This is a genomic window from Bradyrhizobium sp. FW305-F6, from assembly GCF_058782905.1.
On sequence record NZ_JBYSYD010000009.1, the window covers coordinates 1,204 to 58,874 of the forward strand.

Below are 57,671 nucleotides of genomic sequence, written 5' to 3' on the forward strand. Positions count from 1 at the left end.
ATGGGGGGGCCCGCTTCTGCATCGACGTCAGCAGATGTGGGTACGCTCAGGGCGCCGGCGCGGGTATGGAGTCAGTTTAGCTGATCCCGTGAATCGTAGCTTGAGGAGGATATGAGCCGACCTGGTTTGAGCTGGAGGCCAAAGCCGTCGTTGGACTACGATAACTAACATTAATCTAAGCGAGGAAAGTGACCTTATCGATCCCGCACGAGGGGCACCATTACAAAACGTCCCACGCGCAATACGGCGCCGTCTGGCGCCCTGCGCAGCCCGAGCTCCGCGACGAGATCCTGCGCTTCTGCTCGATGCCGAAGCGGCGGCGCCGATCGGAAAGAGGTGCGCGGATCGTGCTGCACGTTGATCTGGCCCAAGTGCCTGAGCGCGCTCGGCGCGCCTATAGGAGACACACCTAGCTCGCGCTCGCTGGATGACTATAAGGCTATCGGCATTCGTTTCGTGGGTGGCGCCGCATTGCTCGCGTCTATGCCTGCCACGTGCTCGAGCAACTCCCAGTCAGCAAAACCGCGGCGGCCTCAATCAAGGGGATCAAGGCTAAGCTCGACGTTTCACGTCGGTCGCGTGCTGCCGGCATTCTGTCGGTGCGTCACGCCTGAAGACGCAGCCGCTGCCGCACTCTTTCGTAGAGCTGCACTTCGTCCTTCTGCAAGAGCTCGATGACCACGGCGAATTGCTGCCGATCGACATGGGTGGCCCAGCCGCTTTCGCAGCGCACGACAAGATAGTAGCTATCCCCATAGTCCTCGATGCCACGTTTGAACGTGACGGTGGCGGATTGGACGGTCCCCTTCTCCCTCGCCTGGGGACCTGGAACGAGATTGCAATTGTATCTCCCGGCGAGCTCCGGAAATGGACCATCGTCCTGCTCGCGCTTTCGATAGTGCTCAAAGATCAGATCAGGTTGGCAGCCCCGAATCAGCCGGAAGCTCATCCCGACACCTGCATAATCGGTTCGTGTGTGTCGCACCGGTGGATCAAACGCCAGCGTCACGCGAATGCAGCGTTCCCCATTTCCCGCTTGAAACGCTTCGGGAATTGGAATGCGATAAACGGCAAAATGGTCGAGGGCGAGCTCGTCTTCTGCGTAGAGCGTGACGCGCGCGTCGTCGGAAAACGCCGCGCGTTCCAGATCGACGAGGCCGTGCCCGCAGATCGCGCGCGTCGCGTCCACACCAAGCAGCTGAAGCCGCTCCTGGGCCGGCTGCGGGATTTCCGCGGAACCTACGATGAGCGCGCGCACCAGATTGGCTGAGGCCTGCGGGAAGCGCGTCAGGATCTGGGCGGCGCTGAACGCAACTCGTGGGGCGGCATAGGATGTGCCCGAACCGGCCGTGAACAGGCGATCAAGATAGCTGTGATACAGCGTCAGGACGCCTGCGCTGCCGACATCCTCCCCGCCCCGCAGACGCGCGACGATGGGGTCGAAGATCAGCGTGCCGCCGATCTCGACCACGTCGGGCTTCGTCGCCCCGCCAGGACCAGGTCCGATCCGGGAAAACGGCGCCGGCTCATGCAAGAGCGTGATCGGGCGCACGCCCACATCCTCGGCCCGATCCGGATCGAGACCCTCGCCATGCGCGAGCGCGCCGACGGTGATCACATTCAATGCGCCGGCGGGTTCGAAGAATCGATTGGCGTCCTCCAGAAGATAGCGCGGATATTCGGTCACCGCCTGTTCCAGACGATTGCCGCCTCGCGGGCTGCGGTTTCCGGAGGAGACGATGATGACGACGTCGAGCTCACGCGCCAGTTCATCGAGCGTGGCCGCCCACGTCCCCACCTTTCCGCCATCGAAAACGCGTCGGCGGTCGGCCAGGGCCACGACGAAGATCCGACAGCCGAAGCGCAGGTTCAGCGTCGTGATCGCCTCGCGCATCTGGGAGGGCACGAGGCGGCGATCATCAAAGTCACCCCGATCGTTCACGACCTTCGCCGCACAGATACGGGCGCCGCGTTGCAATGCGCCGGCGGCGAGCTGTGCGCGCAGGTCGCCAAACACGGCGACGCCGGCGACCCGGGTGCCGTGACCCCAAACGTCTGCCGTGCCGAGATCGGCGGGAACGCCGATCGCGCCGGCGACAATATCCGCCAAGAACGGGTGATCGTTGACGCCGCTGTCGATGATGCCGATGAGCGGCGCGTCCTCGGCAAGCGCGTTCAGCGCGGGAGCTTCGGCCAGCGTCAGGTCGAGTGCTTCCGCCGTCGTTACATCCGGCGCCGGTGGCAGATCGACCGTCGCTACCTCCTCAATCGTTAGCAGGGTACGAATGAGCTCGCCCGTCAGGCGCGCGCGAAACATGCTGATCGAGGGACCGATGTAGCGATCCAAGACATCGCCGGCCCGGGCCTCGACGTAACGGATGACCTCCTCGATCTTGCGTTCCCGCAGACGGCGCTCGCCGAGGTCCCAAAGCTCGATATCGACCAGGTAGGATGTTTGGGGCACAAAGTCGTTGAAGTCCGCAAACCCTTCCTCCTGGAAGCGCGAACCAATCCGGTCCCGGGGCTCGACGGACCCAATCCTCTCGATCCCTGCGACGAAACTGTTGTACGGGGCGTGCTTCTGGCCGGGCGGCGCGCCGCGCTGGTAGGCATCGAGGCGGGCGCGGAAGTCCTGCATGTCTTCGTTTGAAGAGAACAGAACGAGCGTGCGGTCCGCATCGCTCGACAAGACCGTAAGCCCCAAACGCTCCCAGTCCTCCTCAAGCAGGGCGCCCGTCATTTGCACGCGCAGGATCAGAGAGGGATCGACGAATTCAGGCTTTCGCCGGCCTCTCTGCGCCTGCGTCGCCGCATCGAGTTCGTCGCGCAGTTTCGTGCTGTGCTGGTCGCGATCGCGTGTTGGCGGAGGCCCGCCGCCGCCGTGTTTGCGGCGCTCGAATTGTTCGGGGAGCCGGACAAGCTCAAGATGATCGTAGCGTGCCACGATGCGCCTAGCTCGTCGGCGCGAGGCGAGACTGTCCTGCTCGGCGCCGCGCCTCATCTTCCAAGGCGCGATTGAAATCGCGTTCCTGCATCTGCTTGCGGCGGTCGATGATCATCGACTTGACCGCCTGCGTGCAGACCCGCTCGATCTCGGCGTAGGAATAGCCTTCCAGCGCAGCGGCATGCTGCATCGGATCGAAGGTGAGGTCGACATTCTTGAACTTCAACCGCAAGAATCGCCCGATCATCGACCGGCCAGGTTTGTCGAACCAGACGACTTCGTCGAACCGCCGCCAGACCGCCGGATCGAGCGATCGGTCCAGGTTCGTCGCGGCGATCAAGAAGCCCTTCGGCTGGATGTGGTCGATGAACAACAACAAGCTGTTGACGACGCGGCGCAGCTCATTGTGCTCGCTGCTGTCATCGCGCGAGCGCGCCAGCGCGTCGAACTCGTCAAAAAACAGAACGCACGGTTGCTTGCGGGCGAACTCGAAAATCTTGCGGACATTGCCGGCCGTCTCACCCAAGTAGGACGAGATCAGCCGGTCAAGCTTGACGAGAAAGAGCGGTAGTCCAAGCTCCGCGGCGAAAATCTCCGCGCACAGCGTCTTGCCGCAGCCCGGCGGCCCGCAGAACAGGAGTTTCGAGCGCACCCTGAGGCCGTGGCGCCGAATTTCATCGGCGCGGCGAAACTCTTTGACGAGGCCAAGCAGCACGCGCGCGTTCGTCGCGCCCAGGACGATGTCGTTCCGGCTGTGCCGCGGCTCAACCCGCTCGATAAAATCCGCCGCCGCCTCGGGAAAGGGAATGAGGGGCGCGAGCGCCTTGGGACCGCTCGGCCGGCTCGGGCCAGCCTCGAGCGTCTTGCGCAGGCTCCGTGCCAGAGCGCGATTATTCTTCTTCTCCTCCTCGTCGATGATTTGCTCTGCCACGGCGCGGAACTCGTCGTCCCGACCGTAGCTGGCCAGCAATTTCTTCATCAACTCCCCGCGGGCCATGGCTCTGCTTTACTTTCCCCTGTGGGACGAATCATAACCTCAATCGAAGTGTTTCACGATGGGGTTACTGCCCGATTTAAACAACGCAAATGGCCGACGGCCACAGATGGCAAATTGGATGTCCGAAATACATATGCAAACTTCGGACAGCCCAAGCAGGGGGCGGCCTTTCAGAGAATCCCCCACGCCCGATAGCGTCCCCGTCCGGTCGCCTCGCGCAAGCCGAGCTCGGCCACCAGGTCCTGCGCGGCGCGCGGCGTGATGCCAAGTTCCTTGGCGATCATGCCGGCCGAGACAATTGGGCGGGTCAGCACGTAGTCCAAGAGTGCCGGCAGCCGGGAGGTGGTGCGGCGGCCGTTGAGTTTGCGGGTAAGCAGGGTGCGCTGGTTCAGCCAGCGATCGTGGTCCTTGAGGCCGGCCGCGGCAGCAGCGGTGATCGCCTCGAGCTGGACGGCGAGTCGCGCCGCAGCGTCGCGCGGCCGTCGGCGTTCACGCGGGATCGCCTTCAGCCCCTCGTGCAGGCATGGCAGATGCCAGCGGGACTTGCCGCGATCGCGCAACACGCTAGCTGCGAGCAGCCGGCCGAGCCAGGGCGTATGCTGTAGCGGTGCAATCTGGTCCCAAGCCTCCGCTGCGATCGCCGCCGCCAAGGTCGGGGGCAGGGGGCGAGTCTGGTCGAGGGTGGCGCGCCAGTCCTCGATCCGGGCGTCTTCGTCCCAGTCGGGATCGTAGACCAGCGGATCGCGCTCCGTCCGGGGGCGGCCCTCGCCGGCTAACGTCTGCTCCGCGCGGACCATCGCGGCGTCGACCGCGGCGAAGGCGGCCGCAAGGCGCTGGTCCGTCTCGATGAGCCCGGGCTGACCGTCGATACCGGCCTCGTCGTCACCGTCGAATTCGGCGTCGTCGCGCTCGTCTCCCCTCGCCGTTTCCCGGTCGTCCTCCCCTTCCCGGCCGCGCAAGCCAGCAAGGCCGGCGACCGACAGCGCCCAGCCGGGTTTGGCGTCGGCGATGCGACGGCGCGTCCGCAGCACGGCCCGGGCTCGGGTCAGCTCGTGGGTCGGGGCGCGGATATCCATGCCGGCGTCGTGGAGAACCAGATCTTCGAGATGGACGAGCTCACCTTCCAGCCACAGACTGGCGCAGGCATCGGTATAATGGGTGCGGGCGACCCAACCCTCGCGGATCGGACTTCTGGCCAGCCGCTCGTCGAGGCGGGCGAGCGCATCTTCGGCGGCGGCGAGCGGACCGGCGAGCTGGGCCCAGGGCAGCGGATCGGGGATTTTGTAGCTGGGCGACAAGGTCTTGATAACCTTAACAGGAATCACCGAAACGGAAGCTAACACAGCTTTGGGTTCCGTCATAGCGAGGCATGTTCCCGGCCACCTCTCACTATCGATAACCACCCCTTATCGATAGGGTTGGACGTCACGGCGCAAATCAGCGAGTCTGAGCTCTGGGGAGCCCCGGACATCGCATCGTCTGGGCACCCGATCGGCCCGTGAGCCCGCCATGCTGAGGCGCTTTGCCGTTCCGGAAGACAAAGTCCCCTGCCCTTCCGGTTGCAGGGACGGCCTGGCGGCCGCCTCAGGCGGCCTCGATGTCGGTCTGCGGAAAATCGCCGCCCTTGAACATCAAGGGCTGCCCCAGATGCCGGGCACAGGCATAGGCAAAACAGTCCCCAAAATTGAGGCTCGCCGGATGCCGGCCCTTGCCGAACCGGTCGAAGGCATCCAATGCGATCCGCGCCGTCTCCGGCGGCACCGCCACCACGGCGATTTCCATCAGCGCCAGATAGCCGTCGACCGCTTCCGCGGCGGCGCTGACCGAAAGATTAAGAACCCGCGCCACCGCGACCCCCGCCTCCCACACCGCCAACGGCGACGTCAGACGCGTCCCGGTCCGCTGCAGGCGGGCCAAAAGCTCCCGCGCCTCGTCCTCGTCGGTCAGCAGCGCGGTCAAGGCCGAGGCGTCGATGAACATCAATCGTCCTCGTACAGGCTGTCGCGGAACGCTTTGTCGGCCGGCTGTCCCTTGACAGGGTTGCCCCTGGCGCGGAGATCCCGGCAGAATTGGATGCCGAGGTCGACCAAGGACGGCTTGCCCTGCTCGCGCTCGAGCTCATGGGCGAGTGCCGCGTGCACCGCTTCGGTGAGGCCGATATTTTTCAGCGCCGCGACCTTGCGGGCGAGCGCGTCGGTCTCCGGGTTCTTGATGTGGAAAGCCATGACGCGTTCCTCTAGATCGTATCGTGTATCCGTATATATCACCTCGGATACACAGAAGGAAGAGCCGGTTACGCCGTTGGCAGGGCCACCAAGGTCCTGGGCCCCGCCGATTCGGCCCCCGCTCAAGGCGACGGGGCGCAGCCTGCCGATCGCGCGCTACGGAAATCGCGGCAATCCCGCTAAGACGCGCGGCCTTCGCGGCATATGAGGTGGCTTTTATGGTTAATTTTCAATGAACGCCTCCCCTCTCCGTCTCCCGACGCTGGTTCCATCGAGGCCGTCCTAGCAAACCTCGACCCGGCCTCCGCTGACGACGACCTCGTCCCAGCCCTCGCCCACGCCTTCCCAGGCTTTCAGTTCAGCGCCGCGCGGATCGACGATGACTACTGGCGCGACACCCGTTCGGTCATTCGACCGGATGGCACGCGGATCGGCGAACTGCGGCCATGGATGACAGGCGAGCTTGCCAAGGATGACGGCGACATTGACGCGCTGTGGCGGCGCCTCAAGGAGACGGATCTCCTGATCACCGAATGGCGCGGTACCAGCGCGTTCGTCTTCGCGCCGACCGGACCCGGCGCAGCCGATTACATCCAGATCGCGCTCGGCCGTGAAAGCGAGTGGCAGGCCGCCCCGATCGTCAATCCCGACTATCGACCCCGGGGCGAAGAGGAACTGCTCGATCCAAGCTGGCCCCGCCGGGATCAGCCGCCAGAGAGGGACCGCCTCGCCGGCCCCCTTTACCGCTTGCTTGACCGCGCCGGCGGCGCTTTCGTCCATATCCGTAGTTTTCTGGAGCGCTGCGGCCGCATCGAGCGCGAGAAGCGAGAGGCCAAGCGGCCCGAGATGGAGCGGCGGGTTATCCGCGAGGTCGGTCCCGACGGTACGCGCGAGACGCCTTTCCTGGAGGCGGTCCCCGACTGGTTCGACTACGTGCCGCGGGAGATTCGCTTCTTTCGCGACTGGGAGGACTCGAGCGCGGGTAGGCAGCGTGTCTTTGCGCATTGGGCGCTAGATGTTCGCGACTACACCTACAAGGGCGAGCGTGAGATCGGGTTCATCCCGCGGCCCTTGCAGCCGCCCCAAGAGCGGCTGCTGCCGACGCCAGACGCGTCGGTGCATCTCCTGATGGACCGGATCGAGGCGGTCGACCGTGAGCTCGGGCTCCCGTTCGGCTGGTTTTTCCTGATGACCCACGGCCATTGGGTCGACCCCGACGTAGGTCAGGCGATCGCGCAAGGCCTGAAGGAGCAACGTGTGCGTCTGCCCGATCGCGACGCGCGCGTGCTGCTCCGATGGGCCGACCGGACCTATGGGTTTTGAGGACGGGGCGATGGACAGCATCACCTCCCGCGCACTGGTCTCCGACCCCGAAACCCGGCGGGCCCTACAGCTCGACGCGCTGGCCTCGATCCTGCCGATGGAACGGCGCGACCGGCTAGCCGCGCTCCTGACCGACGACGACGTCGAAACGCTGAAGCACCTCGCGCGCGAGGGCATGGCGAGAATAGTCTGCGGGCGCTGGCCTCGGACCTCGCCTATCTCGAAGCTTGGCGCGAAACTCGTCCGAGGCCGAATTTTTAAGGTTAGCATTCTATGAATGCCACCCCTCCTCTTTGGTGCTTCCCGCGAGCCTGTGCTGAATGGCATTGGGAGCCAGCGCAACAGGGAGATGTTGTCAGCTGACAACATCCATCCCAGGCAAGCCCCCTGTTGTCAGCTGACAACAACCTCTTCCCGGGGCGCTGTTATCTGGCAAGAGTTCCGCCCGTCCGATGTCGCTATGTTGGAGTGGCTCGCAGCTCGGATCTCGGCGGATCTCCCATCGGGCCGAGGCTCGGTGCGGCTGCTTTGCTGCTTGCTATCCAAAGGAGCGGCTGGCCTTCGGCACTGGGCGCCTCGTCTTGTTGAACTCGATTAGGACAGTCCGCCGCGAGGTCGATTCACCCCTCGACCGGGTCATCCCAATGTCGCATGTGATGGCCCCATCCCTAACTCCAGCGATGCCGCGCCCCTGCGTGCGAATGCGCCGAACCAAGCGCATCTCAAGCTTGGCGATGGACGTCGCCTCGGCCGACTGTCCGAAGCCGGGTCAAGTCACTGCCATTACAATTGAGCCGGGCGAGGCCAGTTCTCTGCTGCTTGGTCGTGCCCGGCCGAGGTGGCGAACCGAGTCCAGGTCGCCTATCCGGTCGCGGTCGCGAACGGGATGGCATCCAGGACCCGCCGGTGGCGGCGTACGGGAACGTGGCGCCGCCGCAGAAAGTCCCCGTTGCAAGAGGCGTTTATCCAGCGTCGTGAATTTGTGAGACTTCGGCGACGATGGTATTTTGGAAGACTGCCTCGAATATCCGCTCGCCGCGCGCCGGGCGGGGCATGTCCAGCAGATCCGGACCGAAGCGTCGACAGCGTGTTTGCCCGGCGGCGGTACAGCGTTGGCGGGGAAGCCCTCGATTCATCTGCGACGGCTCGGGAATAGTGAGCCGACTTTGCCGACTCTTCGCCCGTCCAACGTGGGCGCTGAAAGGCCCGTGTCGCTGACGAGGGCGGCTGAAGCGGGTTGAAGGGGGCTGGATGCAGCGTGCCATCACATCATCTGCGGTGAATAATGTCGCGGCGGCCCGCGCTGGCAAGAGTGGGGGAGGGGGACGGTTCGGAGCACTTTGCGGAGCTGCGCGGCAGGGTCTCTTTGATCGAGAAGACGCACCATGGTTGCACCTTTCGATGCAGCGGAGGGAGCGGGGGGGCGCCGACTCATGCTAAAGTAGAGTTCCGCCCGGTCGCTGGAGGCTTTGTTGTCAGCTGACAACAGCCGCACGATGCACCGAAAAGCGCCATTGCTTGTGGGCAGCGCGCCATTGGGCGTTAACAACTCGTTAACCCTTTAATTCTTGCTCAAATCATAGAATCGTGGCCATCTCTCAAGACGGAGATCAGGCGTCTGACGCGCAGAAACCGTCTTGAGAAAGCAAATGCCGAGCTTAGCGGAAGATTCACTTACCATGAGCGAGACTGCGTCTGCCCGGATCACCCGGCACGCCGGCATTCTTTCCGGCCAGCTTCGCTCGCTGGCGACAACGCTTTTCCCGCCTTCAGCCAGTAAGTCTCTCCGCTCGTTCTCCTCAGGGGAGGTTGCGCGAATTGTCCGCGTCTCCGATGGTTATCTCCGACAGCTCTCCCTCGACGGACTTGGACCGACCCCAGCGACCGGACTTGGGGGCCGCCGATCCTATACCCTGGCTCAGATTCATGAGCTGCGCGCGTATCTAGCGACGGCGCGGCCCCGAGAAGCGTCGGAATTTCTCCCGCGCCGCCAGCCGGGCGACAAGCTCCAAATTATCACCGTCGCCAACTTCAAGGGCGGGTCCGCCAAGACGACGACGGCATTGTATCTTTCCCAATACCTCGCCCTTGCCGGCTTTCGGGTCCTTGCCATTGACCTCGATCCGCAAGCGTCGCTCTCCGCGATGTTCGGGTACCAGCCCGAGTTTGATATTGGGGCGAATGAAACTCTCTACGGTGCCATCCGGTATGACGAGCACCGCCGGCCGATGCGCGACATCGTCCGGCCGACCTACTTTGACGGGATAGGTCTTGTTCCGGGCAATCTTGAGCTGATGGAGTTCGAGCACCACACGCCTCGCGCAATGATCGAGCGGCGTGAACGCGGACACGACCTGTTCTTTCGCCGAGTCGCCAGCGCCATCGACCAGGTTGCCGACGACTACGATGTCGTCGTTATCGACTGCCCACCCCAACTTGGTTACCTGACCATGGGCGCGCTAAACGCGGCCACCGCGATGCTCGTGACCATCCATCCGCAGATGGTCGATGTCGCATCCATGAGCCAATTTCTCCTCATGACGTCGGATCTCATGTCCGTCATCGAGGAAGCCGGCGGGCGACTCGACCACGACTTCATCCGGTACGTCATCACGCGTCATGATCCCAACGACGTGCCCGAAGCTCAAATCGTGGCCCTCCTTCGTAATCTCTTTGGATCGGATGTGCTCCAGGCCACTGTTTGGAAATCGACTGCAATCGCCAATGCTGGCCTCACCAAGCAATCACTTTATGAGCTGGAGCGCGGCGCGGTAGGGCGGGGCGCCTACGACCGCGCGTTGGAATCAGTCGACGCGGTCAATGCCGAAATCGCGCAACTTCTTAAGAAGGTGTGGGGTCGATGAGCAAACGTACTGACACTATCAAGAGCCTTTTCACGGCCCCGCAATCAAGCACGTTGTCAGCTGACAACGTGCCCGCTGCCTTGCCGCGGGTCTCGTCGGGCTCGGTCCGCTCGTTGAAGGATTCTTTTTCCGAAGTCGAGAAGGAGAACGAGGAGCTTCGCGAAAGAATCGCGTCTGGGGCTGTGATCCTTGAAATCGACCCTTCGCTTATTGATCCATCACCCCTGTCCGACCGGTTTCGCGACAATGATGATAGCTCGTTCGAAGCACTCAAACAGTCGATAGCACAGCGTGGCCAAGAGGTGCCCATTCTCGTTCGGGAGCATCCTGAAGCAAAAGGGCGCTATCAAAGCGCGTATGGTCATCGCCGCGTCCGCGCCACGCGCGAATTGGGTATTTCCGTCAAAGCGATCCTGCGATCGCTGTCAGATGAAGCCCTTGTCGTGGCGCAAGGACTCGAGAACGCACCGCGCGAGGATTTGAGTTTCATTGAGCGCGCCAGCTTCGCGATGCATATCGAAGATGCCGGGCATAGCCGGTCAATCGTGCAGGATGCGTTGTCGATCGATCGGGCTGAGGCTTCGAAACTCCTTGCCGTCGCTCGGTCGGTTCCACCCGAAGTCGTTCGAGCAATCGGGAAGGCTCCGAAAGTTGGCCGCGGCCGCTGGCAGTCCTTCGCTGAATTACTCAAGGATGCCGCGTCGCTCAAACGTGTCAGAGCGGTGATCGCTGACCCGAAATTTGCAGAGCGGGAAACCGACGCGCGATTTCTCGCAGCATTCTCAGCAGCAAGCCGTCCATCTCCCGCGGGGACATCGAAGCCATCGGAAGAGAAGCCAGTCTTTTCCGCATCCGGGGACAAGATTGCGCACGTGCGTCAGGTCGAGCGCGAATTGAAGCTTACCATCGACAAGAATGTCTCGGCGACATTCGCGGCATTTCTTGTGGACCAACTCCCGGCCATCTTCGACGCCTTTTCCAAGACGAGTGGCGGCCAGGAAACTACCGAGGCCTGACGGCCTCGTCCCGTAAACACGAACCAGGAGCAGACAAGGGAAAAGAAAAAAGGCCCCCGAAACGGAGTTCCGGAAGCCTTCTCTTCAAGTTTGGCGACTGACAGAGAATCACTTTCGCGAATCGCAGTCAAGAGTTTCCACGCGATTTTATCGCCGTTTCGGCGAGCAGGTTTTCTTTGCCCAGCTGAGGCAAAGACATGCAGTCACACTCTCCAACGACGCCCTTTGGGCGGCGATCGCTGACGCTTGCCCATGTGGCAAGCCAGATGGTCACAACCGAACGTCCTCCCGAAAAGATCGTGCACAAGTGGAAGATCTTCCACGCCATCTGCACGGCACGGCCGCGCCTAGGCGTGTCGGAGCGCTCCCTCTCGGTACTGAATGCGCTGCTGACCTTCCATCCCGAAACCGCCCTGACAGGGGAGGACGATCTGATCGTCTTCCCCTCGAACCATCAACTCACTCGGCGAGCGCACGGCATGCCGGCATCGACGCTGCGGCGTCATCTCGCTGTGCTGGTCGACGCCGGGCTGATCGTTCGGCGCGACAGTCCCAATGGCAAGCGGTATGCGCGGAAGGACGACGCCGGCGAAATCGAGCTCGCCTTCGGCTTCGATCTGTCGCCGCTGGTCGTGCGGTCAGAGGAGTTCGAGAGCCTGGCGGCCGATATCGAAGCCGAGGCCCGCGCACTCAAGCTCGTACGAGAGCGCATTACGCTGTGCCGGCGCGACATCGCGAAGATGATTGCAACTGGCATCGAGGAAGCCGTCCCGACGCGAAGAGGAGGGCAGGGGCCTGCCGATTGGCAGGTCGTGCACGCCGCCTTCCGCGCGATCGTCGACCAGATTCCGCGCACGGCTACGCGCCAGGAGCTTGAGCCGATCGCCGACGAGTTGTCTCAGCTCGCCGACGACGTGCTCAATCTTCTGGAAGCACACATCAAATCCAAGAATCCGAGCGCCAATGAGTCCCATTCTGAGCGCCACATACAGAATTCAAATCCAGACGCCCCTATTGAACTTGAACCTGTCCTTCGAGAAGGCAGGGCGGCGAGAGCTGAGCCCAAACCTCAACCATCGCGAGTCGGGGAGGGATCGTATCCGTTAGGAATGGTCCTGAGTGCGTGTCCGGACATCGTCGATTATGCGAAGGGCGGGGTTTCGAACTGGCGCGATTTCCTCGCTACCGCGGCCGTTGTGCGATCGATGCTGGGCATCAGCCCGAGCGCTTGGGAGGAGGCGCAAAAGGTTATGGGCGAGGTGCCCGCAGCCATCGTCGTCGCGTGTATCCTGCAGCGCGGGACGGCGATCAATTCCGCCGGCGGTTATCTACGCGGTCTGACGCGAAAAGCCGAGGTCGGCGAATTTTCGCTTGGCCCGATACTGATGGCGCAGATCAATTCTCGCCGGCGAGACAAGCAGCGAGCGTGAGACGATGAGGCGCCGTTCCCAGACCTTGCCTTTTTCGTGTGATCGAAAATACCCGCACTGACCCAGCTGCTGCGCTGTGTCGATGCAAAGTCGTTCGGAGAGATCGTCATGGGAAAACACCCTCCAATCGTCCTCACGCCGTTCCTCCAGCCTCGTGATGAAGGGGCTGCGGAGCAACGGATGTACGTGGCGGGGTTCGCGGACGAGGCGGGCGAGGCCTGGGGGACGCTGATTCCTTTGGATGCGGAGATGGTCGAGCACGCCGTTCTGGGACAACAGACATTCACCGTCTGGTGCAACTCCGACGGTCACATGCAACCGCAGCCGAGCGGCGATAGTCTGTTTGAAGAGCTTCTGGAGAAAGGCCAATTGAAGGAGACGCCCCTCGATGAGCTCGTCGCCGAAGCCATCGAGCAGGGCAAGAATGAACCCAATGATGACATCCTCGATATGTTCGAGACCCTGCATGAGCGGCTGGTGCGGGCGGAGGGCATGGTCGCTGACGAGATCGCGCGGCGCAGGCGATGATCCTTCGCGGCGCGCGTGCGCGGTTTCATGCTGCACGGGTGAGCTTGTGATAACGCGAGCACCGCGACCGCGGGTGGCCGACACCCGGACCGGTCGATGAACACATAGAAAACCGACGACCGGGCCGCGCTCCGACTAGTCTTAAGCTTCGCCGGAGCCGGAAAACAGCGCCGTCGGTGGCGTCGCGCGCGGCGGCGGGAGGGTCCGACCGCCCGGGGCTCCCGGTCTGCTCTTGAGATCGTATCGTTGGGCCAGGTCGAGCAGCCGCCGCTTGGTGAACGGGTCCGCGTTCTCGGCCAGATCGCGCGCCCGCTGCGCGAAGCCCCTGTAAAATTCTTCCACGACGCCACCCCCGCAACATCACTGAAAACCGGATTTCAGTGCGAGACGCGTTCCGCGTCAAGCGCTCTGGTGCATGCGGACAAGTTTCGGCGATCTACTTGTGCTCGCGGCGCACCGGGAACTAAGCTGGTCGCGGCAGGAAAAAAACATGACTCCGCTCTACCCGAGCCGGAAGCTGTGCCCGAAGTGCGGGAAGCCGATGACGGCGATGCCCGACGACGTCGCGCCTGGCCAGCCGCGCTACGTCTGCGTGGCCTGCGAGGACGATCCGCTGCGCGACCCCGCCGCTCGGAAGTGGGCGGACAGCCCGCTGCGGCACCGGCCAAATAGCGTCCGATCGAAATCGAGCCCGGCAGCCGGATCGCTGTCGACTTCGATCGTGCTCACAACCCGCACCAATGCTGTGGCGTTGCAACCGGCACGCCAAGCTGCGTTCCATCGCGCGTGCCGGCGGAATCGTCCCGGACTCGGCGGCCGGCCCGTCCACCGACGCTAGCATCTGTTTCACGCCTCGCAGGGCGTGTCGGTCGCACGGATGCGGAGGACCGGGTTGCATCCGCATGGCGAGAACGTGGGCAGCCTCGTTATCGATCTTGCGATGGCCGCTTCGACAGGTGCGCCGACGTTGCTGACAGCGATAGTTTCCCTGGTAGGTGATGACCCGGCTCTTATGTGGCCTGCTTACGGTGAACGACGTTTCGCTGCGACGCTCGTTGCCTTGATCCGAATGGCGCATAGGGCCGTCCGTCTTCATTCCATGTGTTTTCGCGACGGGCGCACCCATCTGCGTCCTCGATAGAGGCTGGTCTGACCGAAGGGCGATCCCGCTTTGCGGGCTCTCGATCTTATCCCTGCAACGCCCGTCCTCGACTTTCTTCCCCTGGCGCTGCGCGCCATTCCTCGCGGTCCAAGAAAGTCGCTGCCGGCCGCCCTCCATTTCATTTCGGCCCTTTGGGTGCAGGTCGATCGCCTCCGGTCTCACGACCGCCATCGAGGTCGCGATAGGCGCGGCCCGAGAAAACAAAGGGAATGAGACAATGGCTACCATCGGCACCTTCACCTCCACCGGCAATGGCTTCTCCGGCGCGATCAAGACGCTCAACCTCAACGTCAAGGCCAAGCTGATCCGCGTCGAGAACCCTTCCGACAAGGGACCGCACTTCCGCATCTACTCAGGCAACGTCGAGCTGGGTGCTGCCTGGCAGAAGACCGCCAAGGACACTGAGCGCGACTACCTCTCCGTCAAGCTGGACGATCCGAGCTTCCCCGCCCCGATCTACGCCACCCTGACCGAGGTCGAAGGTGCGGAAGGTCTCCAGCTGATCTGGTCCCGGCCCAACCGGGACTGAGGCTCAGCCAGTGGGCTCCGCCGCGAGGCGGGGCCCGCTCCCTTCGACTGGAGATGCGATCATGACCATCGACACCATTGAAGAGTTGCGCGCCGAGCTGCGCGACTGCGTATTCACGCCGGCGGAGCGCAAGGCGCTCGAACTCGAATTGGCCGAGCTCATCCGCCAACGCGACGAAGCGCTCGCGGCCGAGGAGAGGGCATAAGCCCCCTCGTCTTGCGTCTTACGACACACCGTCGCTTGGGGCCGCTCCTCCGTTCAGAACATCTTTCACGGCTTTAGCAGGTGTAAACGTCAGCTTCCTGGAAGCTGCGATCGCAATCGTTGCGCCCGTCGACGGATTGCGGCCCTCACGCGCGGGGCTATCCTTGACCTTGAACTTGCCAAACCCGGGAAGGCTCGTCTCGGCTCCGGTTACGGCCGCATCAGCGATCGCCTTGAACACGCTATCGACGATCGTTTTCGCCTGAGCCTTTGTCAGGTCGTTCTCGGCTGCGATCGTTTCCGCGATCTCGTTGGCAGTCGTCATGGGACGAGCTCCGTCTAGTTTCGATTTTGCTCGTCTGACATCAAGGCTGTGGGACAGATAGAGCCGGCATCACGGCCAGAGCCGTAATCCCCGAGAAATTGCCTACCGTGACAGCTTTTCGTCGACTGCAGCATAACCGCGCCTTCGCTTGGCGCGCTCCAGCCGTCCGAATGCTTCGACAGCCTTCGCAGTGCCATCGAAGGTCTGCATCATGGTCTTGCCGTTCGTGCCGATCCGGCCCCAATTGCGGATCAGCGACATTCTCCGAACAGGGTCGGCTGCGTGGACAATGCATAAAACCGCCGCATATTGCGCCCGGCATCGATGCGGCGCTGATGAAGCGGTTCTGGTTGCGATTTCGGCATGGGCGGATTCTTGCTCCTTAGCAGGCGCCGTCCAATGAGTTTTATGAATCGACCGGGCAGATCCATCATTTTATCGATGGGTCAATTGCGCCGGAGGTTGCCGCGAACCTTGCCGGCTAAACCTTTCCTCAACAGTGACTCGCTGCCGGGACGCCCGTCGCAATGCTTGGCTTGTAATTGCGGCCGTCTTTATCGCAACAGCCGGCCATAGACGAGCTTGCGCCGGCGACACGACTTGCTCGGTGGAATGTATTCTCCTCGATGTAGATAGCCGTCGCACAGAAGAATTCGCATCCACGGGATCCACTCTTGCAGCAGTGGGCGGTTGGGCGAGCCCCTTCGGGACGGCTCTACTCGCGCCGCCGCGGCGACGCTCCCGGAGCCCGCAAGCGGTCTCCGCGCATTCGCGTGACGATCCTCTCGCGACCGTGTCGACAGCAGTCGTCCAGCAACCAGCACGATTTCCAGTCTCGCTTTCCGGAATTTGTTCCCTCGACGGCTATGGGCTGACCTGACTCTTCTGGCAGGAGATTCGCCGGATGAATTTCGGGATCGTTCCGGTGGTCGGATTCGCAATCGTCTGTTGGTTCAAACCAACATCCCCCGACATGAGGACAAGGACATGACTCCCACGCCGCTAGACCCATTTCGGGCCTCAAGATGAAGACCATTGTCATCAACAATCAAAAAGGCGGGGTCGGCAAGACGACGCTTGCTGTGCATTTGGCTTGGTTCATGGCGGAAGCGCACCTCCGTGTACTAGTCATCGACGTTGATGCGCAGAGCAATGCGTCCGATACGTTAAGGCAGTATGCCGGTTCAACGTTGGCCGCGGATTTGTTCAAACCGGGGATACGGATTGTGCCTCGGGAAGAAGAAGGCCTGACGCTCGCGCCGGCCGATAGCTCTCTGACTGATCTCGATCGCAGCAATGCGGCCGCCATAACGACTCTGCAAGAAAACCTCGCCATCGCGTCGGATCAGTTCGATGCCTGCGTCATCGATACGCCGCCATCGCTTGGGCTGCGCAGTGTCGGCTGTTTGGTTGCGGCGTCGCACGTGCTGGCCCCCATCTATCTGGAGGACTATTCGATCAAGGGAGTCAAAGGTCTAATGCAGACCGTGATCGGCGTGCAGAGGCGCTATGGCCGCCAGGATACGAAGTTCCTCGGGTTGCTGCCCTCGAACTTCAACACGAAATCGCCCCGGCAAAGGACGCATCTTGAGCAGCTCCTGCGCGAGGCTGGCAAATATGTGTTCCCGGGCCAGATCGTTGCAAGAGACGGCTACGCTGAGGCCGTCGCGGAACGTCTGCCGGTCTGGAAGCTGAAGCGCCGCTCTGCGCAAGAGGCTGGTCGGGAAATCCGCGATGTTCTCGCCAAGATCGTCGCGCAGATGGACGAGACGGCACATGGCGCTTGATCTCAGCTTTAAGCAGCTCATTGATGCCGCGGAGGATGTTGCCGCCCCAACCGGGCAGCCCACCTCCATCGCCATCGATCGTATTGACGAAGACCCGGATCAGCCGCGTCGCAGCTTCGACGAGCAGAAGATCGAGGAGCTTGCGGAATCGGTCCTTCAGCATGGCGTGCTGCAACCGATCGTGCTGCGGCAAGCGACCGAGGAAGGCCGGTACGTGATCGTCATGGGTGCGAGGCGGTATCGTGCGGCCAAGCGCGCCGGGCTCCGTGACATCCCGGCTTTCATTCAGGCCGTTGGTTCTGCGGATCGTTATGTCCAGATGATCGAGAATATCCAGCGCCATGACCTCAATGCCACCGAAATTGCGGCGTTCATCGCGGGCCGTCTGGAGCTAGGCGATAGCCAGGCCGACATCTCGCGCAAGCTCGGCAAGCCCAGGGACTGGGTTTCTCGCTACGCCTCGGTCCAGAGCATGCCGGAGTTCCTCCGGTCGAAGCTTGCCGGCTCGTCAATCCGTGCTGTGTATGAACTCTTCCAAGCGTGGCGCGAACAGCCCAACGCCATCGAGACCTTATGCGCAGCGCAGGAGAGTTTTACCGATGCACACGCACGTCAGCTGGCTCATAAAATTCGGACTGAAGGCCGCGGTTCGCATGCTGATTGCGAAGGTGCCTCTGGAGCTCAAGCAGAACGAAGTCGGCCGCGGGTGGCATTGCGATCGACAGAGACGGACCCTGTAATACCGAGCGCGGAAAGGCGCCCTCACTCGTCGGTTCGTCGAAACGAGACAATGAGCCCATCACTGACGATCAGAGTCCGTCACCAGGATCGCACGGGCTGTCTTCTGGTCGATCGACCAGCCTCTCAAGGCTCACGTCATGCCGTGCTGCTGATGGATGGCGCAGACGAAGCGGAAGAGGTTCCAACATCGACCATCACAATCGAAGAGGTCTTTTTCGCATGAAGCTGGTCTTAAAGAGTCTCCGCAGAAACATTGCTACAGTTAGTGCGCCGGCGGAGCGGATTTCCCATCCGAAGGATGGCGCGTTAGCGCAGCAGCCGGAGGCCGAACGCGCCCCCCACAGCGCTGTAGAGAGGCCGGAGGCTGCTGGAAAGCCGCGGCCCACATGCTCGGTGCCAATGTTGCCGATCTCCACGCGCGGTGTTCGTGGAGTGGAAGCACTGGGGGTGGAGCCGGCTGCGTCATTCCCAGAGGAATTCTTCGCATCGATCGTCGGCTGGGGTGGGTCTCAGTTGCAGCAACACCCGCGGGTTGAATGTCGAGCCTGTTGGTTTGAACCAACATCGAGGGGGTGGAAGGATTCGCGTTTTCTAGTGCAGGATAGGCTTCGCGCCAGCGATGTATTACATCGCGATTGGGATTGGCGTGCATGGCTCTGATCTCGCTTCGCGTCTCCGACCAAGTCGCGGCGGAGTTCTCAGTTCTTGCAGCGACACAGGGTGGCAAATCCGCGCTGCTGCGACGTCTGATCGCTGATGCACTAGCCGCACCAGCGCCGCGCATCTTGGCGTTGCCCGTCGGGCGACGGGAGAAGGTGACCGTGCGATTTCGTGAGAGCGAGATGCGGCAGCTTGCTGAAGTGTCACATCAGCGTGGCATGACCCGAACCGGCTGGATCGTCGCGCTGGTGCGCTCGCGGTTGGCGTCGCCCGTTCAGCATTCCCCGGACGAGCATGCCGCGCTTCGCGCGATCGTTCGCGAACTCAACCGGATTGGCGGCAACATCAACCAGATCGCACGCGCCGCAAACACCAGCGTGCTGCAGGGCAGGGCGGTTGAGCCCGATCTGTCCGCAATTCAAGAGGCCACATTGGTCATCGAAAGAGAGCTGGCGCAATTGCGTAGCGCGCTGCACGGCAATGCCGACTATTGGAATGGACAGTCATGAGCCGGCGCTCGCCGCGGCCGACCGACCTGACCTCCGAACTTCCGCCGATCTCGTATGTCTGGGAAACGCCCAATCGGCGCCCGCGGCGGGCCGAGTGGGATATCCCAGATCCGGGCGCTCCGGGCCTCCTGACGCCGGCGATGCGTGCAAAGCTCGAACGCATCGTGCGCCGAGCACCAGAGGTGATGGTCAAGATCACCGGTCGCACAAAGAGCGTAGCGCATCTCAAGTCGCACCTTGCATACATCACGCGAAACGGTGAGCTCGATGCGGAAACAGAGCAGGGCGCGACACTGGCGGGTCGTTCCGGATTGAAGGACCTGCAGCAACGCTGGGAGGATGATGCCGGCCTCGACGACAAGCGCCGCCGTGACGGATCGCTTTCGATCAACATTATTCTGTCAATGCCGGCCGGAACCGATACGGTCGCCGTTAAGGATTCAGCGCGGGCATTCGCCATCGAGACGTTCGGGGACAATCACGACTACGTCTTTGTCCAGCATCTCGACGACAAGCATCCCCATGTGCACTTGACCGTTCGGTCGTTCGGCCATGACGGCAGGCGCCTCAACCCCCGCAAGGCGGATCTTCAGGCCTGGCGGGAGCGGTTTGCTGGCGAACTCCAGCTTCGCGGGATCGCGGCGGAGGCGACGCCGCGGCGAACCCGCGGACAGGTGAGAAAGGCCGATCGCGGGGCGGTCCTCGCGATGCGCAAGCGAAAGGTCACGCCCAATGTCGATCGGCTCGCCCGTGACAAGGTGCTTTCGGAGGTGAGGGGTGGCAGGACCGCCAAAAACCCCTGGGACGAACAAATTAAGTCCCGTCAGGACGTGATCCGGCGTCGATATCTCGATTATGCCGCCGAACTACAGCGCTCTGAAGCGCCAGTAGATCGCGAGTTGGCTCGCCAAGTTCGGCAATTCGTCAAAGACATGCCCGCTGTCGAGACGCGCCGGCATGCGTTGAAGAATGAGCTTGCGGAGCTTGCCAATAGCCGGCGCCGCGACGCGGATCAGGGCGTCGATGCCGATGGGCGCGACGAAACACGAGGTGATGAGCGGGCCAGATAAGCTGACCCGGAGGTTCATCAGGCCCGAATCTCCCGGAGGATCGAGGCGCCCGGAACTATATCCCAGTTGCTGTTCCAGGGCGCTAAAGTTAGGCAGGCGAAACCATGTCCGTAAATCTCCATCGCGGAATGCTCGCACGATGATCATCAATCGGATTGACATAACCCTCTCAAGGCTGAAACAGGGGTTCGATTCCCCTAGGGAGCGCCACCCAGTACTCATCTGCGAACCCGGAATGGCCCCATTTCGGCTGGCCAAAACCGCCTTTTCGAGCACATCCCTGCTGCCCTTGATCCGGATCGCGGTGTCGTCGACTTCAATTACGCTGATGAGCGACTGTAGGTAGGCTTTCCGGAATGGGATGGACCCGGAGGTGAAGTTTTCCCGCATGGTGCGGCCGAACTTCTCAAGCAACGCGGGATCAATTTGAATTACGTTTAATGAGTGTGACTTGGCCCGCTCTAGTGCAGCCTTTGAGCGATCACGATCCGCCTTCAGAACATTCAAGCGGTCCTTGAGGACATCGTCGATCTCCGTGACCCCCTCTTCGATGAGCTTGTAAAGGCGCCCAAGTTTTTCGTCGGCATCGCTGAGTTCGCGCTGGAGCGCCGCGATACGCGCATTCACGGCGTCCGCCTTTTCTGCGCGACGCGCCGATAACGACGAAAGGATCGCTGCCAGTCGCTCTGGCTGGAACAATCGTTCAGCCAGTTGCGTGGTGACCAATTCGTCCAACTTTTCCATTCGGACCGACCGACCTTTGCAAGCCGTCTTTCCTTTTCGGTTACAGGTCGAACAGGAATAGTACCGATGGACGCGTCCGGTCTTCGAGGTTCCGGTCCGTAACGTCATGGCTCCTTCACAAGTCGCGCAGACGGCCAACCCCGTGAGCAAGATCGGACCAGTCGTCACGCGCGGTGCCACCACCTTCGGGCTCCGCGCATGAAGTTGTCGGCGGACCTGTTCGAAGACGTGGGGCTCGATGATCGCGGGAACAGCGGTCGTGATGACCTCGTCGTCCGGCTTGCGTTTGCCGGTCCGTGAAGACATCTGGTTGAACTTCCACTCGCCAACGTAGGTGGTATTCGTCAGGATCTTGTAGATCGTGCCGGTGCCAAACGTCTTACCCTTCCTGGTGCGGTACCCGTGGCTATTGAGCCATTTGACGACTTCCTTGACGCCGAGTGCCCCCGAGGAGCCATCGCGTAGAGGTAGAGCTTGAAGATAAGCTGGACCGTTTCTGCATCGACCGGATCGATTGCGAGCGTCTTCTTGATCTTCGTGCCGCGCTTCTCTACCTCGACCAGAACATAGCCTAACGGCACTGGCGAGCCATTCCAGAAGCCATGTTGAGCATTTGCCTTCATGTTCCTGATGACATGTTTGGCATTTTCCTTGGACTGATACTCGTCGAATAGCGCGATGACTTTACGCATCATGGCCTGCACGGGATCGTCGTCGTCGCCGAGCGGTTGGGTAATCGAAACTAGCTTTACATCATGCTTCGCCAGCTTCCTCAGGTAGAATTCCTGTCCGAAGGCGTCGCGGAAGAAGCGGCTATAGCTGTGCACGACGATCAGGTCGAATGCATGCTCACCGTCGCAGGCGCGTTCGATCATCTGTTGGAAAACTGGGCGTTTGTCGTCGGTAGCCGATGCGCCGGCTTCGATAAACTCCCCGACAACTTGATGACCTCTAGCCTCACACCATGCGCGCAATTGGGCGCGCTGATCTGGAATCGAGAGATCGTGTTTCGCCTGTCGATCCGTCGAGACGCGCAAGTAGAAGGCCACTCGGGACGAATTGGCGTCGACTGCGCTGTTCGATTTACGCGCGTGCTTACTCATGTCATCAAGCCTTTCGCTCCTGAGTCTCGCAGCTCTACAAGCATCTGCAACAACTATTTCTTGACCTCGATCGCCAACTCTTTGCCTGCGGTTGTAGCCCTCAATTTCTCGTACAGGTCGACCCTGACGAGCTTGCCTGATGGTTTGCGGCCTCCGATCGTCTTGTCACACCGGCGCGTCCATTCGAAGCGGAGCGCCTCATGCAGCATCTCGGCGTGCTTCACGAGCAAGCGCCGGAACGTCGCCTGCGCGCCGTTGTCCGGCAGCCTCAGGAATCCCGCGATGAAGATCCGGTGACGCAGGTCCTCGTTGCTCGCGCGAAGCTCGATGATCGCCGCGTCCAGATCCCGGGGCTTGTAGAGGTAGCGGGGATCGGGGACGAAATCATCGCTCATCGAGGGACGCTGCGCCAGCACCTCCCCAACGAGCCAGAGCCCGCCGTCGATGGCGATGTTTGCGTATTCCTCCAACCGCATTTCCAGCATGCGGGGTTCGTAGAACGGGCGGATGGTCATCGTTTGTCTCCTTTTTGATATGCCGTGGCTACCGCCGGCATCGTTCGGGGTTGGGGTTCGAAGACGGCGTCGAGCAGGTCGCTGAAATATCGCTCGACCACGTCCAACTCGGCCTTCGAGACCGGAATCGGATCGGGCAACTCGTTCTCCACGGTCCAGAATTCCGGATCGGAGGGCCGGGGCTTTGACGGAGGACAGCTAGAGCTCATGGTCGAGCTCACGCTTCTTGCGATGTTTGCAATCGCGATCGCCGGCCACCTCGGTTGTTGCCAATTCGGATGGCGAACGATGCGTCTCCCGGCGCTGCTGCTCGCCGCCACGCGTCTGTGCGTCTACCAGGATGTCCGGCGACGAGCGCTTGAAGCCGCAGCGAGCAAGTCGGCTTGCCAGGTAGGTTCGCCGCGCCACCGCGCCGATTTCGTTCGCTTTGCCCCGCTCCGAAAGAGGCAACTCTGCCCTAATACGGGCATCCAGCGATTTGCGATCGCAAAAAAGGTCGGTTGCGTTGCGCGCCCGACTCGACGCAACCAGAATCGAATGACGATCCATGTCGGGCGACAACCATGCGATTGCACGGTCTGTGGTGCAGCCTTGTGCGCCATAGATCGTCGTCGCGTAAGCGTGTGTGAGCTTGACGCGACCCTCGCCGTCGGCAATCTCATCTGTGGAGAATGTGAAGCGGCCTGCATCAGTGCGAACTGCAATGTCGACGCGTCCATCGTTGGCAGCGTCAATTGCCTCGACGGTTGCTTCGGTGCCATTGATCGTCTCAAGGTCGCGGACTTTAATGCGGGTGAGGAAGCGAATTCGGTCGCCGGCTGTCAGTGGCAGTGATACCGTTGAATTCGACGACGTAACGGCTTTCAGTGTCACGTCCTCGCCGCGAATTATGTTCTGCTGGCGGAGCCGGGCGCGAATCTCTGCCGAAATCGCCCGTACCTCGGCGTTCGTTTTGGCTATGAGAAGAGAGCGGCCAGGCGCGGCTTTCTCATGAGCTTCCCAGGCGTCGACCATCGCGCGCACCGTGGCCTTGGGACCAAGCGCCTCGTGGAGGAGGCCTCGGCGCTCAAAGGCCTCCAGCGCTTCGTCGGCGTCCCCCCTCCCGAAGGCAGTGACGGCATCTCGCGCCCATTGCTCACGTTGTCGAACAATCTTGGTGACTGACTGTACCGATGAAAAATTTGCGGCGAGCGCCAAGCCAGGGCCGGCCCCGACGCTCTGTAGCTGGTTGCGATCGCCAACCAGGACGAGATGCGGATTGAGACCCTTGGCATCGGCGGCCTCTACTGCCGAGAGAATGCTGTGCATCTGCCGGCTGGAGAGCAGGCCGGCTTCGTCGACGATCAGTACGGTGTTCTTATCCAGAAACGGAACGCCATGTTCGGCACCCACGAGCCAAGAGTCTGTTGCACGTGCATCGATCGCCAATTCATCGCGAAGAGCGTGAGAAATCTTCCATGCCGTGGAGGCGCCGATCACGCGGTACCCGACTTCGGCGTCGGTCCAGGCGTCGGTGATGGCTGCCAAAGCCGTGGTTTTTCCCGCGCCCGGGGTGCCCTCAAGAATCGTGATCCTGGCACCGCTGGTCGCCGCGCGCACGGCAACAGCCTGCTCCTCGTTGAGCCCATACTTCTGGATCAACTTCGCGACGATCGTAGGGGGCGGCGCGATTGGCGATTTCTTGGAAAGCCGAGCTGCCATCTCGCCGATTTTCAGACTCGATGCGCAGCATTTCCGGCGTGGTAAAGACCTGATGCCCCCACACGTCGCGATCGAGGGTAACAACCGCCTTCGTCGCGACCAGGCGATTAACCTCCGTTTCGACGCGTTCCGCGCCCTCGCCGGTTCCGACAAGGGCGGTGGCTACTGCGGCGTAGAGATGCCGGCGTTCGAAGGTGCTGTCATGCTCAGTAAGCCGATCCGGCAGAGCCGCGAGACGCCCTTGGAGCAATCGCTCACGATCGGAATTCTCAAGCGATGCACACTGCTCGCGACCCGCGGCAAAGCAAGAGTCAATGACGGCGTTGCGATCAAAGCCGATATCGCGGGCACATTGCTGCCAGAATGCGAAGCGGTCGTGGTGTTGCTCCTGTTTAGCCTCACGGGTCGCTTTGGTAATTGCGGCGGCCAGTGCGGGGGCACTTGCGCTGTCTGTCCCGGCTGCGTCGAGTGCTTCCTCGATCTCACCGCGACGAGCCGAGAAATAGGATTTTAGCTGGGGAACAATTCCGACGACTTCCCAGATTCCATTCTTGCCGATGTCTCCGACGGCGAAGCCAAGATTCTGAAAATTTTTGGAGAGCTGGGCGTGGTAGACTGCTCCCGCTGCCATTTTCCAGGCGAAGATGGCTTTACCATCCAGAGCTCCATGGCGCTTCTGCTCGGTTTGATTCGCTTCATCGTCGACGCGACGGTCCGAACTTTCGTCGTATTTGCGGGCGATGTTGAAGGTAACCGCGTGACTATGAAGCGCACAGTCCGAGAAGGTTTTGCCGTCGCGATGCCGTGCGGGACGCGCGGCTCCGTGCTGAAACACGGCGACAGACAGCTTGACCTTCTGACGACGAACACCGTCCTTGCCAAACCGGCAGAACGCAGCGTTGGCCTCGATCGCCTTGAGGGCGACTTCGAAAGCGTTGGCCTGCGCCTCCTCGATTTTTGCCCGCAGTTCCGGATCGGCAAGCGCCCACAGAATCGAGCACGTCTTTGGCGCCGAAAACGTGATGTCATATCCGCCGACGTGTTTCTTCCCGCTCCGGCTTGAGAGCATCGGGCGGCCCGTCAAATCAAGCGCCGCATGCAGCCGTTCGAACGGGTCGCGTTCGACGATCGCCCCTACGACAACGCCAATTTCGACGCCGACTGCTACCCATCGACCTGCGGGCTCGCTGCCGCCGATATAGTAGTCGGACGAAGCGATGTAGTATTCGGCTGATGTTCCGGCAGCTACCGTTGCGACCATCTCGCTCACCTGCATGATGCAAGCGAGCATGCGCGCCCGAGAGAGGGGTCTACCGGGCATCTCCCCGAGATAAGCTCAGGAGTCCCCGGATTGAAAAAAATAAATGGCCGCCACTGAGGTGGCGGCCATTTCGATATCACTCGATGGTCCAATGAAGAGGACCTAAAGTCGTTGCCAGGTATCGAGCGGCCATTCAACAACGTAGACGTTGTCGAACCCGACGATCGACGCGCGGATCGACTTCCGCCCTCTCCAGTCGACCGTCAGCCCCAGACAGGTAGACATCTCGTGGGCGGACAAGGCTGGCACGTCGTGCAACTCGGTGTCACCTTCGCCGGGCGGGTCAATCCCGACGGTAGTGATACCCATCAAGGTTTCGGAGAGTTCGGTTGCGCTTTTGCCAGACCTTGCTTTGCAAACGACGATGGTCGCGAAGTTTTCCGTCAGAGCTTCTGCCGCAGCCTTTGTTGAGGCCTCCTCGATCTGTGCGAGACTCTGTGCAGTTGCGACTACGCGGATCCCGCGAGATCTCCCCAAGGATGCAAGCTCCATGATGTCCTTCATCGCTCTCCGAAAGCGAGGAAGTTCGTCCGCGATGATCCAGACGCCATGGTCGACATCGTCGGCCATGTCAGGAGCAAGGAGCTCGCTCGCTAGCACCCGGAACATCAGGCTCAACAGCAGCTCGGAGTTGTCCCTGTTGGACAAGTCATGCCGCAACACGATGATGCGCTGGCGTGATCGCTTCCGCGCCCAATCCAGGAGCGAGATACGCGGACGTCCGTCTGCCTCCATGGACGCGCAGGTATCGACGATTTCGGCGACATGAGCGATCATATTGAAGACCACCGAAAGGCTCATGGTGGTGGGGTCGTCACCCTTGCCGCGCAACATTTCTGCGACCTGTCGCATTGTCGGTCGCAGATCGTTGGCGATCTCTTCGACGGGCTTCGAGATAGCGGTTTGCAGCTCTCGCCACCCCCAATTTCGTCGATGCTCTCTAATCAGTTTCGAGAGCAGCCCCTTCAGAACCAAACGGGACGCCGCCGACCAAACCGGATCGCGAGATTCCGGTATCATGATCGCGGCGACGCGGCTGGCAGCTTCGGGCGAGCGGACGTCTCGGCCGATCGCCCAAACGGACGAAGCCCGTCCAATACCAATTGCGGCGCTTTGTCTCCGGTCGACAAAAGCCGTAATCCGTTTGTGAAGGGCGCCTTTCACGTCGAGAAGAAGAACATGATCGCCGCGCATGATGGCTTGGCGCGCGACACCCTCAACAACCACTGTCTTTCCTGATCCCGGTAGACCGACGGCAAAGGCCGACTCCTGTTCGGCCAGCCTGGGAAGCCGCAGACCGGGCGCGAGTTCGACCCCATCCGGAAACTGGGCAATCAATGCTGCCAGACGGCTTCGCGCTGCGCCGACCGCTGCGCCGAACCACAGCGTCTGCGGCCCGTCGATCCAACGCGCACTTCTCAGTTTCGGGGTTCGCGAAAGCACCTGCCGATAAATTGGAACGGCTACGACCCATCCCGCCAAAACCGTACCGATCGCGCGAAGCGGGAGCTGGATCGCCATGTCGATGCTGGTCAGCAATCGCCAAAATGCCTTTCCAAATGCAATTGGGTAATTCAAGCAACCGGCGACGTAGGTGGCCAGTTCGCGCAACCTCTCGCTTGCCTCGCCGCTCAAGACCAGGACAGGAGCGGCGGCATGGTGGGACATCACGATCAACCGCAGCATGGCCGCCAGGTCGAACGGCAACTCAACTTGATCGCGAGTAGACCAATAGAATGCGGGCACAATGGCGAACAGGATGAGGAAAGCCGTTGCGGCCGCGAGCAGAGCAAATGAAAGTCCTGCCAGAACGGCACCGGAACGGGACGCCACCGGCGTGAGTGGATGAGTAGGTTCCGACATAGTCTACCTTTCGCGATTGCGGTGGACGTCAACGATGGTACCGATGGGCAGGGACCCGTCGGTGTGCAAAGTCGTGGGGGAAATGCTGAACGAACTTTGGGCGCGTCCGAGATGCACCGCGATATCGTCGGGGCTGAGGCCTTGAGCTGTCACCGGGAAATTGCAATCTTCGGTCCAGCGATCGAGCCGGTTGCAGAGACCGACGTCGTCGGCGCTCAGGTATCCTGAGCTTGCAATTGCCCATCGCAATGGCCGATCCAATATTCCTGCGAAGATCGTGACCGCGATGACAATCAACGAAGCAGCACAGCAGACAAGCCAGAGCGGTGGCGGCCCGTCGGCCGGCCGATCCTGCGATTGGATCCGAATCGGGGCTGGTATTGCTGCCGGCAACGCGTCGTCGGTTCCCGCCGCTACCCGAGCCATAGTCGCGATTCCGGCAGGACCAATGCGGGTCAGCACCGCACGCGGAAGCTTGGCAATGTCGCGCGGTGGCATTTCCGCAAGTTTTTGACCGAGAACATCGCGCGCGGCTCTGCCGCGCCCGATGTTTTCATTCAGGCGACTGACGAGTTCGCTCGGAAACATTCCATTAGCGACCGGCATCGAACGCCCCCACAGAGAAGCCAGCAATGGCGCCGAGGCGCGGCCACACGACAGAGACAAATTCGCTGACGTAGCCCTGCAGCGCGGTGACCATCAGCCGGGACATACCCAATTTAGCAATCAGTGTCGCTTCATCCGCCATGACCGCTTCGGTAAAAGTCATCCCAGCGGACTCGAACAGCGGCCAGGCGCCCGCGGCAATTGCGGGTAGCGTGACGCGGCGGCGGTCTTTCAACAGCGGCACGATCTTGTCGTTGTAAATCTTGTGAGCTGGCGTACCCGCCAAGAATTTGAATCCTCCGTCGCGCAAGTTGAAAACCGGCACGATCTCGGCGTCCGGATGCACAAGCTGAAGCTCTTCCATCAGGTTAGCGCTCTGCGAAATTGCGCTGGGATCTGCCGTCATCAAGACCAGCACGATCGGACGGATACCCTGATCGACAAGAAATCGGTCGAACCTGGCGCGGGCCACGAAATTGAGGAAAGCGCGCTGGTTCTGTCCGGCGCCGACATCGATCACACCGATGGTCTCAGACTTGGCAATCGATTGAACCATTTCCTCGAGCGGCTCGAACACGCGCATTGAGGCGAGAAGATCGCTTCGCATCTCTTCGGCGCCGGGCGCCTCGATCGTGATCGTCTTGTCTGGATAGAGCTGCGGCAGGGTCGGAGCCCGGTCGATCTGGGCGATACGAACATCCCGCTGGGCAGCGATGACGTCGACGATCAGGCGCCCGGTCAGGCTTTTGCCGACGCCGCCCTTCGGCCCCATCGTGTAGATTATGGTTGCGGCCGTACCCTTCAGCGCTTCCTTATGTGCGGTAATGACCTTCTTTTCCGCACGAGATTCGAGCTGAGGGGTGGACGGGGGTTTACTCGTCATTGCTTGCTCCTGATACGCCGAAATGGCGCATCAGGAGCAAACGACAGTTGCTGAAGGCCTTACCGGCCAACATCCCGAGATAAGGTCAGCACAACTGAAAAAATCGAACACCAATCAAAATATTATGCTGACCTGATCGCCGGAATTGGTTTGACCCGTTTTGTCACGTGTTCCCAGATATCTCGGATGTCTGGATGATTCGCGCTTAGCGATTCCAACAAGGAGAGGATGACTTCTTCATTCATGGTCGCGCCATGGCCGCGATTGAGTGGATATTCCATCATCTCAAGCGTGTGACGTTGCACCAGTGGCGCCAGCGTCGGAACGTCAAGTGGCATGCCGCCGGCATGGCGTTTGATGTCACGTTTGTAAAGAATGCCTTCCCTGTACCGCGCTTCCAGTTCGCGATACCAATCCTGGATCTCATTGAAAATCTGGCGCAGAAATTCGTTCCACAGATGCGGAGGCAGCGGTTCCATCAGAGCGGCGCTATACCAATCCATAAAAACCGCATACCCTCGCAGGGTCAGCATGTCATGCCGCAGAGCCCAGATTTTTGCGATCAGGATATCCCGTCCGGTCACCAATCTGGATTGAATTTCTTCGGTGGTTTCTGTACGGCCGGTCGTTTTTCGATCTTTGCGGCCCTTTCTTTGCTCCCCTTCAGAGATTTCCATAAGCCCCGCACCGATATCGAGATCGGTGCCGTGCAACTCCGGGATCGCCATGATAATCGACTTGGCGCAATCATAGCCGACGCTTGCCAAGTCCCATGCCGACTTCGTCAGCTGGTCAAAATTTCCTCGTTCCGACACTTCATCCTTGGATCGTGGAATGTTTCGAGCGAACCTGATCTGCTCGAACGGGACGCCGAGAGTAGGCGTCAAAAGCTCGAATATTCCAACGATGAAGCGGTTCAGTGGTGGTGCGTGCAGCCACTGCTCGATAGTCTTGTTGGAATGATTGACGTCGCCCGGCTCCGTCATGTGAAGTGCAATTTTAAGCAACTGCGTCGCCTGGCTAGCGCAAAAAGCGAGGTTCCGCCGTCCATCGTCGTCAAGACGGCGCTTAACGTCTCGCAAGCAGACGTGCTTCCCACGGCGAGCCCGATTGGCATTAGCCAATATGTCCACAGCTGCCGGGCTGAGCTCCCACGTCACGGGATCGATCCGAAGAAGCGACGTCTCACCAACCATGCCCGCGCGGGCCGTGAGACGATCGACAAGACGCGCGTTACTGGAATTGTCGTCGGTGATCATTCCGGGGTCGACAAAGCCGAATACCGTTCCTTCGCTCGCTGGCCCCATATTGGAGCCGCCCAAGCCGAGAGGAGTTTCGGCCGCGGCCGTTTGTTTAGCGATGTCAATTTGTCGCGCGTGCGACGCCACCCCGGATCCAAGCACCGCGCCTTTCTGGAGTTCGCGGATCGCATATAGCGATATGCTTGTTCGTCCCTTAACCCGAGACTTATCCGGCAGCTTGGACATGAAGTCTGACAGGAATTGCAGCTCAGTAACCACTCTCCCATCGACTTGAGAAGGCGGATGCGCATCGTCATCGGGGGATCGCTTATGTCTGACGTGACCCGAGCGATCCGCGCCCCAGGCAATTGCGTTCGCCAGATAGAATGCGATCAGCGGTCCCAAGCTCGCTACGACCTCATCGATCTCATTACGAGGACGGTAGCCATTTTCCGTCAGCTCCGCTCTGAATGCGTCCGCAAAGGCGGACACGGCCTCTGTCGCCCTTTCGCTCGCGTTGATGAGGAGAAGAATTTCAAAGTCAGTCATGGGTCTTCGTACTCAAGTGTCGGCGCCAGGCGACAGTATCGTTTCGATTGGCTGGCTCTGCGGTTCTCGATCGACCGAGCTTAGTCGTCATATTCTGTACGGGTCGCCTCGCTCAGTCTGCGAGCCTCAGTCAATCGTTGTGTCAGTCCGGTCAATAGGCGCGGCGCCGGCATCGCCACGGCTCCAGGAGATATCGCCGCACCCTTGTCATCGGATTTCGCTTGCGTCGGGCGCGGTAGCCGTCCGATCTCTTCCTCGCGCGCCCGCACATGAGGCGCGAAGCCGAGAGACGCCGCGTTGGCAGAATTCTTCAGTTGAGCGTTTCTTACGCGCAGAAATACCGAGTTCATCTGCCGCGCGGAGATCGGTTGGCCGCTCTTATGTCGTGCGCCTGCCTGGGTCAGCGCGTTGGCGATCGTTGCCCATGTCAATCCTGAAGTTGCCAGCCGCTGTAGCGTCAGATAGTGCGCGCGTACCGATCGTTCAAACGGAATATCAAACGACCAGTTCTTGACCAGATGTTGTAGCTCGCGGCGCATGATGTCGCTCGTTATATGACTGCCTGCTCCAGAGGTAATGGCAATCGACCCGATGTCAATCGATGGTCTCGTCGTTGATGCGATTTACGACAGCGAGCGCAAATATCGCGCGAGCATCGCCTCAAGCTCAACATCAACGATGGTGCGAACGAATTCGCAGTATCAGACCGGGTCAAAGCGCGCCGCGCGAAATCTCGGCACGCTCATCCTTGAGCCGACATGTCAAAATGCCAAAATGCCAAAACCCAGGCAGAAGTCTGCGTCACTGTTGCGGGGTAACAAAACCAGGAAGATTTCGCGGAGAGTATCGAGCCGTTCGCCGGGGACACTCGGTCCCGGGTCCCGCCGCAGGCGGCGCGATGCTGCCCCTCTCTTTGACCGGCCTCACGACTGCCAACGGGCCTTCGCTGCGGCGCAGACGCCCTATCTGTTTTTGGGAGCTAAGGGCTCCGCCCTCGCGCGGGCAAGGGTGAAGCCCCGGCGGCGCCGGGACCGGCCGAGGCGGTCTCCCCGACCTTCCGCGCGGCCCACTCTTCGACGGACTCCAGGTCCGACATCCGCTTGTGCAGGCCGGGTGATCCCCCTCCGCCCCGGCCGCCCTTGCTCTCGCTACCCCGGTCTCGCCGACGGGCAGGGTTGCAGCGCCGTGGAGCGCTTGCACCCCAACCCTCAAAAGGAGATCGCCGATGTCTGCCAAGAAGATTCAAACGGCTCTCGCGAGCGGCGCGGAGGTCCTGATTCCGCTCAACAAGCTGAAGAAGTCCCCGAAAAATGCGCGCAAGACGCCGCACAGTGAAGCGTCCATCGAAGCCTATGCCGCCAGCATCGCCGCGAAAGGCATCCTGCAAAATCTTGTCGTCGAACCGGAATTGGACAGCGAGGGGGCGGCTACTGGTTTCTATTTCGTGACCATTGGCGAAGGCCGCAGGCTCGCTCAGCTCTTACGAGTCAAGCGCAAGGAAATCAACAAGACCGAGCCGATACGTTGCATCGTCGACACCGCGAACGATCCGCACGAGATTAGCCTCGATGAAAATATCACACGCGAGAGCATGCACCCCGCGGACCAGTTCGAGGCTTTCAAGAAGTTAGCGGACGAACGCGGCTTTGGCGCGGAAGAGATCGCAGCGCGATTTGGCGTGACGCCTCACGTGGTGCGCCAACGGCTGCGACTGAGCGCGGTGTCGCCCCGGCTGATAGAGGCCTACCGCAATGGCGAAATGGGGTTCGAGCAGTTGGTGGCGTTCGCCCTCATCGACGATCATGAGCGGCAGGAAGAGATTTATAGTCGGCTGACTTATAGCCGCGATCCCGTCACGATCCGCCGGATGCTGACGGAAACCAACGTCGCTGCTACCGACCGACGAGCGGTCTTCGTCGGTCGTGAGGCCTACACCGAGGCGGGTGGCACTATCCTGCGTGATCTCTTTACTGAGGATCGCGGCGGCTATTTGAAGGATGCAGCGCTGTTGGACCGGCTCGCCCTGGACAAGCTGCAACTGTTGGCGACGACCTTGCAGAAGGACGAGGGCTGGAAATGGGCGGAGGCGAACCTCGATTTTCCGCACGGTCACGGCCTCCGGCGCGTCTATCCGCGAGAGGTCGCGCTTTCGGCGGAAGATCAAGCTGCCTACGAAGCCGCGCAGGCCGAATTCGATCTCCTCACTAAGCAGTATGAGAATTTTGAGGAGCTTCCCGAGGATGCTGATATCCGGTTCGGCGAGCTCGAAGCCGAGATGGACCGCCTTGAAGCCCTGCACCGCGCGTACGATGCCGATGACATCGCCTGCGGCGGCGCGTTCGTGGTTCTCAACCATGATGGTGAAATTCGCGTCGAGCGCGGCTTTATTCGTCCGGAGGACGATAATCGCCGGCAGAAGGCGTCGGCCGAGAGTGACGTGCAAGGTCATGATGTGGATGCGGCCGACCGCGACGACGATATGGAGTCCGATGCCGGCCTTTCGGACAGTCTGGTTGCCGATCTCACCGCCCACCGAACCCTTGGCCTTCGTCTGGCGTTGTCGGACCAACCCGATGTCGCGCTTGTCGCCGTCACCCATGCGCTGGTGGCGCAGACGTTCTATCGGGGGGCCGAGGCCAATGTCCTCGATATTCGTCCGGGCAGCTTGTTCCTCGGCTCTCACGCGGACGGAATAGCCGATACCGAAGCGGGCCGGTCTTGGTCGGATCGGCACGCGCGCTGGGCGGCGCAGCTGCCGTGTGATGTTGCCGATCTCTGGCCCTTCGTCGTTGCCCTCGACCACGACAGCCGCATGGCGATCTTTGCGCATTGCGCAGCCCTGACCATCAACGCGGTCAAGTTGCCGCGCGATCTTCGCCCGCGTGCACTGGCAACCGCGGATAGACTGGCCAAGGCCGTTGCTCTCGATATGAGCGGCTATTGGCGACCGACCGTGCGAACCTATCTCGGACGTGTCACCAAGGCGCGTATCCTTGACGCGGTGCGAGAAGCCGTGAGCGCTGAGGCAGCGGACCGCATGGCCGACATGAAGAAGCCGGACATGGCGGAGGCCGCCGAGCAGTTGCTGGCTACAACGGGTTGGCTGCCTGCACTGATGCGGACGCCGCAAGCCGCGCAGCTGGGCGCGACGCAATCAGCGGCGGGTGCTGCCACGGATGGGCCTGCGAACGCCTACGCCAACGCGGCCGAGTGATCGGCAAGGCCGGGACCGTGTTGCGGTCCCGGCCTTCTCGTCGGCAGTTGTCGAATTTTCGGCCGCGCGCCTGTCGGCGCGCGGCCTTCATCACGATTGCCATATCCCGACCGGAAGCATTTCGAGAGCAAGGGATAACGAGGGCTTCGCGGTCTCTTTGAAGGGACCAGGGTCGGCTACAACGCCGGCAAGTGGCCGAATGCGTAGGGCGAAAACGGGAGGCGGACACATTCAACATCACAGAGACTGAGGGCCGACCCCGAGGCAATCTCCACCCCGCTGCCGCCATGGAGTCGGCGCAAGGGTTCCGAGACGGCGAGGGCGGCGGCGATCAAGCCGACGAACGGCACGCCGACTGTGCGCGACGCGAGCTGGGCCAGACCGCAAGTATCGAGCCCGGACTTTCGCAGCGCGCTGTACGCGGGCATCGCGGAGACATCAAAGGCGCTTCCAGCAGCTTCGCGGCGCCAAATTTGGTCGGGCCTCCGCGACGACGGAAAGGTGTGCAGCGAGAAGTTCCGAAAGCCGACGGGACCGGCGCCCAACCCGGCTTCCACCACAAGTTCGAATTTCGCGGTGCCGAGATCGGCGCGCGTCGGCGCGTTGTCGACCCCGCAGAAGGCAACGGCCGGATCGTGCGGACCGCGCAACGTCCAAGGTCCGAAGCGGCGCTCTTCAAGCGCGGTCTTGAACCCCGCTGCCTCCAGCCAGCTCGCAACGACGCGTGTTTTCTTCGTTCCGACCAAAGGCAAGGATGACAGCAAAGAGGTGCTGTCGTTCGAGGCCGCAATCAGATCGTAGTCCTGAAGCGTGAGTTCGACTTTGCTGCGGTCCGCATAAGGCAAGCAAGCCAGCAGCCATGAGAAGGCCTGTCCGAGATTGCCAAGGCCAATCAGCCACAGCGAAGCGGGCAGGTAGGACAGCTCGGGCTCGCTTGCGTCCGGTGCAAGCCAATCGGCGCCCGGATTCCATAGCGAGAACCCCGCGGCGCGCCGTCCGGACATCGGGTGGTCGGACGCGTGCCAGGCGAACAGCTCGGCGGCAGCGGCGGCGGCGGCCATGGCGGCGGCGAGCGGATTCGCCGCATCATCGGACAGGCGGCGGGCGTCATGCCGTGGCACGACACCGCCCCGCCATCCCTGCCAGGTGAGCTGCCAGCTCGAGGCGTCCGTCGGCGGCGGCACCGTGCCGATCTGCGCCACCGGCCAAAGCGGATTGCCGGTCGTGGAGAGCGTGCCGCCCAGTTCCACCACGGTGTCTGCGAGGCTGCGCGCGCGCGCAAGCGGAACGAGCAGAGGCGCATCGGGCACGCCGAGCACCTCGACGCCACCGAGCAAGGTCCGGCGCGCAAGGTTGACCAAAGTGAGAAGCGCGATTTGGTGCGGGATCGAGACGGCAGCTTCCGGACCGACGCGGATCAAAGTGCCGAAGCCGCGCAGGATACTCATCGCGTCGTCGTGCGTCGCCGCGCGGCCGCTGTCCATGAAGTATTTGGCCGTGCGGTGCAGGCGCGTGTGATCGATAAGAGCGGTCATGGGATCAACTCCAAAATCCGGTGTAAACGAATCCGCGGCAGCGGCGGTGACCACGCTCGGCCCAACGGTGCTCGCCCTGGTATTCGTAGATGCCAAGATCCTCGTAGCGGACCGGCGACGCGGCGAAGCTGGGCACGATGATGGCAATATGGCCGGGCTGCGCGACCATCGGGTTGGTGCGGTCGGCCTCGCTCTGAAAGGCCGCGCCGGGATGCGTATGAATATCGGCGACGACGGCGAGCTTGCGCGCGCGGCACATCGCCCAAAGCTTGGCGAAAGCGCCGGCGTGGAGAATGCACACTCCGCTCGCGTACGCGGCCGGGTCGAGATCGTCATAGTAGACGACGTCGACGGCCGCGCGGCGGCCATCATGGTCATGCCCGAGCAGGAACGCGCCGGATTCATGCCGCTGCTGTGTGCGCCGGTGCAGCTCGGCCATAGTGCGCGCCCATAGCGCTGTCGGGCAGTTCAAGCGGTGCTCAGGCGCCGCGAATGCCCGAATAATCGTCTTGATTGAGGAGATCATAAAGCTGCTCCAGGTAGCAGAGGATGCCCCGCTGCGGCTGCCACAGCCGGTTCGGGTGCTTGTGAATCCAGTCGCCGTGCCCCTCAATCGACATGCGGTCGCACGGCAAATAAAGACATTGGCCGCCTTTCCAATCCGGCCTGAACACGGACGGAATGAGGGAGCGGCCCGTCGGCCAGTGCGGCGCGGACAGGGCCCGCCGCGTGGCGAGGTCCCACGGCTGCGCCGTTGCCGGCGTGTGGCGGTAGCCGCTGCACTCGAACCGGAATCCGAATTCATCGGGTGCGTGCGGGCGCTTCGCCGCGGCGACCGCGATGGTCGCGTGCGGCCCGGCGTTTTCGATGTGACGCCACTTGCCCTCGATCTCGCCGCGCCGGAATTCCGGGGCGGCGAGATCCGCCGCGAGGAGCAACTGGTCGGGAGGCACGACCACCGTCATCGGCTAGCCCTCGATGCGCTTTTCGGGGACGAGGTCGAAGCAGACATCGCAGCTCCGGCCGTTGACCAGCTCCGCCAGCGCGGCGTCGGTCGGCGGCTGGATCGTACTGTTGCAGAGTTGCAGCACGTGCTCGCCCGCATCTGTGGGATTGAGCTTCAGCTCGCGCACGGCCCACTGCTTGACGGTGCGCACGCGGGTGCCCGGTGCGAAGGCGCGGTCGATGGTGCGGTGCATGTAGTGGACCGCGACCTTGATCTTCTTGCAGTGGGTCACGTGGACGCGTGAGCCGTGCTTGAGGCCCTCGACCGTGGCCTTGGCGTCGTGCGGCACGGGGTTCTCGGCCTCATCGACAAAGGCTTCACGTTCCTTGTCGAAATCGATCCCGTGCGTTTTGAAGGCCTCGTGCAGGTCGCGCACCGTCGCCGGGATCGCGATCTCGGCCTCGGTGACGCCGGGCTTGCCCTCGGCCTGGATGAAGATGATCGTCTTGCTCATCGCTTATTCCCTTTGGCGCGCGGCCCTTGATTGGGCCCCTAAGGACTAAGCGACGGCAGGTAGAATTTTCGGGAAGTGAGTCTAGGAGACGCCCTGGACGAAATCGCAGATGAAGTAGCACTGGCAATTCGGGCAGCGCCGCGCGTCCTCCGGCGCCGGCGCGAATGCGCCGCGTTCGATGTCGGTGATGGCGCCGGTGTATTCCTCCAGCAACTTGTCGTCCTTGTTAGGTGGAATCGGCACCGCTTCCCGGGTCGCAAGGTAATAGGCCTCGATCACGACACGCCGCCCGGGGTAGCGCGCCGTAGCGCCACGGCGGAGCAGCGCATAGATGCGGTTGGCGGGATCCGACTTGGTCTTGCGCCCGGTGCGGATGCGCTGCACGTGCACTGTGCCGTCGGGAGCGATGACGACACGATCGGGCGTCACCGCGATTTGCTTGCCGCCGACATCCACAATCCATTCGCCCTGGTCATAGCTGCCCGTCTCGGCGGCGATCACGTCCACCATCGACGTGATCATGGTTTCGGCGGAGGCACGGTAGTAAGCCTCGAAGCCGTGTCCCTTCGGCCCGCGCACCGCCCATTCTTGGCCAAGCTGCGCGAGCGCGGGGGGAAGATCAGACGGCGTGCCGGCGGCCCGCTGCGTCTCAAGCCAGCCGATGGTGCGGAACACGCAGCGATGGAAGCGGACATAGGGAGAGTCGTCGCGAATGGCGCGCAGGCCGTCCAAGGCCTCGAACTGATAACGCTGCGGACACTGAATATAAAGAGAAAGCTCGCGCTCCTGATAAAGCGTGCGCGCGCCGGGCGGTGCGAGGGTCCGCGCGAGCCGTCCCGGAAGCGGAGAGTCATTGCGCCGTGCTGCCGGCGCCAGCCCGTTGATGGGTGACAAGAACTTGGACGCGCTGGCGGACTGGCTCGCGCTATAGCGTTCGGCGCGGCTCAAGTACAGGAAGTCCCGCGCACGCGAAAGGGCTACGAAAAACAAACATTCTTCTTCCGCCTCATGATCGGCGGGGCGGATGGCGAGATGCGGCAAGCTCGGCGGCGGCGGGCAGCGCACCCCTTGCCGGTTCGCCGGCATGTATCGAGTCGCCAGGGCCGGCAAGTGAACCGCTCTGAACTCAAGCCCTTTGCTGCCATGAACGGTAAGGACCCGGACGCCGTTGAGGTCGGATGCTTCTGAGGCCACGGCCCGGTACATGCGATCGTCATTCAAGGCCTCGATGCGGCGCACGCGCACCAGCATGTGCTTGCGGGTGGAATCGCCTTCAGCCGCCATTTCACCGCAGACCTTGAGGAGCTGATAGATAGCGACGAGCTGCTGCTGCGCCTTGGAGTCGTTGGCCGCCAGGCGCGGCTTGAGATAGTCGCTGCGCTCAAAAAGCCACGTCGTCAGGAGCGTCCAGGGCGAAGTGCCCGCGCCGAAGCCGTCGAGCTGGTTCGCAAGACGTGCCAGGCCCGCGCTGCCCTGCGGCGTCAGATCCGGAATCTCGGGCAGCCGGCGCAGCGCGTCGAAGATGCGCAGGTTATTGGCCTCGGCCCATTTGATAACGGCAAGCGCGTCGGATTTGGACGCGCCGTATTCCGGCAACTGCGCGACTCGAACCAAACCGATTCCACCGGATTCGGCGTCGATTGAGATCAAGGCGAGCAGATCGCGGATCTCCTCGCGCTCGAAGAGATCGCCAAGATAAAGAAGAGGCACGCCAAGTTGTTCGAGCGCGCCGGTGATGCGCGCGAGCGTGAGATGACTGCGCGCCAAGATGACCTGTTCGCTATAGGGGATGCCGTTAGCGCGCGCTTGCTCGATGTGGTCGCGGATCGCGGCCGCCTCCGCCGCGACCGAAGGCGCCACGATCTGGCGGATTGCGCCGACGCTTCCGCGCTGAGCGGTCCAGCGTCCGCCGGGGGAGGCCTGCATACTGGCGGCGAAGGTTTGAAACGCCTGCACCACCGGCGAGCCGGAGCGGTAATTGATGCCAAGTGAACGCCGTGCGCCGGAAAACTCGGTTACGAAACGCTGCACGTTGCTGGGCGCCGCGCCCCGGAAGCGGTAGATGGACTGCCGCTCATCGGCTACGACCCACACATCCGCTTGTGGCGCTGCGAGCGCCCGCAAGAGCCGCGCGCTCGCCAGATTCACGTCTTGGTATTCGTCAACGAGGATGTGTTCGATCCGCGCCTGGTACTCGGCGCGCAAGTCGGGGTTCTGCTCGAGCGCTTGCGCCGCGAGCCGAACCAGATCCCCGAAATCGACCGCATCGGCTTTCGCCAATTCATCCTGATAAATCTCATAGATGTCCGCGACTTCGAGCGCTTTGCCGGCGGCTTCGCGTTCCTCCTCAGTCACTGCCACGCTGTGCGCGGCTTCGGCGGCGGCACGGTACTCTGCAGGGGTGATGAGTTCGTCCTTGCAGCGCGAGATCGCCCGCAGCACGGGCACCAGCTCATAGGCGGGCTCGTATAGGTTTTGAAAATAACGCAGCGGCAGGCGGATGAGGTTGGCTTCAAGCAGCGCGAGCGAGCCCGTTTCATCCAAAATGCGCACGTTCATCGTGCGGCCGATGCGCTGATGATACTTGGTGATCAGCTCCAGCCCGAACGCGTGGAACGTGCCGACCCACATTTCGATCGAGGCGTCGGCGTTGCTGACGGACAGCCGCTCACGCATTTCCTCGGCGGCTTTATTGGAGAAGGTGAGGGCGAGGATCGAGGCGGGCGGGGCGCCGTTGTCCAGCAAGTGCTGGATACGGTGGACAAGTGTTCTTGTTTTTCCTGTGCCGGGCCCAGCATCGACGAGCAGCGGCCCGCCGCTCCAGGTCGCGGCCTCAAGCTGGCCGGGATCCAGCGCGTAGCTCGGGGTGGGGCCAGCCGGGGCGGGGGCTTCCAGCGCCGGCAGGAGCAGAGCACGGATGGCCTGATTCAGGACGAGGCCAGGCGGCGCGCCGATATCTTTGGCAATGTCCGCAGGCTTGCGGCCATGCGCGAGGAGTTCTTCGCGCAGCCAGTCGGCCGGGCAGAGAAACTCGCCGGCGAAAATATCGGCTTGGACTTCCTTGCGCTCGCTCGGCGAATAGCCCTCCACGCGGCCCGCGCCTGAATCGATCGGATCGCCGCCAAGGCCAGGCGCGATGGCGGTCACTTCGTTGCGGGGATCGCGGTGGAGTTTGTAGTGACCGAGTTCATGCGCGGTCACCACGGCTTCGTTTTCCGGGCTCTGGCCGCTCGCGACGTTGATTATCTTCGAAGGGCGGTCGAGAAATCCATAAACACCTTTGCTCACGACCGTGCCCGGCGCGTAATGGGTGAGCTGAAGGTCTTCGTCTTCCAGCGCAGCCGCGAGCAGCGCAGGTGCCTTACGGACGCCCTTGGACTTCAAGAGGGCCTGGCGGTGACATTCGCGCGCCTTGAGCCGGATATCCCGCCAAGCGTCCATGCCTTAGTCCTCTCCAAGCCAATAGTGTTTTTCATCCTCCGACATGGAGCTGGCCTGAATGACCTCAGCATAGGATCGCGTATTGATGGTGGGCGCTTCATCCGCCTTGGCGTGGCCCAATCGCCGGGGCCCCGCCAAGAGATCGGTTACCACGCGCTCAAGCCAAGCGGCGCTCATGCCGAGTACGTCCGTGAGCGCATCCGTCAAACGCCGGCCCAACGGCAAGCGCATGCGGCCGGCATTCAGCTCGGCCAGAACCATGCGATCGATGTTGATACAGCGCGCAAGCCGCGGAATATCGAAGCCGGCCGCCGACACGGCATGGGGCCATGTCTTTTCAGAAACGTTCTGGGCGGCAGCGGCTTCTTGACGCGCGCTGTGAAGCAGATTCAGGGCATGGCTGCGCCCGCGCGCAAGCATGCTCTCGTCGGGCTCGTCGCCGGGCTCGTCGGACTCCGAAGACCACTGCGTGCGCAGGGCGGCGTGCTCACGGATATCGTCGGCATACTGCGGATACCGGCGCGTCCATTCGGACACCTGCTCAGCGGTCGGGTTGTCGCAAGTCTGGTGGAATGCGAACAACACGTCGTCCCGTTCGGGATTTCTGTTTTGTTCAATCATGGGGCGGCTCCTATCTCAATCTTGAGGAGAGCTTTGGTCTCGGCGATCCACTCTCCAGCGGTTTTAGCGCTGATTCCGAGTTGCTCCGCGATCGACGTCGTGCCGATCCCGGGACCAAGGGGGCATCCGTGCATATGCAGGCGGAATGCCTCGCGCTTTCTCGGATCAGGAATCCTATTCAGCAATTGTTGAACCTCGGCCGCCTGCTCGCTGCCTTCCTCGGGCGGCTCGATGGTTTCGAGAATTTCCTCGCCGTCATCGGCGACGCCGGGCTGCGTCTTGAAGGGCTTGTTGCGGTAGGCGTATTTGCGCTCCGCGCGGATCGCGTCGGCAACGCGGAATTCGACGCAGGTCTTGAAGGTCTTGCAGAGCGCCTGCCCGTCCTTCGAGTTCGGCCTCAGCACCGCCACGATCAACTGGTGGTGCGCACGCCAGATAATGTCCTCACCCTCGTTGCGGTGGTTCTTGCCGACCAGCCGTTTGATGCGGCGCAACAACTCGTCCGAGACGTGGTTGATCAGAGCGGCAAGCAGCCGTTGATCGCCATTGGGGCCGATGTGCTGTATCGCGGCCACGACGTCTCCAGGCGGCAAGCGGCGAAGGCCGTTGCCGGCGGCGACTTGCCTCCAACCTTCCAGGTCGGATGGCGAGGGCGGTTCCTCGGGCGTCTTGGCACCTGTCTTCATGTTTTTAACCTCGCGATCCGGAAGGGCGGCCCTACCTAGGAAGCGACCGCACATCCAAAATTCCGGAAGCGGGGTCCGAATATTTCTTCAAATGTAGATTTGTCGTCCTTTAAGCCATTGAAATAAAAGGAAAAACATCAGAGTGATACCATAAATTACGGGAAATAACTTGGCTTCAGGCGGCCTCCGACTGCGGCGTCGGCGGGCTCGCGGCGGCCGCCGGCAGCGTAGCGCCGGTAATCGGGACGCCCAAGGCCTTTCGTGCAACCTCAAGCAGATGCTCGTGGTGCGTGAAGAATAGAACTTGCGTCTTCTTCGCCAGCTCCCCCAGCACGCGGAAGCCGGCCGCCGCGCGCTTGTCGTCGAAGTTGATGAACAGATCGTCCGCGATGAACGGCATGGGCTCGGCGTGGTCAAGATAGTCTTCGACCGCGGCGATGCGCAGCGCGAGATAGAGCTGGTCCGCGGTGCCGGAACTCATTCCGGCGACGGCCACCCGGCGGCCGTCGTCGCGGATGCCGGCGAGCTGCACATTGTCGTGGTCGTCGAATTCGAGCTGGAGCGTCTTGAACGATCCGCAGGTGAGCATGGCGAACAGCTCCCCCGCGCGCTTGAGCAATGGCGCCTGCTTTTCGCGCCGGTAGCGATCGATCGCCCATTGCAGCAGCACGATGGCCGAGCGCAGCCGGACGTATTGTTCGGCGATCTCAGTCATCTCGGCAAGCGCCGTTTGGCGATCCGCTGCGTCCCTCGCCGCCTTGTCGTCCCCGCCGATGGCCTCGAAGGCCTGGCGGGCGGCGTTGCGGGTTTCGCGCGCCTCCATCAGGTTGTTGCGCAATTCCTGTACTTCGTCGTTGATCGTCTGCTCCTTCGCGGCGGTGGCGTCGAGATCGATGCCAGTGCACTCGGCGGCCAAGTCCGCGACTGAGAGGCCGTCTCCATCCTGTGTCAGCGCCTTGGTGAGGCGATCCAATTCTCCAGTCAGCGCACGCATTTCATCTGAACGCCGGATGGCGGTGCGCAGGTCGTCGATGGTTGAGACCGAAGCCATCCGCTGTAAGCGCGCGATGATGTCGCGGGCTTCGGCGCTCGATGCGCGGCATTCCTCGATCTTCTTCTGAACGCCGCCGATGCCTGTCTCTTTGGCGGCTTTGAGATCGCGAACACGCGCAGCTTCGGCTGCGAGACGATCGAGATTCAAGACGGCTTCCTCGGCATCGGTGCCGTGCAGGTGCGGCGCGATGGCCTGCACCAATGCGGCCACGTTGGCCTCGAATGCCATCGTATCCCTTTCGATCTTTTCGATCCGCTCATGCCTGAGGTCATTGATGCGCACGGAAGTTTCGCGCATATCGTCGAGGGCATTGATTTGCGCTTCCGCGGTCTCGGGCGCCGCTGTCAGCGGGAATTGCAGAGTCTTCAGTGCCGAAGCCCATTCGGCCGTCCACGCTTTCCATTCAGCCTCTGCCTTCTCCAGATCCTTATGCTTGCGCGTCAAGGCGCCTGCCGCCTTGTGATACGCGGCATCAAGATCGCGCCGGGCTTTGGCGGCGGTTTCATGCGTGCGTTCCACCGAAGCGGCGGCCTCCACGACCAGAAGGAGCGGCTGGCCGGACAGCGCATCTGTGGAGAGACCCAGCGCGCCAAGTTCGGCCAGGACGAGTCGCTTGGCCTCCGCCACACGCTGCTGGCAGGCGCTCGTATCCCGCTCGGCTGCGCCGCGTGCCGCGATGCGTTCCAGGATATCGGAGCGTGCGCGCAGCCACTCGATCATTACGTCCGGGGTCTCGGGCGCGGCGAAGACGCCAGCCCACAATTGGCTCCAAGCAACATCGAGCTTCGTGCGCTCTTCTTCCAGCGCCTTCTCTTCCAGGCCCAAGGACTCCAGTAAATCGTCCTGCTCGCTGATCTGCCGGCCAATGACCGCGAGCTGCGCGGCCGCGCCGGCATGCTCGAAGCGGCGATCCGCCGCCGTATCCGCAACCTGGATCGCGGTCTCGAAGTCTTCCGCGAGCACCCCCGACGGGGAAAAGGCCGCAACCTCATCTCCCGGAACCGCGGCGCCCTCAAGGTGGCGCCGCCGGATAATGGACCAGCCCGCGTCGCGCCGGCCGCGTAAGCGCTCAATTTCATCGGCCGAGACGAGTTGCTCGTCGGCGATCAGGCGCTCATGGGCTTTGCGATGCCGTGCGCGTTCTTGCTGTGCATGGCGGATGCGTTCGCGGCAGGTCTGCTGCCGTTGTTCGAGGCCGCGGCAAGCATCACGGTGGGCTTCAACGGCAGCGAGCGGCGGAACGTGCATGGACCCAAGAACGGCAGATTCAGCCACCGCCGGGCGCAAGGCTTTCAGCGCGCGTTCGATCGCGGCCTGCGCCTCCTGCTCGGCGCGCTTGGAATTGGCGATCTGGCCGGCAAGGTCGCCGAGTTCGCGGACAGCCTTGATGGTCATTGCGAGCTTGGACACATCGGTCAGTGCGCCGAGCGCCTCGATATCGGCCTCGATCTCGGCGAGTTTCTCCTGCGCTTCGGCCACGGCCCCTCTTGCATTCTCAACCGCGCTGGACTGCGCGCCGCGCCGATTGAGCAAGCCGCGAAGGGCGGCCACTTTGGCCTTAGCGGGAATCCGCCCGATCACCTGATCGAGGTCACCGCTCCATTCGAGTTCTGCGGCGAGTCGAAGGAGTGCCGCCTCGGCCGCCGCAAGTTCCGCCCGCCGCTTGGGGAGATCGGCTTTGCCGGCCCGGACCTGAATGCGGCGATCACGAAGTTGCGCGATGTCTTCGGCGCGCGCGAGCAATCCGTCATCGAAGTTGAGCGCTCCCCGTTCGACCTCAAGGGCCGCAATCTGCTCGCTCAAGGCGACGATACGCGCGGTGGCCGCGGCTTCATCAGCCGCCGCCGCCTCCAGGATTCGGGCGGCATCGGCATCAAACGCAATTACGGTCCCGAGCGTCTCAATGGCGCTTTGCGTCTCCGCGCGCTTGCGTACGTCGCGGCACACACGGCGAATGCGGTTGAGCTTGCTCAGCTCCGCCGATTTGAGCTCGATTTCCTGCTCGATCGCGGTGTGTGCATCGTTCGATGTCTCGAAGGTGCTTTTGAGCAACTGCCACTTGCTTGTGGTCACGACGTTTTCGCGCAAGCCCGCTTCGGCTGCCTTCAGGCGTTCTTCCGCCTGGAAATACTTGCGGTGCGCCGCCCGGCGCGAGGCCCAAAGCGCGTCGGCTTCAGCCTCCATGGCTTTAAGTGTCTCGCGCAGGCCCGTGATGCCGGCGCTCGCCGAGAACAGCATCTGGCCGACATCGTCTTGGGCTTGCAAGATGTCCTTGCCGCCCTGTTGCAGGCGTGGATGATCGAGGCTGAACATCCGTGTGTAGAAGCGGCGATCCGCGCCCGCAAGAAACGGGGCGAGCGCCCCCTCGCCCGACGGGAGCGGAATGTCGTCATCACCCAGCAGCGTGTCCTTGTTGCCTTTGCGGCGGCGCACTTTGAGCGTCTCGACGCCCTTCTCCAGGAGCGCTCCCACCCGCATGGCGTTGTACTCGTGCAGGAAGTTGCGCGGTGAATTAGCCGGGATGCCAAAGAGCAAATCTTCGACACCGCCCATGGTCGTGGACTTGCCGGCCTCATTCTCGCCGAGCAGCATCTGGAAGTCCGGCTTGCCAGCCGGAAGGTCGATGGTGGCGTTCGTGAAATGCCCATACTTGAGAAGATCAAGCTGTCGGATGCGCATCGGATTACACCTTCTCTGCTGCGAGGCGTGCATTGAGATACGCGCCGGCATGCGTGATGACGCCCGCGATGTCGGCATCGATGGCGGCCTTCAATGCAGCGTCGCTCGACTCCGCTCGGATATCGTGGGGCAGCTTGCGGACGAGATCGCCAAGCTCCGACGCGAGCCGCGCCTGAAGGTCAGCATCGCCTCCGGCGCCCTGGATCATCCGCTGCAAATCGCCCAGAGCGTCCTTGCGGGAGGCTGAGGCGTCAGGGCTTGCGGTCGCGATAACGAGGCGCTCGATCCAGGCCGTCTCCTCGCCCAAGCCCAAAGCGGCGGCCCGCGCCTCTGCAAGGAGGCGATCCGCCGACGCGAGCAACTCGCCGTGCAGCTTTGTCTGCCCGGTCAACTCAACCCTGCATGCCAAAAGACGGCCTTGCGCGTTGCGCGCCACGGCGTTCTCGATTGCCGCGCGCACGCGATCGATGGCGTCGGCCGATGCGTTGCAAGAGCCCACCGGCACCGGCAAATGGATCCAGCGCACGCAATCCACGTGGAGCGGCGAGATCGCCTCGACCTGGCCGTCCTCGACCGCGACAGGCGAAGCGCCTTTCGGGCCGCTTTCGCGGATGTGTCGGCCTTGCAGGTTGCCGCAGAAGACGACATGCGGCCGCTCATTGAGAACCGCGGCTTGATGCACATGCGCAAGCGCCCCATAGTCGTAGCCCTTGTTGATCAGATCCTCGATGACGCAGGGCGCATAATTTGCGTGCCCCTGCATCCCGCCCAAAGACGGCTCAAGAGTGCCGACAATCGTTCGACAGGCCCCGGTGCGCGCGGCAACTGGACGCGCGGCTCGACGTCCGGATAGATCCACCACGTTCGTGCAGCCAATCCGTCGTGAGCGTCGCCCAGCAGCGCAGGAAGTCGGCTCGGCTGCGTCGCGCCCAAAATTGAGACCAGAAGCGCCGGAATGAAAACCTTCCCTTCGCTCTTGGTGCGAACGACGTGCGGCTTGCCATCGTAGCCCTTCAGGATGAGGCCGCGCGACCGGAGACCTTGATTTGATGCTCCGAACGCCAACGCACCGCTGAGTTCGTGCGAGAGCATCATGCGGCCATCGATTCCGGTGCGAAGCTCATCCAGCAGGCCGGCACCACTGAACTCCGAGAGAATGATCCCGGGCGCCGCGACGACACCATCTCCATCGGAAGCTTCGTTCTCCATCGGAATGCCTTCGAGCAACAGGCGCCGCGCGACGGTTTCGCGCAGCTTTCGGTCGAATTTCTCCAGGAATTTGTGCTCGGTCCCCTTCAGCATCAACCCGTGCGCTTTCTGCATCTCGTGCTCGATCGCAAGAAGAGGCCGTTCAACCACACTGATCCCCAGCGATTTGCCGACTGACGGCGGCCCGATAAGGCCGGTGAACACCGCCAGGGGCTCTGCATCGCCGTCGAATGTCAGAAGGCGGGCGCGGTTGCCGATCGCGCCCGAGCAGGCGGTCAAGATGGAGCCCGCGACATAGTCGGCGCAGAGCAAGCGGGCCTCCGCAAAATCTACAACCAGCGAACGAAGGTTCGCCGGCAATGACTCAACCGGGAAGCGCGGAGCCGGCGACGTCGTCGGCAACAGAAACGAAGGATCGAAGGTCGGCCACCCGTCGGTGTTGGAGGCATCGGGACGCTCCGCTCCCGATGCCTCCGCCGAGCCAATCATGATGGGGGCATCGGCCCCTAATTCGTGCACGTTAGCCTGGTTGAGTTTCGGCTCCTGCTTGGGCTTAGCTTGTCTGGCCATATGGTTTTTCCGCAATTCTGCGGTCCCTGGTGAGGTCACGCGTCACGCGCCATTCGCGCGACGAACCTCACAGCTACCCGGCGGAAAACCGACCTTACCGGGCAACACCCCGAGATAAGGGCTCCGGCAGGGAAGATTGGTCGAAATTTTCGTGTTGGCCTTCTTTCATCATCGGGGAGCACCGGCCCTGCCAAAATGCCAAAATGTCAAAAGCCGTTAATGCGGAGCTACGGGACTGGTTTTAGGCCTAGTCCCGGCAATTCTGGCATATTGGCATTTTGACAGGTGCATACGTCTTCAAATGATCCGTCTCATGTTCGGATTCATGCTCAAGACAACCGGGCGCGCCCCCCAATCGAAGCTGGATTGACGGCGGCGCTGCCGAAAAGCCAAAATGCCAAAGCTCGATCAGAGCAAAATGGTAACTATCCTGGGTCGTATGACATCCGCGGATTTTACGTAAAGCGCGCTGGGCTGCGCCTGATACTCAAGAGAGGCCCATTTGTGATGCGCCGGCACAGGGCATGCCGCGCGCATCAGCTAGACTTTCCGTTCCGGGTTAATCCGCCGCCTTCAACGCGAGCGCCTCAAGCCGTGCTTTCAGCCATACGCGGCTAGCCTCAACGTCAGTCTGGTCACGACACGCCAAGCGGTTGTCAGCGACGACGCTGACCGCGTTTTCATTCATCACAGTTCAATATTCCACCTGATCAATCTGCAACATGAAGTCGCCGGCGCCCCGGCACGACTGATTTCAATTTGGATTTGCAACACGCTTTCGGAAACCTCATGAAAGCCATATCGCGACCGCGATGGCCCGATTGCAAATCGTGGCGTGGGGCAATCGGCGCAGCGATGCTCTGCCTCGAATACGCTCATCGGCGAAAAAGCAAAAAGACCGGGGTTCGTGCGGATGCAGGCCAGATTCCGCGTCAGTTTGTCCGCAAGTACGTGAATCGGACTCGGCAAGTACCGCCCGGCCAGGTCATCGCTCTGGAAAATGTTCACATTGGCGTCCGAACTAAGAGTTGCGATTTCGGTTACGAAAGCGAAACCGCGATCGATAAGTCGGTAAATGGGGTCGTAGTTGGTGCCAGCGGAGTGAAGGACTGAAGATCATCGTGTTGTCCGCAGCTTTGCGGTCCCTGGTGAGGTCGCGCGCCATTCGCGCGACAAACCTGACAGCTACCTGGCTGCAAACCGATCCTACCGGGCAATACCCTGAGATGAGGCTCAGGCAGGGAAGGAAAGTTACATATTCGCCTTCTTTCATTACAGGCAGCGATCTTCCCCCGACTGCCAAAATGCCAAATCCGCGATAGCGCGGAGGAAACCGGCACTGATCTTGAGCCAGCGTGATCGCCCGTGGCCGACCCTTCGACCGAACTTACGATGGCCTGGTGGCGTGTGGCATGAGGTCGGTTCAGAAGACACCGAACTCTTGCTTCAACTCAGTGCCGACGGTTGCACGGTTCATCTTCGTCGTTCTTGCTTGTCAATTCGGCTGGAAGGAGTCCGGCCATACGCTTGGTCCGTTGAAGAAGCTGGAGAGGTTGAATTTGCCAGAATGCCAGATCGTCCTCACGCAAGGTCGGCGCTTCTTCGGCCGAAGACACCCTTGCTGTCCACGTGTTAACGATAGTGCGGGGAGGGAGCTGACGGAAGTCAACAATAGTCAGCAGATGTAAACGTTGATCCTTGTTGACTCCCGTGGGGGGCACACCTGTGCATCGCTGGATGGCGTCCGCATGGCAAGGACTTTTTCGACGTCTTGGCGACTGATGGTCGGGGTGCGGTCATCGCTCCGGCCTCATCGAAAGCGGATTTCTGTCCGCGGGCCCTAATGGTAGTCCGCGGATCGGGTCCCAGCCACTGTTGTCGCGCTTGATGCGCATGCACAGGTACGGGTTCTCCGATCCTCGGTCTCGACCGGTTGCCATTACGTCGTCGTCCGTGAAGTTCGGCTAAGCGACTGAGCCAGAATCGCATTTGTCTTTGTGGATGTTTTGGGATTGCAGGGTTTTGATGGGTCGAGCATCGGAACCTTGCAATTTCATTTTCAGGATTCCGTCGAATCGCCAGTCATGATTCCTTCGTCGTATCGGAGGTGGCGATGCGACCGAAGAAGCACAGGACGACGGGATCGGGCGATCTGTTCCGGGCCAGGCTGGACCAGATCATCAACATGAAGCACGAGCTGGTTCAGCTCGCCGGCAAGATCGATTGGGACTGGCTCGACGGCGAGATCGCGCCGCTCTACAGCGAGAACGGTCGGCCGGGCATCGCGACCCGCTTCGTGATCGGGCTGCTGCTACTCAAGCACATTTACGGCCTGTCCGATTAGGGGGTGTGCGAGCGTTGGGTCCACGACACGTATTTCCAGTACTTCACCGGCGAAGAATTCTTCCAGCACGCGTTCCCGCACGAGCGCTCGGACCTGAGCCATTGGCGCAAGCGGCTCGGCGACAAGCTGGAGCTGTTGCTGGCCGAGAGCTTGCGGGTGGCGCACGAGGCCGGCGCGTTACGCAGCCAGGACCTCAAGCGTGTCACGGTCGATACCACCGTGCAGCCGAAGGCGATCACCTTCCCGACCGACGCCAAGCTGCTGCACGCAGCGATCAAGGGGCTCAACCGCCTGGCGAGGAAGCACGGGGTCAGGCTGCGGCAGTCCTATCTTCGCATTGCCAGGACCGCGGCCATGATGGCGGGGCGCTACGCCCATGCCAAGCAATTCAAGCGGCATTACCGGCAGTTGCGCATTCTGCGCAGCCGGCTGGGCCGGATCATCCGCGATATCCGCCGCAAAATCGAAGGTCAGGCTGCGCTCGAGAACGCGCTCGCCCTCCCGCTCAGCCGGGCTTCGCAGATCCGCTCGCAGCAGCAGCGCCAGCGCGGCTGGAAGCTCTATTCCTTTCACGCCCCGGAGGTGAGTGCATCGGCAAGGGCAAAGCAGCCGCGCCTTACGAGTTCGGTGTCAAAGCCTCCATCGTCACCAACAACCGCCGTGCTCCCGGTGGCCTCTTCGTGCTGCACGCCAGGGCTCTGCCCGATAACCCGTACGACGGTCACACCTTGCGCGACGTCATCGACCGCACCGAGACGCTCACCGGCTGCGCGATCGAGCGGGCCTATGTCGACAAGGGATACCGCGGCCACGACGCGCAAAATCCCCGTCGCGTCTTCATTTCGGGTCAAAAACGCGGCGTCTTCGGTATCATCAAGCGCGAGCTGCGCCGCCGCTCCGCTATCGAACCCATCATCGGACACCTGAAGACCGATGGTCACCTCGGCCGCTGCTACCTCAAAGGCCGCGCCGGCGATGCCGCCAACGTCATCCTCTCCGCCGTCGGCCACAACTTCCGCCGCATCCTCGCCTGGCTCAGGGCTCTTTGGTGCCTAATCCTGCGCGCCCTCATCGCTGCAATCAGCGACCGCTCATCGCTGCAATCGGCTTCTTAACGGACGACAGGAGAATGGCGGAATGCGCTTCGCTGATCGGCGCTGCGAAGTGGGTGGACGCTAAGCGGATTACGTCACCTGCGGTCTTCCGCACATTTCAGGCGGTCGGCCCAATCGGCATCGGCCAGACAACCGGTGACTCAATATCGAAATTGGCGAGTTCGTAACCGCGCCTGAAATCGACGATATGCTTGTCCATCCAGGAGCGCGCCTCCTTCCCGTCACGCTCAGTCAGCGCATTGAGTATCTTCTCATGCGCAAACACCAGACGCTCGCCGGCATTCAGGCGGGAGAAAACCCGAAGGAAGGCCGGGTAGAACAGCTGACTCATGGGCTGGCGGCTGAGCTGGAGCGCGCGATTTCGCGAGGCCCGGGCAATGATCTGATGAAATTCGATATCAAGGTCGACCAGGCCCTGCTTGTCTTCAAGCGCCGCCTTGGTGTTCTCGACATTGGTCCGGAGCGCCTCAAGCATATCGTTGTCGATTCGTGTCGCGGCGCATTCGGCCAGCACGGGCTCGAGACAGCGCATGCTTTCCCACAACTCGAAGAAGCTGATCTCATGCAGGACGATCGCCGCCGTGACCCTCTGCGAGATATCGGCCTCGCGCGGCGCGGTGACGTAAAGAAGCTTGCCGCCGTCGTGACGACGAACCAGGCCATTCTGCTCCAATACCCGTATCGCTTCTCGAATGGTCGAACGGTGAACATCGAACGCCTCGGCCAATGCCGTCTCAGAAGGCACGCGGTAGCCGACTGCCCATTGGCCGGACATGACCCTGGCCTCAATGGTGCGTACCACCAATCGGTATGCCGGTTCGTTTCGCTCGCGCGATGAAGCATTCAGATCGTCAACTAGCGCCATTTTTAGTCCGACAAATTGGTATGCTACACAGTACCGCGGTGCAGAAAAATATCAACAATAGACAGAATCTTCTGGTTGATTGTGCGATCGATTTGACAACTTGCGACGATAACCCACATTATTGTCCGACAATAATCGCCGTTTTAGATGACCCTACCGCGGAGGTTGGAACCTTGGACGATATTGATTTCGCGCGAAAATCGGTGCTGGTGGTCGGTGGATCGAGCGGTATCGGCAATGCGATTGCGCAGGGATTTCGTTTGCGCGGCGCCGATGTCCACGTCTGGGGAACCCGGCAATCGGCGTCCGACTATGCCGCGGAGCAAGGTTGCGACCTCACCGGTGCACTATTCCCAGGTGAATGTCAGCGATTTCGATGCCATCGAATCGTTGCAGCCAGCCTTCCCGAATCTTGACGTGCTCGTCCTGTCACAGGGAATCGTGCTGTACGGTCGGCGCGAGTTCGAAATGCAGGGGTTTCGTCAAATCATCGATGTGAACCTCAACAGCCTGATGGCGTGCAGCCTCAAATTCCACGAGATGCTGAGAGCCAGCCGAGGGTCGATCATCATTCTCAGTTCGATGGCAGGGTTTCGCTCGACCAAAGGCAACCCGGCCTACAACGCCTCGAAAGCGGGCGCCGTTGGCCTCACGCGTACGTTGGGAGAGGCTTGGGCGGAGGACGGGATCAGGGTCAACGGCATCGCACCCGGCTTAGTCGCCACCAAGCTCACCAAGGTGACGACCGATCGTCCAAAGCGACGAGAGGCGACCGAGCACCGCGTCCCGTTGAAACGGCTCGGACAGCCGGAGGATATGGTCGGCACCGCCCTGTTCCTGGCATCTCCGTTGTCGAGCTACATGGTCGGACAGACGCTCATCGTGGACGGCGGCATCACGCTGGCCTGAACCGCCGTCCAGCCGGAGCATGATTCGCAAAGTGTCACGCTTCAGGTGCGTCGCGCGAACTCGCGGTCGCGCAACTCGCGGCGCCGGATCTTGCCCGTGATTGTCATGGGAAGTTCGCTCACATACTCGATCGCGCGCGGATACTTGTATGGTGCGGTCACCGACTTGACATGATCTTGCAGCGCTCTCGTCAGATCGGGCGATGGCTCACCTCCCTGGCGTAGCACGACGAATGCCTTCACGATTTCGCCGCGCTCGGGATCGGGGCTGGCGACGACGGCGCACGACTGCACCAGTGGATGTTCCGCCAGGGCATTTTCGACCTCGATCGGACCGATGCGATAGCCTGCCGAATTGATGACGTCGTCGGACCGCCCGCGATACCAGAGATAGCCTTCGGCGTCCTTCTCCGCCCGGTCGCTGGTGAGATACCAGCGCCCGTCAGGACCGTCGACGAAACACGCGGCCGTCTTGTCCGGCTCCTTCCAGTAGCCGAGCATGAGCTGCGGATTGGGCACCTTGAGCGCGAGGTCGCCTTCCTGGCCGGGCGGCAGACGGTTTCCACCGGCGTCGATCACGTCCAGATCGCTTCCGGGTGAAGGACGGCCCATCGAGCCGTATCGCACATCCTCTCCGGGGTAGTTCAACGCCACCATCAGGGCTTCGGTCTGCCCATAGGCCTCATCGATCCGGATGCCGGTCACCTCCTGCCATCGTTCGGCAACCACGGGGTTCATGGCTTCGCCTGCGGTGACGACGCGGCGCAGCCTTCCCATGTCCGCTCTGGTGCCGACCTCGGCAACGACGCGCGACAATTCCGTGCTGGCGGCGCAGTACACGGTGACGCCGTGCCGACGCAACAAGCCAAGCCGTTCGCTCGGAACGAACGGCCCATCGTAAAAGAACGCGCAGGCGCCGCAGCTCAGCGGCCCGAAAATGATGCTCGTTCCGGCTTTGCTCCATCCGGTATCGGCGGTGCACCAGATCACTTCGCCCGGACGCAGATCCAGCCAGTAGATCGCCGAAACGCGCCACGCATAGATGGCGCGGGACGCGTGCACCACGGCCTTCGGATGCCCCGTCGAACCCGAGGTGTAGTACATGATGGCCGGATCGTCGGCACGGACCACCGCAGGGCTGAGCTGTTCCGACGCTTTCGCCAGCTCACCGTTCCAATCCAGCCAGCTTTCAGCTTCGCCGAGAGCGATGCGAACGGGAATGGCATCTTGAACCGATGCAAACTTGGCGGTGTGTTCGGCGCGGCAGATCGCTGCGCTCGCCTCGGCGTTGGAAACCCGGTACTCGATGTCGCGCGCGGTCAGCATCTCGATGCAGGGGATCGGGACGGCACCGATCTTCATGATCCCGATCAGGGCGATGAACCATTCAGGCAGGCGCGGCAGCATGACGATGACGCGATCGCCCTTCTTGATGCCCCGGGATCGCAGCACGTCGGCCAGTTTGTTTGAGAGTCGCGACAGGTCGGAATAGCTGTATCGTTGCGTGCTGCCTGCCGCGTCCTGCCAGATCAGCGCCGGACCGTCCTGCTCCCGAGCGCGACGATCGATCACGTCCGCGCCGAAGTTGAACGTCTCCGGTACCCGCCAATCGAACCCGGCGCGGAGCGCATCGTAGTTCTCGGCTGTTTCCCCGCTCACCTCGTTGAACGACCAGACGTCCCGCATCTCATCCTCCCGTCATGCACGGCTTGTTCGAGCTTGCCATCCGGATCACTTCCCCACGATCCGGCGTCCGATTGCCCAGCGATGCACCTCGGAGGGGCCGTCATAGATGCGGAACGCGCGCACGTCGCGATAGAACCGCTCGACCACCGTATCGCGCGTCGTGCCGAGGCCGCCGAGGATCTGCAGCGAGCGGTCGGCGACGCGGGCGATCGCCTCGGAGCATATCACCTTGGCCATCGAGCTCTCCGTCGAGGCGCGCTCGCCCTTGTCGAGAAGCCATGCCGTATGCCAGATCGTCAACTGAACCTGGTGGATGTCCATCGCATTGTCGGCAAGCATGAACGATACGCCTTCATGCTGGCCGATCGGATGACCGAAAGCCGTGCGGCGACGCGCGAATTCGGTTGCGATCTCATGGGCCCGGATCGCCGAGCCGAGCCAGCGCATGCAATGCGTCAGCCGCGCCGGCGCAAGCCTTACCTGGGCATGGCGGAAGCCTTGCCCAATCTCGCCCAGCACGGCATCGGCCGGCACGCGGAGTCCGTTGAAGCGAACCACGGCGTGGCCGCCGACGAAGCTGGAATCGATGGTGTCGAGCGTCCGCTCGATCGTGATGGCGGGATCCGACATGTCGGCGAGAAACATGGTCGCCGCGCCGTCCAGCCCCTCACCGGTCGCACGCGCCATGATGATCGCGAAGGCGGCCCCCTCGGCGCCCGTGATCAGCCATTTCTCGCCGTCGATGATCCAGCTGTTGCCTTCACGCCGCGCGGTGGTCTGCATCTGGGCCGGATCGGAGCCTGCGCCGGGAGCCGGCTCCGTCATGCAGAAGCAGGAGCGCACCTCTCCCGTCGCGAGCGGCTTCAGATAGCGTTCGCGTTGATCCGGCCGTGCGACCACGTCGAGCAGATGGATATTGCCCTCATCGGGCGCCGCGCAATGCAGCGCCACCGGCCCCAGCATCGAATAGCCGGCGGCCGTGAACACCGCCGAACGACCGATATGCGACAGCTTCTGGCCGCCATACTCGGCCGGCGCATGCAACGCCAAGACGCCGGCCTTGCGCGCGAGCGCGTTGAGCTCACGCCGCAGCTCGTCGGTCGGCCCATGCGACGTCCAGCGCTTGTCCTTCTCGAACGGAATCACCTGATCGACGACGAAGGCTTTCACGCGATCGGCGAGTTCGGTGACGTGCGCAGGCAGGGAGAAGTTCATGTCGAGCTGGTTGACCATCGGTTTCCTCATTCAGAGCCGCCCGTCGCGTCACGCGCAACGAGAAGAATGTCTTCGCCCAGGCGAGCGAATTCGACGTAGCGATCGTCCTTCACCGCACCGTTGATCCATTGCCGATGCAATTGTAGGAACACGACGCCAAGCTTGAACAGTGCCAGCACACGCAGCGCTGGCAGATCGTCGATATCCTCGCCGGTGAGCGCCGCGTAGCGCCGCGCGACCTCGCTGCGCCGCCAGAAGCCCGGATGGGCCGTGGGCATCTGCCCGAGCCGCTGCAACGCCGGCGGATCGTCGGGCTGGGCCCAGTAGCTCAACAGGGTTGCCAGGTCGAACAAGGGATCGCCCCGCGTGCCCATGTCCCAGTCGACAAGCGCGACCGGTACCAGAGCTTGCGGATCGAGGATCAGATTGTCGAGCTTGAAGTCGCAATGCAGCAGGGTCGGAGACCGTTCGCGGAATAACTGCCGGGAGAGCCAATGCGACACGTCCTGCAGCAGCGCCTTCAGCGCCGCGTTGTCGGTGACCAGCGCGCCGCGTCTGGACCATCCCGCGATGGCACGTCCGATGAATCCGTCGGGACGGCCGAGGTCGTCGAGACCGATCTTGCGGCAATCCACCCGATACAGGGCCGCCAGCGTCTCGACCATCATCGCGGAAAGTTTGCCGGGTGCATCGGTGCGATCATTCAAGGGCGACAGGTCGGCACCACGGATGACCAGGCCCGGCCGGTATTCGATCAATTGAAATGAAACGCCGATGACGCTGCAGTCGTCGCAATAGTGCAGCGCGCGCGCCACGAATGGAAGCGCGTCCGCAAGCCGCGACAGGATGCGGTGCTCGCGCGCCATGTCGTGGGCGCCGGGCGGCAGATCGCCGTCGGGCGGCCGGCGCAACACCGCGGGCTTGCCGTTCACGACCATCAGATAGTTGCGATTGGCGAGGCCGCCGGCAAACTGCCGGATCGGTCGCTCGAGATCGACGCGCATGCCGTTGGTCTTCAAATAGCCGGACAGCCTGCCCCAGTCGCAGGGCACGGTTTCCTCGAGCGGCAGAAACTTCGAAGCGTCTCCCGGTTCCGCGCTCAACTCGAACCACCCATTTTGCGAATTTCGCGCTCGCGCAGCTCGCGCCGCAAGATTTTGCCGTTGGCGCTGAGAGGTAGGGCATCGACGATCTCGATGTCACGCGGCGCCTCGTGTTTGGCGAGCCGCGTCTTGACCAGCGTCCGTATGCTCTCCTTGATGTCGTCGGATGGCACGACGCTGCGCGACAGCACGATGAAGGCCTTGATCGACTCGTTTCGGACCGGATCGGGCACGCCGATCACCGCGGCCATCGCGACATCGGGATGCTTGATCAATACGTCTTCGATCTCTCCCGGACCGATCCGGTACCCCGAACTGGAAATGATATCGTCGGCTCGGGCATGGAACCAGAAATAGCCTTCCTCGTCGCACGTCCCGAGGTCACCGGTGATCATCCAGTCGCTGATGAACTTGGCTGCCGTCGCCTTGGCGTCACGCCAATATTCGAGCAGCATCAGGGGGTCCGGCCTGCGAAACGCGATATTGCCAATCGTGCCCGGCGCAACCTCCTGGCCGGAATCATCCACGACCGCGCAGACGTGCCCGGGCATCGCCCGCCCCAGCGCGCCGGCCTTGAACGGCATGACGCGCCCGTTATTGCCGATCGTCGAGTTGCACTCGGTCTGACCGAACACGACGTTGACGTTCACCTTCAATGCATCCTGTGCCCACCTCACCAGTTCGGCGCCGACCGCCTCGCTTCCGCTCACGACCGACCTCAGATCCAGGGCCTCGGGCAATCGCCCGACCTGACGCAGCATCTTCAGCATTGTCGGCGTCAGCAGCGAATTGCGCACCCGATGCTTCACCATCATGGCCACGGCCTGCTCGGGATCGAAGCTGGACGCCCGAAATGCCAGCACCGGCTTGCCGTGAAACCACGCCGGCATCAGGATGTTCATGAAGCCTGCCAGCCAGGACCAATCCGCCGGCGACCAGAACAAGTCGCCTGGCTGCGGAAAGAAATCATGGCAGAACTCGATGCTCGGCATGACGCCGATCATCGCGCGGTGCGCCTTGAGCACGCCCTTGGCCGGCCCGGTCGTCCCTGACGTGAAGTTCATGAACGCCGGATCCGCCGACGATGTGCCGATATTTAAGAAGTGATCGCTGGCGCGCGCAATGG

The 57,671-nt window shown here is 62.1% G+C and carries 45 protein-coding genes and 5 pseudogenes (1 of these 50 running past the window's edge); 16 read left to right on the plus strand and 34 right to left on the minus strand.

The annotated features are described in order from the left end of the window. Window positions 1-604: 604 nt before the first annotated feature. From AC3WLX_RS33775 to AC3WLX_RS33795, 5 genes are all read right to left on the minus strand, one after another. Complete coding sequence (locus AC3WLX_RS33775) at window positions 605-2,944, minus strand: S8 family peptidase (protein WP_035698962.1); 2,340 nt, start codon at window positions 2,942-2,944, stop codon at window positions 605-607. Between the two features lie 7 nt (window positions 2,945-2,951). Further along, window positions 2,952-3,923, minus strand: coding sequence for an AAA family ATPase (locus AC3WLX_RS33780; RefSeq protein ID WP_245265940.1), 972 nt, complete (start codon window positions 3,921-3,923; stop codon window positions 2,952-2,954). 188 nt (window positions 3,924-4,111) lie between these two features. Next, entirely contained in the window at window positions 4,112-5,302 is a 1,191-nt protein-coding gene (locus AC3WLX_RS33785; protein ID WP_196236098.1) for an RHE_PE00001 family protein, read from the minus strand. Between the two features lie 223 nt (window positions 5,303-5,525). Next, on the minus strand, window positions 5,526-5,921 hold the full coding sequence (locus AC3WLX_RS33790) for a type II toxin-antitoxin system VapC family toxin (RefSeq protein WP_024342303.1): 396 nt from the start codon (window positions 5,919-5,921) through the stop codon (window positions 5,526-5,528). Continuing rightward, complete coding sequence (locus AC3WLX_RS33795; protein ID WP_024342302.1) at window positions 5,921-6,166, minus strand: type II toxin-antitoxin system VapB family antitoxin; 246 nt, start codon at window positions 6,164-6,166, stop codon at window positions 5,921-5,923. Before AC3WLX_RS33795 ends, AC3WLX_RS33790 begins: the two co-directional genes overlap by 1 nt. Window positions 6,167-6,370: 204 nt before the next feature. Between AC3WLX_RS33795 and AC3WLX_RS33800 the strand changes: the two genes are divergently transcribed. The 6 genes and pseudogenes from AC3WLX_RS33800 to AC3WLX_RS33825 all read left to right on the plus strand — a co-directional run bounded on the left by AC3WLX_RS33800 (window position 6,371) and on the right by AC3WLX_RS33825 (window position 13,327). Then, window positions 6,371-7,489, plus strand: coding sequence for a hypothetical protein (locus AC3WLX_RS33800; protein WP_024342301.1), 1,119 nt, complete (start codon window positions 6,371-6,373; stop codon window positions 7,487-7,489). 10 nt (window positions 7,490-7,499) lie between these two features. After that, window positions 7,500-7,720: pseudogene (locus AC3WLX_RS33805) on the plus strand (integrase); the annotation flags it as partial. Window positions 7,721-9,138: 1,418 nt separating this feature from the next. Then, on the plus strand, window positions 9,139-10,353 hold the full coding sequence (repA, locus tag AC3WLX_RS33810; RefSeq protein WP_024342299.1) for a plasmid partitioning protein RepA: 1,215 nt from the start codon (window positions 9,139-9,141) through the stop codon (window positions 10,351-10,353). After that, entirely contained in the window at window positions 10,350-11,369 is a 1,020-nt protein-coding gene (gene repB / locus AC3WLX_RS33815) for a plasmid partitioning protein RepB (protein ID WP_024342298.1), read from the plus strand. The genes repA and repB overlap by 4 nt, the downstream gene beginning before the upstream one ends. A gap of 197 nt (window positions 11,370-11,566) precedes the next feature. Beyond that, window positions 11,567-12,799: a plasmid replication protein RepC gene (gene repC / locus AC3WLX_RS33820; RefSeq protein ID WP_024342297.1), complete on the plus strand. Its 1,233-nt coding sequence runs from the start codon at window positions 11,567-11,569 to the stop codon at window positions 12,797-12,799. 108 nt (window positions 12,800-12,907) lie between these two features. Next, window positions 12,908-13,327, plus strand: coding sequence for a hypothetical protein (locus AC3WLX_RS33825; RefSeq protein ID WP_024342296.1), 420 nt, complete (start codon window positions 12,908-12,910; stop codon window positions 13,325-13,327). Window positions 13,328-13,468: 141 nt separating this feature from the next. On the opposite strand, the gene AC3WLX_RS33830 is transcribed toward AC3WLX_RS33825, so the two are convergent. Then, window positions 13,469-13,669, minus strand: a complete 201-nt coding sequence (locus AC3WLX_RS33830; protein WP_024342295.1) for a hypothetical protein — start codon at window positions 13,667-13,669, stop codon at window positions 13,469-13,471. Window positions 13,670-13,817: 148 nt separating this feature from the next. Here AC3WLX_RS33830 and AC3WLX_RS33835 point away from each other — a divergent pair, with 148 nt between their 5' ends. The 3 genes from AC3WLX_RS33835 (at window position 13,818) to AC3WLX_RS33845 (ending at window position 15,223) form a co-directional block, all read left to right on the plus strand. Next, window positions 13,818-14,165, plus strand: coding sequence for a hypothetical protein (locus AC3WLX_RS33835; protein ID WP_024342294.1), 348 nt, complete (start codon window positions 13,818-13,820; stop codon window positions 14,163-14,165). 541 nt (window positions 14,166-14,706) lie between these two features. Then, on the plus strand, window positions 14,707-15,018 hold the full coding sequence (locus AC3WLX_RS33840) for a DUF736 domain-containing protein (protein WP_018273795.1): 312 nt from the start codon (window positions 14,707-14,709) through the stop codon (window positions 15,016-15,018). Between the two features lie 61 nt (window positions 15,019-15,079). Next, a complete protein-coding gene (locus AC3WLX_RS33845; RefSeq protein WP_196232455.1) occupies window positions 15,080-15,223 on the plus strand; it encodes a hypothetical protein in 144 nt (47 codons plus the stop codon). 18 nt (window positions 15,224-15,241) lie between these two features. Here the strand turns inward: AC3WLX_RS33845 and AC3WLX_RS33850 are convergent, their stop codons facing one another. Both AC3WLX_RS33850 and AC3WLX_RS33855 read right to left on the minus strand, forming a co-directional pair. Then, complete coding sequence (locus tag AC3WLX_RS33850; RefSeq protein ID WP_024342293.1) at window positions 15,242-15,547, minus strand: HU family DNA-binding protein; 306 nt, start codon at window positions 15,545-15,547, stop codon at window positions 15,242-15,244. A gap of 102 nt (window positions 15,548-15,649) precedes the next feature. After that, window positions 15,650-15,912, minus strand: a pseudogene (locus AC3WLX_RS33855) (WGR domain-containing protein). A gap of 660 nt (window positions 15,913-16,572) precedes the next feature. Between AC3WLX_RS33855 and AC3WLX_RS33860 the strand changes: the two are divergent. The 4 genes from AC3WLX_RS33860 to AC3WLX_RS33875 all read left to right on the plus strand — a co-directional run bounded on the left by AC3WLX_RS33860 (window position 16,573) and on the right by AC3WLX_RS33875 (window position 20,314). Then, window positions 16,573-17,334, plus strand: a complete 762-nt coding sequence (locus tag AC3WLX_RS33860) for a ParA family protein (protein ID WP_024342292.1) — start codon at window positions 16,573-16,575, stop codon at window positions 17,332-17,334. Continuing rightward, complete coding sequence (locus AC3WLX_RS33865; protein ID WP_024342291.1) at window positions 17,324-18,298, plus strand: ParB/RepB/Spo0J family partition protein; 975 nt, start codon at window positions 17,324-17,326, stop codon at window positions 18,296-18,298. Before AC3WLX_RS33860 ends, AC3WLX_RS33865 begins: the two co-directional genes overlap by 11 nt. Window positions 18,299-18,725: 427 nt before the next feature. Further along, window positions 18,726-19,244 carry a MobC family plasmid mobilization relaxosome protein gene (locus tag AC3WLX_RS33870; RefSeq protein WP_024342290.1) on the plus strand — a complete coding sequence of 173 codons (519 nt, stop codon included), beginning with the start codon at window positions 18,726-18,728 and terminating at the stop codon, window positions 19,242-19,244. Continuing rightward, complete coding sequence (locus AC3WLX_RS33875; protein ID WP_024342289.1) at window positions 19,241-20,314, plus strand: relaxase/mobilization nuclease domain-containing protein; 1,074 nt, start codon at window positions 19,241-19,243, stop codon at window positions 20,312-20,314. Before AC3WLX_RS33870 ends, AC3WLX_RS33875 begins: the two co-directional genes overlap by 4 nt. Before the next feature lie 768 nt (window positions 20,315-21,082). On the opposite strand, the pseudogene AC3WLX_RS33880 reads toward AC3WLX_RS33875, so the two are convergent. The 11 genes and pseudogenes from AC3WLX_RS33880 to AC3WLX_RS33930 all read right to left on the minus strand — a co-directional run. Continuing rightward, window positions 21,083-21,436: pseudogene (locus AC3WLX_RS33880) on the minus strand (recombinase zinc beta ribbon domain-containing protein); the annotation flags it as partial. Continuing rightward, the gene (locus AC3WLX_RS33885; RefSeq protein ID WP_063830811.1) at window positions 21,403-22,161 is read right to left on the minus strand and encodes a recombinase family protein; all 759 of its coding nucleotides are present in this window, start codon (window positions 22,159-22,161) and stop codon (window positions 21,403-21,405) included. The pseudogene AC3WLX_RS33880 and the gene AC3WLX_RS33885, both read right to left, overlap by 34 nt. Before the next feature lie 53 nt (window positions 22,162-22,214). After that, a complete protein-coding gene (locus AC3WLX_RS33890) occupies window positions 22,215-22,676 on the minus strand; it encodes a hypothetical protein (protein WP_024342288.1) in 462 nt (153 codons plus the stop codon). Then, window positions 22,673-22,816, minus strand: a complete 144-nt coding sequence (locus tag AC3WLX_RS33895; protein ID WP_245265939.1) for a hypothetical protein — start codon at window positions 22,814-22,816, stop codon at window positions 22,673-22,675. Before AC3WLX_RS33895 ends, AC3WLX_RS33890 begins: the two co-directional genes overlap by 4 nt. 58 nt (window positions 22,817-22,874) lie before the next feature. Then, window positions 22,875-24,275: an AAA family ATPase gene (locus tag AC3WLX_RS33900; protein ID WP_245269639.1), complete on the minus strand. Its 1,401-nt coding sequence runs from the start codon at window positions 24,273-24,275 to the stop codon at window positions 22,875-22,877. Continuing rightward, window positions 24,235-25,638, minus strand: a complete 1,404-nt coding sequence (gene mobF, locus AC3WLX_RS33905; RefSeq protein WP_196232454.1) for a MobF family relaxase — start codon at window positions 25,636-25,638, stop codon at window positions 24,235-24,237. Before mobF ends, AC3WLX_RS33900 begins: the two co-directional genes overlap by 41 nt. Window positions 25,639-25,800: 162 nt before the next feature. Next, on the minus strand, window positions 25,801-27,561 hold the full coding sequence (locus AC3WLX_RS33910; protein ID WP_028139094.1) for a type IV secretion system DNA-binding domain-containing protein: 1,761 nt from the start codon (window positions 27,559-27,561) through the stop codon (window positions 25,801-25,803). Window positions 27,562-27,564: 3 nt separating this feature from the next. Continuing rightward, a complete protein-coding gene (locus AC3WLX_RS33915; RefSeq protein WP_049820482.1) occupies window positions 27,565-28,167 on the minus strand; it encodes a hypothetical protein in 603 nt (200 codons plus the stop codon). After that, complete coding sequence (locus AC3WLX_RS33920; RefSeq protein WP_155253857.1) at window positions 28,154-29,050, minus strand: P-loop NTPase family protein; 897 nt, start codon at window positions 29,048-29,050, stop codon at window positions 28,154-28,156. The genes AC3WLX_RS33915 and AC3WLX_RS33920 overlap by 14 nt, the downstream gene beginning before the upstream one ends. 122 nt (window positions 29,051-29,172) lie before the next feature. Further along, the gene (locus tag AC3WLX_RS33925; protein ID WP_028139096.1) at window positions 29,173-30,840 is read right to left on the minus strand and encodes a hypothetical protein; all 1,668 of its coding nucleotides are present in this window, start codon (window positions 30,838-30,840) and stop codon (window positions 29,173-29,175) included. An 80-nt stretch (window positions 30,841-30,920) separates the two neighbouring features. Beyond that, the gene (locus AC3WLX_RS33930) at window positions 30,921-31,379 is read right to left on the minus strand and encodes a hypothetical protein (RefSeq protein ID WP_155248717.1); all 459 of its coding nucleotides are present in this window, start codon (window positions 31,377-31,379) and stop codon (window positions 30,921-30,923) included. Window positions 31,380-32,065: 686 nt separating this feature from the next. Between AC3WLX_RS33930 and AC3WLX_RS33935 the strand changes: the two genes are divergently transcribed. Beyond that, entirely contained in the window at window positions 32,066-34,054 is a 1,989-nt protein-coding gene (locus AC3WLX_RS33935; RefSeq protein ID WP_024342281.1) for a ParB/RepB/Spo0J family partition protein, read from the plus strand. Window positions 34,055-34,230: 176 nt separating this feature from the next. On the opposite strand, the gene AC3WLX_RS33940 is transcribed toward AC3WLX_RS33935, so the two are convergent. The 10 genes from AC3WLX_RS33940 to AC3WLX_RS33985 form a co-directional block, all read right to left on the minus strand. Then, the gene (locus AC3WLX_RS33940; RefSeq protein ID WP_454652771.1) at window positions 34,231-35,643 is read right to left on the minus strand and encodes a hypothetical protein; all 1,413 of its coding nucleotides are present in this window, start codon (window positions 35,641-35,643) and stop codon (window positions 34,231-34,233) included. Next, window positions 35,594-36,115: a Mov34/MPN/PAD-1 family protein gene (locus AC3WLX_RS33945; RefSeq protein ID WP_063828482.1), complete on the minus strand. Its 522-nt coding sequence runs from the start codon at window positions 36,113-36,115 to the stop codon at window positions 35,594-35,596. Before AC3WLX_RS33945 ends, AC3WLX_RS33940 begins: the two co-directional genes overlap by 50 nt. Beyond that, the gene (locus tag AC3WLX_RS33950; protein WP_024342278.1) at window positions 36,069-36,554 is read right to left on the minus strand and encodes a DUF7665 family protein; all 486 of its coding nucleotides are present in this window, start codon (window positions 36,552-36,554) and stop codon (window positions 36,069-36,071) included. Before AC3WLX_RS33950 ends, AC3WLX_RS33945 begins: the two co-directional genes overlap by 47 nt. Before the next feature lie 3 nt (window positions 36,555-36,557). Then, on the minus strand, window positions 36,558-37,049 hold the full coding sequence (locus tag AC3WLX_RS33955) for a hypothetical protein (protein ID WP_024342277.1): 492 nt from the start codon (window positions 37,047-37,049) through the stop codon (window positions 36,558-36,560). A gap of 81 nt (window positions 37,050-37,130) precedes the next feature. After that, window positions 37,131-40,490, minus strand: coding sequence for an ATP-dependent helicase (locus AC3WLX_RS33960; protein ID WP_024342276.1), 3,360 nt, complete (start codon window positions 40,488-40,490; stop codon window positions 37,131-37,133). Window positions 40,491-40,493: 3 nt separating this feature from the next. Continuing rightward, window positions 40,494-41,111, minus strand: coding sequence for a hypothetical protein (locus tag AC3WLX_RS33965; RefSeq protein ID WP_024342275.1), 618 nt, complete (start codon window positions 41,109-41,111; stop codon window positions 40,494-40,496). Beyond that, on the minus strand, window positions 41,108-41,851 hold the full coding sequence (locus AC3WLX_RS33970; RefSeq protein WP_155248715.1) for an RNA polymerase sigma factor: 744 nt from the start codon (window positions 41,849-41,851) through the stop codon (window positions 41,108-41,110). The genes AC3WLX_RS33965 and AC3WLX_RS33970 overlap by 4 nt, the downstream gene beginning before the upstream one ends. A 121-nt stretch (window positions 41,852-41,972) precedes the next feature. After that, a complete protein-coding gene (locus AC3WLX_RS33975) occupies window positions 41,973-45,530 on the minus strand; it encodes a YhaN family protein (protein ID WP_024342273.1) in 3,558 nt (1,185 codons plus the stop codon). A 4-nt stretch (window positions 45,531-45,534) separates the two neighbouring features. After that, a complete protein-coding gene (locus tag AC3WLX_RS33980; protein WP_049820484.1) occupies window positions 45,535-46,293 on the minus strand; it encodes a metallophosphoesterase family protein in 759 nt (252 codons plus the stop codon). Continuing rightward, a complete protein-coding gene (locus tag AC3WLX_RS33985) occupies window positions 46,248-47,309 on the minus strand; it encodes a DUF3987 domain-containing protein (protein ID WP_080654952.1) in 1,062 nt (353 codons plus the stop codon). The genes AC3WLX_RS33980 and AC3WLX_RS33985 overlap by 46 nt, the downstream gene beginning before the upstream one ends. Window positions 47,310-49,422: 2,113 nt before the next feature. On the opposite strand from AC3WLX_RS33985, the pseudogene AC3WLX_RS33990 reads away from it, so the two are divergent. Further along, window positions 49,423-50,768, plus strand: a pseudogene (locus AC3WLX_RS33990) (IS5 family transposase). Window positions 50,769-50,865: 97 nt separating this feature from the next. Here the strand turns inward: AC3WLX_RS33990 and AC3WLX_RS33995 are convergent. After that, on the minus strand, window positions 50,866-51,633 hold the full coding sequence (locus tag AC3WLX_RS33995; protein WP_024343210.1) for a FadR/GntR family transcriptional regulator: 768 nt from the start codon (window positions 51,631-51,633) through the stop codon (window positions 50,866-50,868). A 173-nt stretch (window positions 51,634-51,806) separates the two neighbouring features. On the opposite strand from AC3WLX_RS33995, the pseudogene AC3WLX_RS34000 reads away from it, so the two are divergent. After that, window positions 51,807-52,542 (plus strand): annotated as a pseudogene (locus tag AC3WLX_RS34000) (SDR family NAD(P)-dependent oxidoreductase). 41 nt (window positions 52,543-52,583) lie between these two features. Here the strand turns inward: AC3WLX_RS34000 and AC3WLX_RS34005 are convergent. The 4 genes from AC3WLX_RS34005 to AC3WLX_RS34020 all read right to left on the minus strand — a co-directional run. Further along, entirely contained in the window at window positions 52,584-54,227 is a 1,644-nt protein-coding gene (locus AC3WLX_RS34005) for an acetate--CoA ligase (RefSeq protein WP_024343211.1), read from the minus strand. Between the two features lie 45 nt (window positions 54,228-54,272). Further along, window positions 54,273-55,472 (minus strand): acyl-CoA dehydrogenase family protein, encoded by a 1,200-nt coding sequence (locus AC3WLX_RS34010; RefSeq protein ID WP_245265987.1) that lies wholly within the window; start codon window positions 55,470-55,472, stop codon window positions 54,273-54,275. Further along, a complete protein-coding gene (locus tag AC3WLX_RS34015) occupies window positions 55,469-56,446 on the minus strand; it encodes a phosphotransferase family protein (protein WP_283805945.1) in 978 nt (325 codons plus the stop codon). Before AC3WLX_RS34015 ends, AC3WLX_RS34010 begins: the two co-directional genes overlap by 4 nt. Before the next feature lie 95 nt (window positions 56,447-56,541). Then, window positions 56,542-57,671, minus strand: the 3' portion of a protein-coding gene (locus tag AC3WLX_RS34020) for an AMP-binding protein (RefSeq protein ID WP_024343214.1). 502 nt of this gene lie beyond the right edge of the window; only the last 1,130 of its 1,632 coding nucleotides appear in the window; its start codon lies beyond the right edge, outside the window — the gene reads right to left on this strand; it ends in the stop codon at window positions 56,542-56,544.

Excerpts from the sequence above, each read along its gene's own strand:
- AC3WLX_RS33935 (WP_024342281.1), top strand. The coding sequence starts at position 32,066 with ATGTCTGCCAAGAAGATTCAAACGGCTCTCGCGAGCGGCGCGGAGGTC.
- AC3WLX_RS33955 (WP_024342277.1), bottom strand. The coding sequence starts at position 37,049 with ATGAGCAAGACGATCATCTTCATCCAGGCCGAGGGCAAGCCCGGCGTC.
- AC3WLX_RS33980 (WP_049820484.1), bottom strand. The coding sequence starts at position 46,293 with ATGCAGGGGCACGCAAATTATGCGCCCTGCGTCATCGAGGATCTGATC.
- AC3WLX_RS33960 (WP_024342276.1), bottom strand. The coding sequence starts at position 40,490 with ATGGACGCTTGGCGGGATATCCGGCTCAAGGCGCGCGAATGTCACCGC.
- mobF (WP_196232454.1), bottom strand. The coding sequence starts at position 25,638 with ATGGTCGCAACGGTAGCTGCCGGAACATCAGCCGAATACTACATCGCT.
- AC3WLX_RS33835 (WP_024342294.1), top strand. The coding sequence starts at position 13,818 with ATGACTCCGCTCTACCCGAGCCGGAAGCTGTGCCCGAAGTGCGGGAAG.
- AC3WLX_RS33800 (WP_024342301.1), top strand. The coding sequence starts at position 6,371 with ATGAGGTGGCTTTTATGGTTAATTTTCAATGAACGCCTCCCCTCTCCG.
- AC3WLX_RS33925 (WP_028139096.1), bottom strand. The coding sequence starts at position 30,840 with ATGACTGACTTTGAAATTCTTCTCCTCATCAACGCGAGCGAAAGGGCG.
- AC3WLX_RS33950 (WP_024342278.1), bottom strand. The coding sequence starts at position 36,554 with ATGACGGTGGTCGTGCCTCCCGACCAGTTGCTCCTCGCGGCGGATCTC.
- AC3WLX_RS33975 (WP_024342273.1), bottom strand. The coding sequence starts at position 45,530 with ATGCGCATCCGACAGCTTGATCTTCTCAAGTATGGGCATTTCACGAAC.
- AC3WLX_RS33885 (WP_063830811.1), bottom strand. The coding sequence starts at position 22,161 with ATGAGTAAGCACGCGCGTAAATCGAACAGCGCAGTCGACGCCAATTCG.
- AC3WLX_RS33965 (WP_024342275.1), bottom strand. The coding sequence starts at position 41,111 with ATGATTGAACAAAACAGAAATCCCGAACGGGACGACGTGTTGTTCGCA.
- AC3WLX_RS33945 (WP_063828482.1), bottom strand. The coding sequence starts at position 36,115 with ATGATCTCCTCAATCAAGACGATTATTCGGGCATTCGCGGCGCCTGAG.
- AC3WLX_RS34015 (WP_283805945.1), bottom strand. The coding sequence starts at position 56,446 with ATGCGCGTCGATCTCGAGCGACCGATCCGGCAGTTTGCCGGCGGCCTC.
- AC3WLX_RS33860 (WP_024342292.1), top strand. The coding sequence starts at position 16,573 with ATGAAGACCATTGTCATCAACAATCAAAAAGGCGGGGTCGGCAAGACG.
- AC3WLX_RS33825 (WP_024342296.1), top strand. The coding sequence starts at position 12,908 with ATGGGAAAACACCCTCCAATCGTCCTCACGCCGTTCCTCCAGCCTCGT.
- AC3WLX_RS33780 (WP_245265940.1), bottom strand. The coding sequence starts at position 3,923 with ATGAAGAAATTGCTGGCCAGCTACGGTCGGGACGACGAGTTCCGCGCC.
- AC3WLX_RS33970 (WP_155248715.1), bottom strand. The coding sequence starts at position 41,851 with ATGTGCGGTCGCTTCCTAGGTAGGGCCGCCCTTCCGGATCGCGAGGTT.
- AC3WLX_RS34005 (WP_024343211.1), bottom strand. The coding sequence starts at position 54,227 with ATGCGGGACGTCTGGTCGTTCAACGAGGTGAGCGGGGAAACAGCCGAG.
- AC3WLX_RS33920 (WP_155253857.1), bottom strand. The coding sequence starts at position 29,050 with ATGACGAGTAAACCCCCGTCCACCCCTCAGCTCGAATCTCGTGCGGAA.
- repB (WP_024342298.1), top strand. The coding sequence starts at position 10,350 with ATGAGCAAACGTACTGACACTATCAAGAGCCTTTTCACGGCCCCGCAA.
- repA (WP_024342299.1), top strand. The coding sequence starts at position 9,139 with ATGCCGAGCTTAGCGGAAGATTCACTTACCATGAGCGAGACTGCGTCT.
- AC3WLX_RS33995 (WP_024343210.1), bottom strand. The coding sequence starts at position 51,633 with ATGGCGCTAGTTGACGATCTGAATGCTTCATCGCGCGAGCGAAACGAA.
- repC (WP_024342297.1), top strand. The coding sequence starts at position 11,567 with ATGCAGTCACACTCTCCAACGACGCCCTTTGGGCGGCGATCGCTGACG.
- AC3WLX_RS33785 (WP_196236098.1), bottom strand. The coding sequence starts at position 5,302 with ATGACGGAACCCAAAGCTGTGTTAGCTTCCGTTTCGGTGATTCCTGTT.
- AC3WLX_RS33790 (WP_024342303.1), bottom strand. The coding sequence starts at position 5,921 with ATGTTCATCGACGCCTCGGCCTTGACCGCGCTGCTGACCGACGAGGAC.
- AC3WLX_RS34010 (WP_245265987.1), bottom strand. The coding sequence starts at position 55,472 with ATGAGGAAACCGATGGTCAACCAGCTCGACATGAACTTCTCCCTGCCT.
- AC3WLX_RS33930 (WP_155248717.1), bottom strand. The coding sequence starts at position 31,379 with ATGCGCCGCGAGCTACAACATCTGGTCAAGAACTGGTCGTTTGATATT.
- AC3WLX_RS33865 (WP_024342291.1), top strand. The coding sequence starts at position 17,324 with ATGGCGCTTGATCTCAGCTTTAAGCAGCTCATTGATGCCGCGGAGGAT.
- AC3WLX_RS33985 (WP_080654952.1), bottom strand. The coding sequence starts at position 47,309 with ATGGCCAGACAAGCTAAGCCCAAGCAGGAGCCGAAACTCAACCAGGCT.
- AC3WLX_RS33875 (WP_024342289.1), top strand. The coding sequence starts at position 19,241 with ATGAGCCGGCGCTCGCCGCGGCCGACCGACCTGACCTCCGAACTTCCG.
- AC3WLX_RS33850 (WP_024342293.1), bottom strand. The coding sequence starts at position 15,547 with ATGACGACTGCCAACGAGATCGCGGAAACGATCGCAGCCGAGAACGAC.
- AC3WLX_RS33840 (WP_018273795.1), top strand. The coding sequence starts at position 14,707 with ATGGCTACCATCGGCACCTTCACCTCCACCGGCAATGGCTTCTCCGGC.
- AC3WLX_RS33910 (WP_028139094.1), bottom strand. The coding sequence starts at position 27,561 with ATGTCGGAACCTACTCATCCACTCACGCCGGTGGCGTCCCGTTCCGGT.
- AC3WLX_RS33915 (WP_049820482.1), bottom strand. The coding sequence starts at position 28,167 with ATGCCGGTCGCTAATGGAATGTTTCCGAGCGAACTCGTCAGTCGCCTG.
- AC3WLX_RS33890 (WP_024342288.1), bottom strand. The coding sequence starts at position 22,676 with ATGACCATCCGCCCGTTCTACGAACCCCGCATGCTGGAAATGCGGTTG.
- AC3WLX_RS33845 (WP_196232455.1), top strand. The coding sequence starts at position 15,080 with ATGACCATCGACACCATTGAAGAGTTGCGCGCCGAGCTGCGCGACTGC.
- AC3WLX_RS33870 (WP_024342290.1), top strand. The coding sequence starts at position 18,726 with ATGGCTCTGATCTCGCTTCGCGTCTCCGACCAAGTCGCGGCGGAGTTC.
- AC3WLX_RS33795 (WP_024342302.1), bottom strand. The coding sequence starts at position 6,166 with ATGGCTTTCCACATCAAGAACCCGGAGACCGACGCGCTCGCCCGCAAG.